Raw genomic sequence first — 55,493 nt, 5'->3', positions numbered from 1 at the left:
CGTCATGCCCCAAGCCTATTCGTCAGTCCCCACCTCTGGGTCTCCGCATAGGCGATTACGACATCGCGCAGCCACCGCGCCAGAACTGGGCTTGACACCTTCGCAGTAGGCCCGGGCTGGACGCCCTCAAGCCCTTTTCCGACACGGCCTGGCCACGCGGATCAGTCCGATTCGACGGAGTCCTCGCGGCGACGCCTCCGCCGCAGTACCAACAGGACGAAAATCGCGAATGCGGCCCCGAGGGCTATCTTGAGGTTCGGCGCTTGCCGGCCTGCTTCAGGTGCGGGGCCGGGAATCGGTGGTGGGGCCGAATCGACGGTCGACTTCGCCTGCGCGGCAGTCTCCCGGGCCGCCGCCGCGAGATCGGGCTGAGCCGGTTCGGGTGCGGGTGCAGGCTTGGGTGCCTCCGGCTTGGGAGCTTCGACGACCGGCTCGGGAGTGGGCTCAGGCTTGAGCTCGGGTTCAGGCGCGGGTGCGGGCTTCGGCGCCGGTGGCGCGGCAGGCTTGGGTGCCTCGGATGCCGGTGCCTCGGCGGGCTTCGCCTGCTTGACGGGCTTCGGCGCGGCCGGCGGCTTCGGGGCCGGGGCAGCACCGGACTCGGGTTCGGCCTTGGGGCCCGACTTCGGCGGCGCCGTCGAGCCGGCGGGTCGTTTGGCAGGTGCGCGTTTGGCCGCCGGTCGCTTCGCGGCCTTCGCGGGGCGGGCCGGGGCCGCGGGCTTAGGTGCCTCGCCGCCAGCGGGCGTCTCCGGTGTCTGGTTGGGCTCGTTAGCCGAATTGTCCTGGTCCGCCATGCGCCTGCTCCTTCGCAAGTTTCGGTCGTCCTGGGTGTTCGTGGCGCGCTCGCGGCCACGATGGGCGGCTCACACCCGAATCTCTGCCGCCCCGCCGTTGTCCATCATGCCGTCACACCGGAAAAAGGCCAGTCGTCCCCCCTGCCGGTCTACGACTGACGACGCTGAGTCCAGATGAGTGCCGCACCCACAGAGACCACCACAGCCACCACAAACGGCCACATAGGAAGGTCGCCGTCGGTCGGATTCGCCGAAGGCACGGGAGCCGAGGAACTTGTGCCCGACGGCTGCTGCGACACCGCCGGCGCGCCAGCGGAGGCCGGTGCACCCGAGCCGGTGACGGTGAACTGCCAGGATCCGTCGACCGGGTGGCCGTCCTCGGAGATCACCCGAAAGTTCACCGCGTACTTTCCGGCAGGCGCGCCTGGCTTCACCCCGACCGAGATCGTCGCACCGGCCACCACCGGGTCGCCTGCCTGCCACTGATCGGTCTTGGCATCCGGCCCGATGATCGTCATCGCGGAGAAGCGCTTCTGCAACGGCTCGTTGAAGGTGGCGCTGACCTGGGCGGGAGGCCCGGATAGCACGGCATTCTCGGCCGGATCGGAAGACACCTTGACGGCGTGCGCCGCAGCCACCCCCGGCAACGCCAGGCCCAGCGCCAACGCGATGAAGGCCGACAAGAACACGGACACGGACTTACGTAGAACAGACATCACTGTTGCCTCCGTCGATTTGTCACCGCAAGCACGAGCGCGACCGCACCAAGGATCAGACCGATCCCGCCGAACCAGCGCGCCGTCTTGTCCGGATGCCCCGCATTCTGCGCGGAATCATGGGTTGCGGACACCTGCGGTGCGTGCGCCGAGTGTCCGTCGTGGTCGGCCTTGCTCTGCGTCAGGTCGAGGGTGGGCGCAGGGTGCTCCGGCTCGGCACCGCCGGGCTGAGCTTGCTGATCCCACCTGACGACCTGACCGTCGGCATAGGTCTGCGTCGCCGGGAAGGCGACCGACTCGGTCTCGGGGAGTTTGACGCGCACCCGGAACAAGGCGAACTGGTCGGGCCCGATCCCGTTGCCCGGGATGGCCTTCCAGGTCACCGCCCTGACCGTGCCCTTGGCGGCGTCCCGATCCACGGAACTGGTCCAACCGGGCAGCAGCTCGGTGCTCGCCGAGCCCACGTCCGGCAGCTGGACGGTCAGTTCGGTGGTCAGCGCCTTGCTCTGGGACTCGTTGGGAACCGAGAACTCCAGCGTTGCGTAGCCACCGCGAGCGGTGTTGTCTGCGGTCACGCGCACATGGGCGGAGGCCGGAATGGCAAGCGCCAATAGCGCGGCGGCTGCCGCGGCTGACGCTGTCGCCAAGCGGGGGAACACGCGCATCGGTTACCTCACCCCGAGTCGGGCAAGTAGGTCGGCGTCGATGCCGTCGAGCTCGCGGGCGATCGCGGCATGGGCTGCGCGGCGGCGGGTCGGCGGCATGTGCTCGGAAGCCCCGACCGCAGTACCGAGCTCCTCCAGCCGGGAACGGACGGCCGAGGTGAACTTCTTGGTCTCCGCGTCCTTGGGCGCCCTGTCGAGCACGGCCTGCAGCGACTGCTCGGCGCCGGCGATGCGAGCTGACAACTCCGCACCGAACCCCGAGTACTGGCCAAGCTCCGCCAGCGGTATCCCGAGGCGGTCGGCGCGGCGTTGATCCAACACGCCACGGACCGCGATCGCGCCCTTGTACAACACCGGTAGCAGCACCGGGGCCAGCAGCCGCACCACCGTGAGCGTGCGCCTGATCCGGGTGGGTGAGAGCAGCTTGCCCTCACGCACCGCCCGGAGCTGATCCTGGGCGATCTGCCGCTGGGCCTTCAACGTCGCCAGCTCTGTCTTGCGTGAGTCACGCCGGGCGGCGGATTCAGAGCGCGCTTGCATGTGCATCCGTCGCCGGTCGTTACGCGCCGCCAAGCGGGCTTCGAGCTTGGCTTTCGCCTTCAGCGCCCGAGCCTCGGCGCGTTTGGTCGAGCGGCTCTTGCGGCTGGTGAGAAAACCCATCCCAGCGGCCTCCGTTCATCGCGTTGCGAGTGTGGCGCTAACCCTAGCGCGCCGACCTGCGCTGGCCCCCTGCGGATAGGGCGGCGTATTTAGGTGGTCGCGCCGCGTGCTGCAAAGGTTCCCCGCGGCCCCCAGCGAATTCCAGGCAGCAATCATTTAGGCCGCTCATGGGCAACATGAGGTGAAAGAGCCCACAATTCGTCACAGATATTTGACCTGCGAGCAAATCACCGGCATGCTGTTCGCCGTGGGGCGACATCGTGCAAAACCGAGCGGGCGGAGCCAGCAGCTGAAGCGTGCCTCGGCGCGTGCTGCTGTGGTGACGGTGCTCAGCTCGGGGACGCTCATGGGGGGCTTCGGAGTATTCGCCATCTCGACGCCGGCCGCGGACGCAAAACCCGGCGGCGGATCAGGTGGCGACAACGACCACGACCACGGCTTGGGTGGTGCGATCCACAAGATCACCGGTGGCCTGCTCGGCGGCGGATCCGGTGGCGGCGGTGGGCCGGGCAGCGGTGGCACGCGCAGCGCGCCCTCGTCTCCGAGCTTCGGCAAGAGCCTGCATGGTGGCTCCGGATCGGAAAGCGCGGCGGGCAGCAGCAGCGGTAGCGGCGATTCATCCAAGGGCGACAAGGACAAGGACAAGGGGCCCGGAGCGAATGTTCCGAAGCCGGGATCTGCGGGCTCGAGCGGTAACTCCTCCGACCATGTCTCCGGTAACTCCGGCTCGAGCACCATCGGCGGCGCCGCTTCCAGCACCAACGGTTCCGGTTCGAGCACCAGCACTTCCGGTAGTACCTCGGGTGTCGGAATCGGTGGGGGCACCGGGATAACGCTGCCGCATTCCGGTGGTGCTGCGGGTGTCCATACCCCGAACGCAGAGGCCCCTTCGGCTGAAAACTCTAGTGGCACAACAACTCACACCGAAGAGTCGCCGACTTTGAGGGGCGCTTTGGGCTCTGTCACGGGTGCGATGGCCCCCAAGACGCAGACCGCCACGACGCCCAAGGCCGACACCGCGACCTCGCCGCACGACGCGACAGCACCAGGCGCGACTGCCGACACACCGGCTCCCGGCGTTACGCACACGGAGCACGAGACATCGGCCGAGGAGCCCAAGGTTCCCGGCGTCACCCTCAATGTGGGTGGGCGCACCATCATCATCTGGAAGAAGAAGCCGAGCACCTCGACGCACACGCCGGGCGCCGGCGGCGGATCAACCCACGAGCACGAAACCGACGACCACGATCACGTGATCACCCTGCCGGGGCTCCCCAATATCGGCGGCGTGCCCAACCCGGCCACCCCACCGTCCGGTGGTGCGGCCGGAACAAGGACACCGGGCGGAAACCCAGGTATCCACACCGGACCCGTCGCTCCGCCGACCGTGCCCACGCCCAAGGCTCCTGCGGTCGCCATCGCTGCGCCGCCCGCGCCGCCGGTTATCGCCCCGCTGGCGCCTGTCGTACCTCCTGCGCCTCCGGTCGTCACCATCAAGCAGGCCGAAGGGGGCCGCGGTGGCGACGCCATCGTGACCGCCGGCGGGACCAAGCAACCCGAGGCGGTCACCAAGCCGATCGAGCAGTTCGTCGCGGCCGAGACCATCGCGCCGCGTACCGGTTACGGCGACTACCTTCGACTGACGAAGACTTCCGAGATCGCCGCGGTGGCCATTCCGGGTGCCGTGGGCATCGCGATGATGACCTTCGTGGGAGGCGCCATCGGATACCGGCAAGCCAAGGCCGGGCATACCGTGCGTGCCTCCGCTGCCGCCCGCTTCCTGGAATAGGGGAGAATCGATACAGCACCCCGTGAGGGGTCTGTCCGGGAAGGCACACGGTGAGGGGAGACACACATGGGCGCAGGCCGTCGTGTGACCGACGCCGTCAGTGCTGTGCTCGATCTCGCCCCGCGTAAGGGTGAGGTGACACTGACGGCCCTCGTCGAGGCCGTTGGTCGCGATCGGGACCGGTCCATCGAGATCATCTCGGCTGATCTGCCGCCCGGGGTATGCGGCCAATGGCGCCAGTACGAGAACGAAGACATCTTCATCATCCAGCGTGGCCTACCCACCTGGGACCGGACCCTGGCCCATGAACTCGGGCATGTGGTGTTGCGGCACGAGGGCATCTCGGTGGTTGAAATGGCCAGGGACGAAGCCGAATTCGCCAGCGATGACCTCATCGCGTACATGCTTTCTCAGCGCACCGGCTGCATGGGGGCGGCCGGGATGGAGGCCGAACAAGAGGCCGAGGACTTCGCGGCGCTGCTGCTGTACCGGCTTGGCCGACTGCCATCTGATCGCGCATCCATTGTTCAGGTGAGGCTCGGGGAGGCCTTTGGGTGATCGCCTGGGTGATCGCCGGGCTGCTGGGGATGGCGACGGGTTTGCGCATCGGGTGGGTGCTCGTCCACAAACAATCCCCGGTGAGCACCGGCATGATTGTTGCGTTGGGGAGCCTGGCACTTGTATCGGCACTGAACTGGGAGCCGCTGACGATTCTTGTGGACAGCTCGGTGGGCTGGCCAAACATTTCGGTGGCTGTGAGCCAAGCCGCGCTGACGGCCTGCGCGGCGGGCAGCTGCGTGATGATCACCAGTATGTCCGCGAACCGTACCGCGGCAGACAACAGGCGATGGGCGCGCTGGCAATACCTGGCCGCAACCGTGATCGCCGGCGCCAGCCTCGCCGTGTTCTTCTCTCGTGGGCCACAGCCCGAGATGACACCGCGCGAGTTTCTGAAGCACGATCTTGGCGGATTCGCCTCTGGCACAGCCTGGCTCATCCCGATGCTGTACATCGCCGTGGCGCTCTCGGTGGTCTTGTGGGCGGGTATGGCCTACTCGAATCGCAGCCGCCGTGGTCGTGCCCTGTTCCTTTTCACCGTCGGGATCAGCCTGCTGGTATTGGCCGTCTTGGTGGTCGCGGGCGTGGCTGTGGCCCAGTCGGAGTACGTGACGATCGGGACTGCGGCCACTTTGATCGGATGTGCGATGGCGATGGTGGCGGTGGGATCGCTGTTGCCGACCTTCGAGACCTGGCTGGTTGCTCGCCGCGAAATGTTCGTACTGGCACCGCTATACAAGGACCTGAAGAAGCGGCAGCCGGATGCGGCGATCGGCGTGCGGCCCCGTGGCCCGCTCGCCTTCCAGGTCGCAGATCGCATGGCGTACATCTCCGACGCACTCTTCCTGGAAGCGATGCACGCCCAGGGGCTTGACCCAGAGGCGGAGAGTGAGGGCGATATCGAGCTCGGTGTGGACCCGGCCAAGCTCGACGTACCGCCCGAAGTGCAGGCACATGCGGTAGTGAAATGGGTTCTTACCGAAGGTGATCCGGAGGAAAACTTCCCGGGCCCGGAATGGCTACACCAGCCTGACGGATACTCCGATCGCGAATGGATTCTCGCGATCGCCACGGAGTACCGCAGACTGGTGCATGCCGAACGTCGTTCTTAAGTTGTACATCGCCGTCCCCCTGTGCGTACTCCGCCGGCTCGAATGAGCGGTGAACGCCAAACTGACCGGTCCTTCCCCGAGTGGACCGGCCAGGCGAGCGGCGGACTAGCTGTCGAGACCCTCTTTGCGACGGTATTCGTCGACGGCCTGCGTGATGCGGTCCTGTGCCTCGACGGACAGACCCACGGTGCGGGCCGCGATCCGGCGGACGCCCTCGTCGCGCATGTTGGCGAGCCAGGTCAGTTCCTGATCCAGCTTCTCGTAGTACTCGTCGTCGGTGAAGTACGCCGGCTTGATCCGGAAGAAGTTCGCGAGTGCCTTCATGGTCGCCGACGAAGGGTTGGTGCGGTTACCCGATCGCAGCTGCGACAGGTACGGCGCGGACATCGTGATGCCCTCGGAACGCAGGGCCGCGATCACCTCGGCAGAGGTGTGGGGGCCGCGTCCGGGCGGATACACGGTGTCGAACAACCGATTCAGACGTGCGGTGAACGTGGTGCTCATCGAGCCTTACCTCCACAAACAGATAAAGTTGCTAATTCGGGGGACGTATTTGCTGCCCATCGTAACCTTAATTTTGCCTGGAGCCAAGCGCAACCATCAAGTTCGCCCACGGTGGACATAGTGTTCGGTTATCCAAACCTGCTAGCTCAAGCACATCTGTGCAGCGTCCAATATTCGGGACGATCTGGGAATCTTCGTTCTCAGGCAAAGGATTGATAAATCCCCAGGGCGACGACTCGGGGACTCCGCCGCGGGCTGTGTGGAGAAGCGGCATTCGTTTCCTAAGTCGGCCGGACACAGGGCCCGGCGGTATAACCTGCTTCGTTGCTACTGACACCGACGCCGCGCTTTCTCGGCGCATGCCTCGCTGACCTGGCCCGATGTCATGCCCGTGACGATAACGGCAGCTTGCGATTATGGTGTGAATCGCCGCGCAGTCGTAACGTTTAAATACTGGAACATCGACCGCAAGTGTGGTCGTCAACAGGGCATCCCCTCTGACCAGCGGTAAATCCGTGACTGCACACTGTGAGCAAGATCACAGCAACCTAGGGCGACGGGGGGCGGTCACTGCCCCGCGATGAAACCCTTCGGTGCCGTCGCGGATCCCTCAGGATCGGACTCTCGGCGGCTGTCGTCACCGTTCGTCGCGAGCAGACCTGGCGGAACAGCTCGGCGTGGCGAAGTGCCCGGCGTAATCAAGACCGCGCTAGCGCACACCCTGCCCCCGAAGACCCGCACCGCGCGCCGGTGGACCGATGGTCGCTGGCGGGGGTGACCGCGGCCCGCGCTGTCGAGGCACCGGGCCTGTCTGTAAGGAACGCGGAAATGGTCGCCAGGAAGAGGAAAGAACTCGCATGGGTGGTCGCTGGTTCGGCATGGTCGTTTGCGCCGTTCTCGCGTACCACGGGCGATTAACGGCGCCGGTAAGCGCCGAACACGTGTGGAAGGCGGGGCGCTCAGAGCTCGTTGCCCCGTGAACGCGGCTGACGGCCACGGAGAGGCCATGAACTCCTGCCGGATATCTCCCCCCTGTCACGACACCGCTGAACACGCGCAGCGGGGCGCACAACTCATGGGCCGGACACCACTTCGGGACTGCCGTGGGCAGGCCGATCAAACGCCGTCAGTTCTTCGGCGATCCGCTGGCGTCTGGCGCAGCCCGATTGGAAAACTCCACCAGGCGCGTGCCTTTCGGTTGCATGAGGCCGCTTCGTGACATCTTGCCAGGAAGCCGAATTTACTCAATTCCCTTATGCCGCAAGGAGCATTGCCAAAACGGCCGTATCCGGGTCACTGATGGGGTCGATGCCCACTCGGCTCACCACCGATGTCACCGTGCCATCCGACTCGGCCTCGACCCAGGCGGCGCGGTGCTCCAGGCCCAGGTGCGGCAATCCTGGGAGGAGAAGGCAACCGGAGGCCGCGCCAAGGCATTCGGGCAGTGTCGGGTTGGTTTCCGACGGTGGGTGGAGCATCAGCAACGCGGGTGGTTGGTGTTCCGCAAAACACCCGGGTGTCACGGCGGACTCTCCGAGAACCGTTCCTTCGGCGATGACCAGTCCGACCATGCCGGGCGTGGGATCGTCGGGTAAGTCCTCGCGAGCGCCAAAAATCGTTGTGGTGGAAAGTAATCCAGGCAGCGTGGCGATGCGCACGGTCACGATCAGCAGCTGCATCCATTCCTTGGTGGAATCGGGCCAGCGGCCGCACACCACAAATCCTCTGAGTGATCCGCCCGCATGGAAGGGCGCGATCTCGATCGGCTGATCGGAACTGGTTGCCATATCTGCCACGCTCGCAATCACTCTGACATCACAATCCACATCGCGCGACGCTGCTCTTTCCAGAGTTACCATGCGCGGAGTCGGCCCGCAATCGCTAGCGGACACGCCGGAAACACACTTGGGCCCCGGATTTGTAACAAACCCGGGGCCCAAGCGAAACAGCAAGATCAGCCGAAGATCAGACCTGATGTCTTCGTGGTTGCCGCGGTGTAGCGGTCCTGCACGTCGGCCCAGTTGACCACGTTCCAGAACGCCTTGACGTAGTCCGCCTTGACGTTCTTGTACTGCAGGTAGAAGGCGTGCTCCCACATGTCGACCTGGAGCAGCGGGATGATGCCCAGCGGGACATTGGCCTGCTGGTCGTACAGCTGGAAGGTCAGCAGCTTCTGCCCCAGGCTGTCGTAACCGAGTACGGCCCAGCCCGAGCCCTGCAGGCCGTTGGCCGCGGCGGTGAACTGTGCCTGGAACTTGTCGAACGAGCCGAACTGGTCGTCGATGGCGGCGGCCAGATCGCCGGTGGGCTTGTCGCCGCCGTTGGGCGACAGGTTCTTCCACCAGATGGAGTGGTTCACGTGGCCACCGAGGTGGAAGGCCAGGTTCTTCTCGTTGAGGAAGATCGCGGCGTGGTCGCCCTTCTCGCGAGCCTCTTCCAACTTGGCGACAGCGGAATTGACACCCGCGACGTAGGCCGCGTGGTGCTTACTGTGGTGCAGCTCGTTGATCTGTCCCGAGATGTGGGGCTCCAGCGCTCCGTAGTCGTAGTCCAAATCGGGCAGTGTGTACTCAGCCACGAGATTCCTTTCGGCTTGCTTCGTATCCGCGTGTGTGCAGATCCATTCAATGAGAAGACACGGCCAAACCGGTTTCACCGGATGCGCCGGCCTACCGATTCAACCCTGCTCTATTGCGCAACGCGTCGCAAGGACGCACGCATCCTCAATTGGTTACCCAATGTTGGCCGGATGAAACCGGGCGTCGAATATCCCGGCTAGATCAGGATGAGAATCGCGAGGCCGGCCGCGAGGATGACGGCGATGACTAGCGCGCGGAATGCCGCGACACGATAGGACGTGTTGTAGCAGCGAGGTGTCAGCTGCCAGCCGGAAGTGGACATCGACTCATGTCCTGCCGACTGTGCCGTCATCGCTGCCCTCCTGCTCACATTGCAACTACCCTCGCGGTGAGATGAGTCACATCACCTCGCGTGTGACGGTCATCATAGCTCCAAATCGCGATGCGCGAAAATTCACCCTGCGTGTACCTGGAAACCCCAGCTAGACCAGCAAATTGGCTGGGTGCCACGGCGTACCATTGAGTCCATGGCTTCTTGGGTAGATAACGTTCGCGATCAGATCCTGGGACGGCTCGAGGAAGGGCTTAAACCGGGGAAGGCGGCAATTGTTGAAGAGGGTGCGGCCCTGCCGGGGCGTGCCACCCCGATTCGGGTGTCCGGTGTCCATTTCGTCAACGGGCACACGATCGTGCCGCCCTTTCCCGAGGGGCTGGAGACCGCTGTGTTCGGGGAGGGCTGCTTCTGGGGTGCCGAGCGTGGGTTCTGGAACCTGCCCGGTGTCTATTCGACGGCCGTCGGCTACGCCGGGGGTTACACGCCCAATCCGACCTACGAAGAGGTGTGCTCGGGACAGACCGGTCACTCCGAGGTCGTGCTGGTGGTGTTCGACCCCCGCCAGGTGACTTACGAACAGCTGTTGGTGCAGTTCTGGGAGAGTCACGACCCGACCCAGGGCATGCGGCAAGGCAATGATCGCGGCACGCAGTACCGCTCGGTCGTCTACACGACCAGCGAGAGCCAGGCGGCACAGGCTGCCGCGAGTGCCGCACGGTACGGCGCTGCCCTTGCCGAGGCCGGGTATGGCGCTGTCACCACGGAGATTGCTCCGTTGGACGGCCCGCTGGGGGATTCGGGGGCCGCTTCCCGGACCTTCTTCTATGCCGAGGAGTACCACCAGCAGTACCTGGCGAAGAACCCGAACGGATACTGCGGCCTGGGTGGGACATCGGTGTCCTGCCCCATCGGACTGGACGTACCGCCCGGCGGTCCCGCGCAGGCGTGAGCTATCCCACGGCAGCGACCATGAATTCGCTAACTATGCACAGGCGGTGCTACGGTTCCCCGTCACCAGCCCCGCTGAGCGCCGCTACGAAGTCCTGGCCAGCGCAAATGCAAATGAGCAGCATGTGGTTTGTGGATCAACCTGTGGATACTGTGGATAAGCCGACATTGCTGTGGCGTGCGTCACACTGCGAAAAGTTGCAGGCGCGGCAGGTGTCATACCGATCGAGCGACAGGAATGGACGATGAGCTTCCCCTCGGGTGACGAGGTTCCACAGGTCGGAATCGACGAGATCTCGGCCGCGCTGGATCTTGGTGTCAAGTTGCTTGACGTTCGTGAGGACGACGAGTGGGCGGCGGGGCATATCGACGGCGCGCAACATATACCGCTCGGCGATGTGCCCTCTCGGATGGACGAGCTGGATCCGGACGCTCCGCTGTGGGTGATCTGCCATGCGGGTGGGCGATCGCAGCGCGCAGCCGCCTATCTGAACCGCAACGGATTCGATGTCAGCAACGTCTCTGGCGGCATGTTGGCGTGGGTACAGGCAGGTAAACCCACAATCAGCTGAGCGCCTGGCGACCAACCTCGTGGGTTGGTGTCTGTGTACTACTCGCTGCCGGTTGCCCCCTCAGGCCGTTACGCTGGACGAATGATCCAGGTGTGCTCCCGCTGCGGTACCCAGTGGAACGTGCGTGAGCAGCGTCGATACTGGTGCCCGCGGTGTCGGGGCACGCTACTTGAGCCGGGCATGACCGCACCGGCGCGCTATGCCGCGCCGGTTTCGCGTCCGCCCGCTGCTGCGCAGCCGTCGGGTGGCAAGTATTGGGTTCCGCCCGCCGCGCAGGGGCCCGTGGCAACACCCGCCGGCCGTCCGCCGGCGCGTCCGACACGGCTGCCCGCGGGATATCGATGGATTGCCGTGCGCCCCGGCTCGCCCCCGACCGCCACCCGTCGCCGCCGTCCGCTCGGGCCGACGCCGCGCTACGCGTACATCCCGCGCTGGGGTCTGGTCGACCACATCGAACCGGCGGGATCCTCACGCCAAGGGATAGCCGGGGGTCGTGTCCCCAGCCGGGTGCTCGAAAGGCTCCTGCTGGCCACAATCATCACCCTGGCAATCGTTTCGTGTGCACATTTTCTTCGATATGCGTTGATGGTTTACAACCGCGGAGCACTGATTCCCAGGTTCGTCGCCAGCACGTCGAACGGGCTAGTGCTCTTCAGCGTGGCGCTCGCCTTCGCGGTGATGGTGGCGACCGCGTGGTTCCTCACCGAGTGGATGATCGCGCGTCGGGCCGAAACCTACCGGGACCTGGGATTTGAGGATCCGCGGGCGCGCTGGGAGATCCGCGTGGGGTGTCTGCTGCCGATCGTGAACATCGTCGGCGTACCGCTGCTGCTGCTGGAGCTCGCCAAGATAGAGAACCGCTGGTACCGGCAATACCGAAACATCGTGTGGTGGTCGGTTCTGTGGGGCGTGACCTGGCTGTTGGTGCTGGTGACCTGGGTGGCCCGTGACTCGGTCACTGTGCAGGGAGTGGCGGACAACGCGCTGTTCACCGCGATCGACTACGCGATCGCAGCGGTAGCGGCCTGGTCCCTTCGGCGTGTGTACGACGGCTTCACCGCGCCAGAAGGACATCACCGGGCGGTGCGCTGGCTGGCGGTGGAGTCTCCGCAAGGGCCAGTGCCGATCGACGCCGATCAACCCGATGTGCCGACGACACGCGAGGACAATTCCGGCGCTGCGGTTGAACGGACGGGGCAGGAACCGGCAGCATTGGAGCGTGACCGAGTCGCCGGAGCCTGGTGATGGGGAGGACCCTCAGCTCGTGCAAGGAGCCGACGAGATAGACGGCAGGGCCGAGCGTCACCCGTTCGTCGTCGCGCACCGGGGTGCGTCGGCGGATCGGCCCGAGCACACTCTTGCCGCATACGAGCTCGCCCTCGAAGAGGGCGCTGACGGTGTGGAATGCGATGTTCGCCTCACTCGCGACGGACAACTGGTCTGCGTCCACGACCGCAGGGTGGATCGCACGTCCAACGGGACCGGATTGGTCAGTGAGATGACACTGAGCCAGCTGCGCGCGTTGGACTTCGGAGGATGGCACCCCGGCGGAGCGGAGGCCGGACCGAGCACCGGGCTGCTGACCCTCGAGGAGCTGGTCTCGCTGGTGCTCGACTGGAACCGCCCGGTGAAACTATTCATCGAAACCAAACATCCGGTCCGCTATGGATCGTTGGTGGAAAACAAGGTGCTGGCGTTGTTGCACCGCTTCGGCATCGCCGCACCGGCGTCAGCGGATATGTCGCGGGCAGTCGTCATGTCGTTCTCTGCCGCGGCGGTATGGCGTATCCGTCGCGCGGCGCCCATGCTGCCGACCGTGCTCCTGGGCGAGACGTCGCGATATCTGGGAGGCAGTGCCGCGACCACCGTGGGAGCCACCGCGGTGGGGCCATCCATCGCCACCTTGCGCGAGCACCCGGAACTGGTCGACCGGGCTGCGGCGCAGGGGCGAGCCACCTACTGCTGGACCGTCGACCATTACGAAGACGTCGAATTCTGCCGGAGCATAGGTGTCGCCTGGATAGCCACCAACCATCCCGGCCGCACCAAAGCATGGTTGCAGCGAGGGCTCACCGGTACCGCGCTGTAGTTGAATTTCTGTCATTAACCCCTATTTGCTGCACGGGTCAGGCCCATAATCACGTTTGTGGCTGGTGACACGTCGCTGACATACGGGGAGGAGTACAGACTCGCCACGCGCGCGTTGCGAGTCAGCCGTAACCTGGTTCCTCTCAAGATCGCCATCGGATTGCTGTGCATGTCGATCGTGGTCTTTGGGGTGCTCATTCAGCTCCATCCGATGGGGCCGCACGGTGTGTTGCCCAGGGTCATTCACGGCGTATTGGTGGCTTCTTCTCTGGTCGTCGGGATGTGCTGGATCGTGCTGCCCTGGCCTAAACGCCGCACGGCGATCGCCTTCGTGTGCTGGGCGGATATTTCATTGGTCATCGGTGCGTGCATGCTCTCGGCGCCCGCTTCCCGCCTGGGCGCGATTTCACATATGGGCCTGGTAGGTGTGTTCGCAGCGTTCTTGCTCGGTTGGCGAGTGCTGGCCGCCCACTGTGTCTTTGCGACCGCGGCGATCTGTGCCATCACGGTGTGGAATGTCCATCTCGGCGAGGCCACACTTTTCGGGCAGTACGTCTACCACGCACCCGTCATCTCCTCCGTGGTGTTGTTGCCCCTCATCATTCAGGCGGTGATCGAGGGCGGAAGGAGATCGCTGACGGCTGTCTCCATTGCGGCACACCAGGATCCGCTTACCGGATTGTTGAACCGCCGCGGTGTGCAACTGGCGTTGAACTCACTGTTGTTCGGGCAGCGCGCCCCGCGAATCGTCGCTGTCGTCTTGGTGGACGTGGATCGTCTCAAGGAAATAAACGACACGCTGGGGCACGAGGCGGGCGATGAAGCCATCAAGGCTGTCGCTCAGGTGCTCACCACTACGGCCCGGGCCAGCGATATCACGGCCCGGGTGGGCGGCGATGAGTTCATGATCGTGGCCTTTCATGATCGGGCCGAGGAAGCGGTCGCTTTTATCGAGCGGGTCAGCACACTGCGAGCCGGTATCGGACCGCGCGGTGCCACCGTCAGCGTTGGATCAGCCTGGCGATCGACGGGCGATGCCGGCTTTGATTTCGAGTCTCTGCGCAGAACCGCAGATGACATGCTTTATCGCGTCAAGCGCGCTCGAGATTCGAATCTCAGTGCAGCGTCTTAGTTCTCGGCGCTAGGAGAGGTATGTCGATGGCAGCGTCGCGGTGAGAAACCGGCGTTCCGCGAATTCCTGGGCGTACGGTGCCGGCTCAGTGCTCAAAGCCTTGGCGTAGCGCTGCGCGAGTTCGTGCCCGGTGGTCGTGCCGGCAAGCCAGCCATGCCCCGACAGCCACTCACCGGAACGGGTCCGTCCGTCGTCCGCCAGCGTGAGTTCCTGTACCTGGAATGTGTCGGGGGTCAACGCATCGCGAACGTCGGCCCACGGCTGGCCGGAGGGTGCTGCGCCGTCGGTGTCGGTGGCGATGGTGCTCCCGAGGGCCGACATCTCGATGACGCGCTCAAAGAGTGCGTCATGGCTGGGGCCTGGCAGATGTGAGACGAGTGCCTCGGCCAGCCACGCGGTGGGCAGATCGGGGTCAAACCCGGCTGCGGTCAGGTCGGGCTGCCACGGTCCGCTGAGGAACGTTCCGACCTGTCGGCGTTCGGCGCGCGGTTGCGCACCAATCTCGGCGAGCACCTCTTGTTTGAAGCCGAGTAGCTCCGGATAGTCGACCTCGAAAACCGTGGTGCCATCAGGCCAGTCCAGCCGATAGGCGCGGGTGTCTAGGCCACCCGCTAGCAGCACCACCTGGCGGGCGCCGGAATGTGTTGCAGCCAGTAGGGAGTCGTCGTAGTGCCGCGTCATCAGTGACCGGCAATGCGCGATGAACGATTTGTGGTCGCTAGTCGGATCGGCAGCAACGGGAGAATCCGCTGGTTGATGGTCGAGGAGTGCTAACGCGTAGGGGTCACCCGATGCCAGTACCAGGTGTTGGGCCAATGTGTCGACAAACAATGGGTTGGCTCGAAGTGACTCTATGGCGCGAGAAGCAGTGAGCGTCAATTGAATCTGTCTGCCGCGGGACATCCGGTACGCCGCCCCCCTTTCCGTAGCGTCGTCCTTTGAGGTGGCAAATCAGGATCTGCCAATCAAGATTAGCCGACGGGGAGTGAGAGAACGGGCGTGATGGGTGCGAAAACAAACTCTCCCCCGTTCTCGACCGTGGTCGAGCGCGAGGGAGAGCAGTCAGCGGCGCGTCAGGTTGGCTACAACGAGCCACCCGCGGCCGGGGGTGCGGTGGGATCGCTTGATTCGACCGAGATCTCGCGTGCGACGAACTCCTCCAGGTCGAAGTAGTTGTCTCCCGCACGCTCGGCCACGGTGAGCAGCGTGTCCATGAGGGCGACCTCTTCGACCTGTTCCTTGAGGAACCACTGCATGAACTGCTCGCCGATGTAGTCGCCTTCGTCCCGGGCGGTGCGGGCCAGCTCGGTGACCTGCTCGGTGACGGTCTGCTCCTGGGCCAACGCCAGCGCCAGCGGTTCACGTGGCGCGGTGAATCCGTTCGTGACCGCGCCCACGGGCGGGATCTCCACGGAAACGCGCCGGTCGATCAGGTACCGCACGATCATCATGGCGTGGTTGCGCTCTTCTACCGCCTGCTTGTAGAAATGTGCGGCGAGCTGCGGAAGATCGGCGTCATCGAAATACGCGGCAATAGCGATGTATTGCTGCGACGCGGTGAACTCGTGGCCAATCTGGTCGTGGAGAAGCGCGTTGAATTTAGTCTTGGGGGTGTCGTTCGCGGACATGAACTCGACAATAGACCAGGTCAGAGGCCTTGTCAGCCAAGGTCAGCCTTAATGAGGTTATCTTCACCTAAGTAATTCTCGAATTTTACACAAGGTAATTGGCGGATTCTTAACTTAGCCAAAGTTAATTTCTGTGCAACAACAATTGGAAATCGTCGTGCACAAAATTGATTTAGAGTGCGCCCCCGGCGGCAGGGGGAGCGGTGGGGTCCTGCCCAATGGGCCGGTTGAGCTCGCGCGCCACGAAATTCTCCAGATCGAACAGGTCGTGGTCGGCACGATCGACAACCGTCAGCAGCGTGTCCATGGCGGCGACCTCTTCGACCTGTTCCTTGAGGAACCACTGCATGAACTGCTCGCCGTAATAGTCGCCTGACGTACGGGCCGCCCGGGCGAGCGCGGTGATTTGGTCGGTGACGCGCTTCTCCTGTTCGAGGGCCAAGGCGATGGGTGCGCGCGCATCGGCGAATTCGTTCACGACGCCATCAACGCCGGGGATCGAGACGTCCACGTTCTTGTCGATCAGATAGCGGATGATCATCATCGCGTGATTGCGCTCTTCGACCGCTTGCGCATAGAAGCGCTTGGCAAGCTGCGGCAGATCGGCATCGTCGTAGTAGACCGCGATCGCGATGTACTGCTGGGAGGCCGTGAACTCGTTGCCGATTTGGTCCCGCAACAGTTCGAGGAACGGTGAAGATGCACGCGCATGGAGGTCGGTGGTAGCCACACCGAAAAGCCTAGTGCGTCAAGGGGTCGGTGTGGCCGGGTCGGGCAAGAGGTCTGCGGGTACCGGCTGACCGGTGCGCAAGGCCTCGAAGAGCCGTGCCGAGGCATCCTCATCCCAGGTGACGACGTCCCCCGCCCAGTTTGAGGAGAACGAGCCAATGGGCATGGTCAGGTTTTGGGTAGAGCCGGTTAGGGCCAGGCCCAGTTGAGCCAGATTCCAGCTGTGATCGCCCTGAGCGACGGTGATGGCATCGGCGGTAGAGGTGGCGAGTGGATACCACCGGAATGGGTTGGCCCACACCGCCGGACTGCTCACGCGGTGAAGAAGCGCCGCCATGAAAATCCGCTGACGCGTCATGCGGTCCAGGTCTGCACGAGGGGTGGCCCTACTGCGCACATATCCAAGTGCATTGGGCCCGTTGAGTATCTGACACTCGGCGGCCAGGTTAACTCCCGCTAGGGGGTCGTCAATTGGCTCGTCGAGACACATCGAGACGCCGCCGACGGCATCGACTACCGAGGCGAATCCACCGAATCCGATTTCGGCGTAGTGGTCCATGCGCAGGCCGGTGGCCTGTTCGACGGTTTGGGTGAGCAGGGCCGCTCCGCCTAGCGTGAAGGCAGCGTTGATCTTGTCGCTTCCGTATCCGGGAATGGGAACGTACGAATCTCGGGGGAGGGAGATCATGGTGGCGGGCCCACCGTCGTAAAAGGCCGGTATGTGCACCACGAGGATGGTGTCGGTGCGGCCATCACCGGTGTCGCCGCCGGTAGAGAGCTCCGCCTCCTGTTCGGGGCTGAGGGCTTGACGGCTGTCGGAGCCGACCAGAAGCCAATTTGTCCCGCTGCCGGGCAACGGGCGTTCCGGATAGTCGGTGAGCGCGTCCACGCGGTGCAACCGTCCGTCGATCCAGAACGCCGTGCCGACGATGGTGCAGAACCCGACGAGAACAAGAGTCACTGCGAGAAGGAGAGTGCGCCGTATCCAGGTGCCCCACCGTCTGGTGCGGCGCGGCCGGGACGGCGGTGGGGGCGGCGGCGATTTGGCAGGCGGTGCCGGCCGCCGGGGTCGCACATCACGTGAGGTCGGACGCGGCGGTGGGGAGTGTTCCCGGCGCGGCAGCGGTGGTCCCTGTCGACGCGGCGGGGTACGGGCCGGTGGAGGCGGCGGCTGTTGCGGATACCGCCGGATGACCTCGCTGTCCTCCCGCCCGTCCCGTCGATGGGGGCGCCGCCCACGGAAGGGGATGGTGGGCTCGGTCATCGTGCGCATCCCATGAGATGAGGCTAATGGAGCCAGCTCAGGTGATCCCGGAGCAACGCGAACCCGACGAAGGCCACGGTGTCGATCACGCCGTGGGCGACAACCAGCGGCCATAGTCGTCCGGTCCGCTGCCAGAGGTATCCGAAGACCAGACCCATCACCAGATTTCCGATACCGGCCGAGACGCCTTGATACAGGTGGTAGCAACCTCGCAGCAGTGCCGAGTACGCGATGGTGGTCGCTGTTCCGTAGCCCAGCTGCCGCAGTCGGGTCTGCAGATAGGCCACGACCACCACTTCCTCGGCCCAGCCGTTTGCGAAGGCGGACAGCACCAGCACCGGTATGCGCCACCAGGTGTCGTCGAGCGAGGCGGGAATGACCTGAACGCTCAAGCCCATCCAGCGCGCGCCGACGTACAACGCCAGGCCCGGAAGTCCGATGAGCGCCGCCAATCCGAGCGCCCCCAGGCCATCGGTACGCGAGCGCCAGCGGGCGAGCCCGATCGATGACGGACCGAATCCGCTGCGCCACAGCAGATACACCGCGAGTGCGCCCCACGCGATCAACCGGGTGATCGATACGAGATTCAATCCGAGGTCGATCAGGCTCAGCTCGGCGCGACGGGGATTCAGGGCGACGGTCTGGCCGGAAAGTCCCGCGATGACGGCAGATGTGAACTGCAGAAGGGCGCTCACCGCGCTCATCCCGAAGCTGATGGCGAGCACAATCCCCATCTCGATGCGGATTGTGCGCGCTGACATGTCCGATTCGGCCACGGCGCTCATTGTGGCTGGTATTGGTAGAAGAGTGTCCGATGTGGTGAGCGCGTTGCGCTATGTGGCATCGCCCGATGGAGTGCGGCTGAGCCTGACAGTGTCCGGCGAGGGGCCACCGCTCGTCATGGTGCACGGAGCCATGGATTCGGGGGCGACGTGGTCTGATGTCGCCACAGAGCTGCAGCGGGACTTCACCTGTTTTCTCATCGACCGGCGTGGGCACGGCGCGAGTACCGACGCGGCAGAGCACAGCCTGGCGCGTGAGGCCGATGACGTCATCGCGGTGGCCGCGGAGGCCGGGCCCGATGCGGTGATACTCGGCCATTCGTTCGGCGCCGTCGTCGTCTTGGAGGCGTTACGTCGCGGACTCGATGTGGCGGCTGTTGTCCTTTACGAGCCGCCGCTTCCGGTGTCGGAGAGCGTGGCGGTGGCGAATCGGGAAGGCAGCGAGGCTGTCCGAGCGCGTTCGGTGACGGTGTCGCGGGAGTTTTACGCGCTCGAAAAGTGCGCGGAGGTGCTCGATGAGTACACCCGGGCGGTGATCCCCATGCTGCTGCTGGAGGGGGCCAACTCGCCGATGCAGTTCCGTGAGCCAGTGGGCTACCTGGCGCGGCGGGTACCCGGCGTGCGAGTCAAAGAGCTTGTCGGACAGGACCATTTCGCGCACCGAACTGCTCCGACAATGTTCGCCGGGGTGTTGCGCGAGCTGTTGCTGGGTTAGATCTTTCGGGCGCGCAGTCCGTTGAGGAAGGGGCAGCCGGCCAAGATGCGCAGCGCTTGGCTCAGTCCGGCGGTGTCGTTGACGGGTTCGTTGAACGGCAGCCTGACGTCGTGGTCACCGGCCTCGCCCTCCACGCGCAGTTGGATGCCGTAGCGGTCGATGCCGAGCAGCCGCACCTCACCGTGCTGCAGGCTCAGTGGAAGCCGCCGCGCCAGCCGCTCGACCAGATCGCGGTGGTCGTTGTCGATATGTGAGAGCCACCCGGCCTCGAGTGCGCAGAAAGGATCGGGGCGCGCGCCGAGCAGCGCGGAGACATCAACCGATTCGGCGCCGGTCGAATCGGCGACAACGACGGACTCCACGGTCAGGCACAGCAGGATCGAGCCGGGTTCCGTGCGTAGCCGCATATCGGTGCGGATGTCCAGGAGTGCCGGATCGGGTGTGCGGCTGGCGATGACGTCGACGATGCCGCGGGCCTCCCGATCGGTGGCGGCCACGACGTTGCCGCGCACCCAGACCAGGGATCTGACCGGCTCGCGCAGCGGTAGCGGGGCCTGGTCTGTCAGTTCCAGGAGTGCCGGCATGCCGTTCGGCCCCGCGGAAACCACGGTCGCAGCGGTCGCGCTGCCGGCGGGGACCGCAACGGCGAAGGTTCCGTCGTCGAACAGGTGGTGCAGCGAGGTTCCGACCACATCGGCTCCGGCAATGGCGAGAGTGGAGCTTGCGGCGCGGGCACATGCCGAGCGCACGCGCTCTGCGGTGGTGGGCGGTGCTGCGGTCATGGCGACCCTTTCCTTGGAACCCTGTCGTGTCAACCAACTGAGGTAAGCCTAAGTTAACAACGGACCGTGGAGAGTGCAAGGGACACCTGTGCTGTCGACTGTGTCGGGGGTTCGCCGGGCGGTGGAACGCCTAAGGTTTGGAGTGTGCAGCGCATCACGTATTTGGGGCCGGAGGGGACGTTTTCCGAGGCCGCACTGATCAAGCTGCGGACGACGGGGCGGATACCGGGTCTACCCGAGGTGGAGCCGGTATCGGTGGCCAGCGCGCGCGACGCGTTGGTGCAGGTCCAGAAGGGTGACGCGACGTACGCGTGCGTTCCGATCGAGAGCTCGCTCGAAGGCCCGGTGGTACCGACGCTGGACACCCTGGCGGTGGGTGCTCCGCTGCAGATCTTCGCCGAGGCGGTGTTGCCGGTGTCCTTCACCATCGCGGTGCGGCCGGGCACTTCCGCGCAGGACGTGAAGACCGTCGCCGGTTTCCCGATCGCCGTCGCTCAGGTACGTGAGTGGCTGGCGGACAACCTGCCGAACGCCGAGCTGGTCGCCGCCAACTCGAACGCTGCGGCTGCCGAGGATGTGAAGGCGCAGCGGGCCGATGCGGGAGTGTGTACAGAATGGGCCGCGCAGCGCCTGGGGCTGAATGCCCTGGCCAGCGGTGTCGTGGACGAAGCGCATGCGCACACCCGTTTCGTGCTGGTGGGTCAACCCGGGCCACCGCCACCGGCCACGGGCTCCGATCGCACTTCCGTGGTGCTCGGGCTGGGGAACGTACCCGGTGCTCTCGCTGCCGCCATGAACGAGTTCGCGATCCGGGACATCGATCTCACCCGTATCGAGTCCCGCCCCACCCGGACCGGGCTGGGCACGTATCGCTTTTTTCTGGACTGCGTGGGGCATATCGACGATGTCGCGGTCGGAGAGGCACTCAAGGGGCTGCATCGTCGTTGTGAGGATGTGCGGTATTTGGGATCGTGGCCACGAGAGACGACGGCACCCGACGGCGCCAACCCACCGGTGTTGGACGAGGCGTCGGGATGGCTGGCCGAAACGCGGGAAGGGAAGCTGCGATGAGTGGGCGCCTTGTCCTGGTCCGGCACGGACAGTCGTATGGAAACGTCGAGCGCCGATTGGACACCAAACCGCCCGGTGCGGCGCTGACCGAACTCGGATTGCAACAGGCGCGCCTTTTCGCCAAGCAGTATGAAGAGCTGGCGCCAGCGGTCCTAGTGCATTCTGTGGCGCTGCGCGCGGTCCAGACCGCCTCCGAGATCGCGGGACATCTTGGTGTGGAAGCTCTTCAGCTCGACGGTTTGCACGAGGTACAGGCCGGGGAGTTGGAGGACCACACCGGCGTGGAATCGTTCGAGGTTTTCGACCGCACTTATGAGCGTTGGCATTTTGGTGACTTCGGGACCCGTTTGCCTGGTGGCGAATCCGCGCAGGACGTGTTCGACAGGTACCTGCCCGTTGTCGCCGAACTCCGGTTGCGGCACTTGGAGAACGACGCATCAACCGGCGATGTGGTGGTGGTGAGCCACGGCGCGGCGATTCGTCTGGTGGCGGCCACACTCGCCGGAGTGGATCCGGGTTTCGCGGTGAACCATCACCTGCGTAATGCGGAAGCGGTTGTGCTGGCGCCGATTACCGATGGGCGATGGAGCTGCGTGCACTGGGGTGATGCAGTGGCGCCATTCCCGCATCAGGAGGCTGCCAGCGCAGAGGAACTGGCGCAGTCGGCCGACCCGATGGGCTAACCGGCTAGTTGTATCTCGCCTTCGCAATCACATTGTGCGGCAATGCAATCGATAACGAGGCTGTGTCGAAGTAGATAGAGTCCGTCGCAATCGCGATCTGTGCACTCGGCGTGGCGAGTGGAATGCACGATGAGAGTGCCGTGACAGTGGTCGATGTCCTGGACGCAGTCACGGCATGCCACACCGCAGCTGATGGCGTGGCGCCACTCCGGTGATTTCTTCATACCGGTGTTGTAGCACCGTATGCCGACAAGTCGTCGTAACCGAGCGGGCGGAGGGGTCCTTTTCCATATTTATATTGCAATGCAATCTGAATACCAGTACTATTTCAACTGGTTGGAACCAAGCACGTCACACTGCGATGCAAGGGAGTTGGACTATGGGCAGCCTGCGAGACGACCCGAGGTACGCGGGAACTGTTGAGGAGCGTCGCAGGCGCGACCGGCGGTACGACTTCCTGTTGAAGCTGCACGGGAAGAACGGCAAGAAGGCATTGCAGATCGCCGAGGCGCCGCGCCAGGACGACGGCTACTTCGGGCTCGACTCGCTCAGCTTCAAGGTCTACGAAAATGTCATGATCGCCGGGATGGGTGCACTCTCAGGCTTGTTCATCTCCACCATCGACCCCGATGGCGCTTACGGCGTCGGCCAGCACACGACGTACTACTACGACACGGTGGGCAGGATTCGCCGGAGTCTGTTGTTCTTCGCCGGTGCGGTCGCGGGAGACACCGACGCGGCCGTCAAGGTAGGGCGAGATCTTTTCCGTAAGCACTCGCACGTCAATGGCGATGTGCCATCGACCGGCGAGTCGTATCGTGCGAATCATGTTGAGACGCTGAAGTTTACGTATGTGGTCGGGTGGCCGCACCTCTGGCGTGCCTACAAGAGGTTTGGCGACCCGAACGCGACGTACGAGGACGAGTGCGTGTTCTACAAGGAGCAGGTGCGCGTGTGCGAGTTGATGGGCATGCCGGCGGGCGAGCTGCCCGATACGCCAGAGGCCGTCGAAGCCTGGGTGAAGGACGCGGAGAAGAACATCATGGCGGTTACCCGGCCGGCCCAAGAACTGTACGACTTCATGCTGCACAATCCGTGGACGCCGTTGTATCCCAACGCGATTATGGGTGCGGGCATCAAACTCGCGATCTGGGCGGCGATCCCACTGCTCACGCCGTACGTCAGGGAGATCTGTGACCTGGAGACCATGCGCATCCGGCCCGCCATTGGCACGTTCGCGATCAAGGGTGCCGTGCGTGCACTGCGTAATCCGATTGTCGAAAAGCTGATTCTTCCCTGGTTCGGATACGAGATGTGGGGATACATGCACAACGCGATCCGGCATGCACCGGATACCGGCCCGGTGCCTTTCGATCATGAGGTGGGCCTGAAACTGCAGCAGGGCAAGGGGGGAACACTCGAGGCCAGTGCATGCCCGATGCATGCCGTCGCGGCGGCGCGGTCGGTAGAGGCACTGGTATGACACGTATCGACATCATGGCCAATGAGCGGCTACTCGATGATCGTCACCACCTGCATGAGTTTCACGAGCTATGGGCCGAGGGCCCGGTGGCGTTCGTCTTCCTGCGCCAGTTCGGCAGTGCCTTCGCACTTCGGCAGGCCCAATCGCTCAACCGCTACCACGATGAGATCGTCGCTGCGGGAGCGAAAGTCGTCTTCATCGGATTGGGCACCTCTATCCAGGGCTTCACCTTTCGTAAGCGCAGCCAGACCCGATTCTTGGTGCTGACGACGCATGACCAGACGCTGTACCGGACGATGGGACTCTGGCGGTACCGAAGAGGAACGATCGGGCTCTCGAACCTCGGACCGTGGCTCGAGCTCATGCGTGAGGGTGTGTATCCGTACCAACGAACGGGCGACCCGTATCAGCTGGGTGGTGTCTTCGTCGCGACCGCGGGAGGTCGTGAAGTCACCTGGGATTTCCGGGCGCACCGCGCCTGTGACGTCGCACCGGCGGGCGCTATAGCCAATGCGCTCGTCGCCGCGGCCGCGCGAAATCCTGTCGCGACCTGACCGCCGCGGAAGCCCATGCCCCGAGCAGCGATCTCCGAGCCGATTGCGGTAGCTGGATATACTGCGAGCCACCCGGTTACGGTCGGGAATCGAAAGGCGCACGATGGGGCGCGCGGACTAGCGAGCGGGGTGTCGATGCCGAGGGCGCTGACACGCGAGGAGCTCCAGGCGCAGACCCGCGAGCTCGTGCTCACCGCCGCCGAGACGGTCTTTCTGCAACGGGGATTTCACGCGACGACGGTTGCGCAGATAGCGGCCGAGGCAGGACGCACCCAGGGGTCGATCTACAGCAACTTCGAGAGCAAAGACGCGTTGTGTCAGCAACTCCTGCGTATTCACTACGAAGGATGGCTGACGCAGGTCGCGCTGGCGGTGATGGCCTCCGAGGGGACATCGGCCAAACTTGAGGTCGTCGAGGCGAAGTGGCGAGTTCTCAGTGGTGAGACCGATTGGATCGGCCTCACCACGGAGTATCTCCTGGCCGCCCGGCACAGTCCCGAACAATCAGAGCTCATCCGTGAGACGGTGTCGGGTCTGCAGGACGGGGTGAAAGCGGTGCTTCTGGGACAGCTTCAGAGCGAAGGCGTCGACGTAGACGAGGGTGCCCTCCTCGACGACGCGGTGGCGGCGATCATCGCGACGGGTATGGGTTTGGTGGTCAACCACACCATGGGCCTGGTCGGTCTCGATCAGTCGACCAGCGTGTTCATGCAGACCCTCGAGACGTGGCGAGATCGACTGAGTTCTTCTCACTAACTCTGGTGAACTCGTAGTCGGTGAATGGGAAATACCGGTTCTGCAGGCGCATCTCGGTATTGGTGGAGGGGCGGTACGCGGCAGCATCACCCTGATAGTTGATGTAGTAGGTGTTCGAGCCGGCACACAGCGGTGTGGGCAGGTGGCTCTTGGCGGCACGCGACAGCATCTGTTGCCAGTACTTGTCGTGGGGCTCCCGGCGAACCTCGCACCGGGTGGCTCCACGCCGCCGGGACTCCTTTATTGCTCGAACAGCATGGGCCACAGTTGATTCCAGTAGCACTAGGTATGATCCGGGTGAGTACGCCCACGGGCCGATCAGCATGTAAGCGTTGGGCCAACCCGGAATGGTCACCCCTTGGTAGGCCTGATAGCGATTCTCATCCCACCAGGTGTTCAGGTCGACGCCCTCGCGTCCCAGGCAGGGGAAGGGCGGGGTTGCGCCCTTTTCCATGACCTTGAATCCGGTGGCACAGACCAGCACGTCGATCTTGTGCTCGACACCGTCAGCGGTGACGACGGAGTCCTCCGTGATCCGTTCGATGGGCTCGGTCACCAGGTCGACATTCGGCTTGGTGAACGTCGAAAACCACTCGTTATGCATCGAGGGCCGTTTGCAACCGAAGGCATAGGTAGGGGTGAGCTTTTTGCGTAGTTCGGGTTCTCCGGGGAGCTGCGTCCACATCCATCCCCGCAGGGCCAGACCAACGCTCTGCAGCACCGCCTTGTACAAGCGTTCCCCCAGCAGCTGTCCGCCTAGCAGCGCGCCGCCGAGCCCCAACTCGACGAGCACCATGCCGGCGCCGCGCAGGGGCGCGCGCAGCAGGCGATTGCCGAAGATTAATCGGGTGAGGGGGCCGGTCTTGAAGTCGAGCTTGGGCGCGACCCAGATCGCGGTGCGCTGGAACACCGTCAGGCGACTGACCTGATCAGCGATCGCTGGTACCAACTGCAGTGCGGTGGCGCCGGTTCCGATCACGGCCACCCGCTTGCCGGTGAGGTCGTAGTCGTGGTCCCACGCCGTGGTGTGCTGGAGCTTGCCGGCGAAGGTGTCGATACCCGGGATGTTCGGCAGGTTCGGCACCTCGAGCCCCCCGATCCCGACGATCACGTGACGTGCCGTGATTTCGCCTCGGTCGGTCTGCACATGCCAGATATCGGTGGCCTCGTCGAACCGGCTGCCGAGCACGGTGGTGCTCAGCCGCAGCTTGTCGCGCAGGCCGTGTTGATCGACTACGTCCTCGGCGTACTGCTGCAGCTCTTCCCCCGGCGCGAACAGCCGGCTCCAGTTCCCGGTTTGGGCAAAGGAGTAGCTGTAGATGAAGGATGGAATGTCCACCGCCACACCGGGGTACTTGTTGATAAACCACGTTCCGCCCACGGACGGATGCTTGTCGACGATGACGAAGTCGTCGATCCCCGCCTTGCGTAGCTTGACGCCCGCGGCGATACCGCCGAATCCGGCGCCTACGACGAGGACCTCGTGTTGGGGGAGGGCGGGTGTGCTCACGATGTGCCTGCCTTGGAGATGGTCGGGTTGGTGATCTGGCCGATGAAGTACGCCATGTCTGCAACGGCTGCCCGAGCATCAGGCAGCAGATCCGCCGCTATCTGAAAATCGTGCACGGCGTGGTCCCAGATCTGAACCGTGCACGGCACGTTGGCCTCGGCGCAGCGGCGGGCCAAGTGCTCGACATCGACCAGCAGCACCTCGAGTGATCCCACTTGAATGAAAACCTTTGGTAGGCCGGTGAAATCGTGGTTCACCGATGACCAGGCGGGGTCCAACACCCCGTCGGGGGCCATGCCCAGTTCGCCCGGAACGGAGAGAATTAGACCGGACAGCATCGCGTCACGGGACTCGTTCGGATGAGCCTTCTTGGCCGAACAATCGAGGTCCGCCCAGGGGGAGATGGCGGCGATGCCGCCGGGTACAGGTAATCCGAGATCTCGCGCGGCGAGCGCCGCGCTGAAGGCCAGTCCACCTCCGGCTGAATCACCCGCGAACACGATCTTGTCGGCGGTGTATCCCTGGTCGAGCAGATACCGGTAAGCGGTCATGGCATCGGCTACAGATTCGGTGATGTGCGCCAACGGGAGCTGGCGATAGTCGACCGCGAGTAGTCGCGTTCCCGCTGCGCGCGCAAGGCGTGCCGTCATGCGCCGGTGACTGTGGAGGCCGCCCAGAATGAAGGCACCGCCGTGGAAATACAGCACCGCGCCCTCCGCCGGATTCTCGGGATCGGAAAGATCCTTATGCCACAGCCACTCCGCACGGAAGCTGGGGAACGTCACAATACGGCGCGCCGTACCCCTACTCGGCCGCAACGGGTATGCGGCCACCTCGACGAAGTTGACAGCCCGGAATCCGCGCGTCCTCAACGCGGGAAATCGTATGGCGAGTTTGGCAAGAAGCTCCAGCGGTGCTCGCAGCAGAACGCGCGCCACCGCGTGGGAAATCCTTTGTAGGGCTGATCCACTCCCCGTCATCTCGACGCTGACGGAGCCCCCGGTGGCGGTAATCGGTACCGAGTTGTTCATGCGAGCACCTCCGCGGGCTGTTTCTCGTAGACGTAGTCGTCGAGCGGGAACTTGCGTGTGCTGCGGCGTGCCTCGAAGAAGCCCGCAGGCCGCAGGTACGTGCTGTCGCCCTGTGAGTTCCGGTAGTAGGTCGGAATATGTCCGTTCAGCTCCGCAAGGTAGTACCGGATGGCCTCGGATCGTTGCCGCACCGTCTGATGGTAGGTGTCGGCGATCTCCTTGCGTACCTCACAGCGAATCGCACCGCGCCGGTTGGTCTCGGTGATCGCACGTACGGCGTGATCCGATGTCATCTCCATGAAGGCATGCCAACCCGAGCCCGTCCACGAGTACGGCCCGCATAACGTCCATCGATTTGGCAGACCGTGCACCGCAACACTTTCGTAGGCCTGCAATCCTTGCTCGGCATAGTATTTCGCCAAGTCGAAGCCGTTGCTGCCCACAATTGCTCCGGGAAGATAGGTCTCCGGATCGGAGAACACTTCGTATCCCGTGGCCAGCACCAGTGCATCGAATGGGTGTTCGGCGCCATCGCGTGTCCGGACGCCGGCCTCGGTAATCCTCTCGATCGGCTCGGTGATCAGCGAGACGTTGTCACGGTTGTACGCCTGCAGATAGCCGTTGGATATGGTCGGGCGCTTGGCAAGCGGGCCGAAGTCGGGAGCCAGTTTTTCGGCCGTAGACGGATCCTTCACCACCCAACGGATGTAACGCCGGTATGCGGCAATGCATGCCGCATCGAACCTGTCCATCGCGGGCCGTGACCATCGGAACGGCGCTCTACTCAGAGTGCGCAGTAGCAGGTCGGCGAGTACCAGGACGGCGCCATTGAGTGCGGGCTGCACGCCGGGCGCCGCGTATAGGGGGCGCAGGATGGGACCGATTTCAAGGTCCGGCTTGGGCAGTGACCACACGGGTGTGCGCTGAAAGACGCTGAGATGCGACACCCGCGGCGCGATCGTCGGAATGATCTGCACCGCACTGGCTCCGGTGCCGATGATGCCGACACGTCTTCCCGCCATATCGTACGAGTGGTCCCAGTCTGTAGGCCGTTGCACCTTGCCGCCGAACGAGTCCGCTCCGGCGATGCCGACATCGGCCTTGGGGCGGACGAAGGCGCCGACGGCGCTGATCACGAAGCGTGCGGTGATGACCGAACCGTCGCTGGTGAGCAGGTTCCAGAATCCGGCGTCGTCCCACTCTTCCCGTTCGACGTTGGTGTTGAAGCGGACACGTTCGTGGACACCGAAGCGTTTGGCCACATCGACGTGATACTGCTTGACCTCGTCGCCCTTGGGAAAAAGCCTGCTCCACTGAGAGTTTCGTGCGAAGGAGTACTGGTAGGCGAAGGACGGAACGTCCACCCCCAGACCCGGATAGTGGTTCTCATGCCAGCTACCGCCCACGTCATCGGCCCGTTCCAGCAGCACGATGTTGCCGATACCGGCCTGCAGTAGTTTGACTCCGGCTGCGATGCCGCCGGGCCCGGCACCGATGATCGCGACATCGAATTCCGGTGCTGGTGCGCTCATTGTCCGACTCGATTCAGGAGGGGCTGTAGCCGAGACATCAGGCCGTCGGCCAGTTCGAACGAGCCGATACCGGTGACGACCCGGCTGAGACTCGGTGACAGGCGGTAGAGGCCGTAGATGAACCACGATTCGGGGTTCACGGGAACGACGGCCCAGTTGTGTCGCACCGATCGCTCGATGACGCGTGCCACCTTGTCCGGGCCTGCGTAACTGATCGACTGGATCTTGCCGGCGCGTGCGTACCACTGCTCTTGATCGATCGCGCTGATGCCTGCGCGATGACCATTGGCGATCAGATTCGTGTTGATGACACCCGGACATATCGCGGTGACGCCGATGCGGTGGCGACGTAGTTCGACGCGTAGCGCCTGTGATGCCATCAGCACGGCTGCCTTGGCGGTTCCGTACGCGGCAATCATCTTGTGCGGCAGGAAGGCCGCACCCGAGGAGATATTGACGATCTGACCGTGTACCCCGGCATCGATCATTTGTTGAGCGAATACGCGTGAGCCGTAGATGACGCTCATCAAGTCGATGTCCATGGTGCGCTGCCATTCCTGTGCGGTCATCTCGACAAAGCCGCCCCAGTCCATGATTCCGGCGTTGTTGACGAGTAGGTGTGGAGCGCCGAATTCGGCATCGACCCACTTGCCGAACGTCTCCCACTGCTCCTCGTCCGCGACATCCAATCGATACGCGATGGCGGTGCCGCCGGCGGTGACGATCTCACCTGCGGCGGACTCGGCGGCATCGATGTCGATGTCAGCCAGGATTACCCGATCTCCCTGGGAAGCGAAGAGGCGGGCGGTTTCTCGCCCAATGCCCGACCCGGCCCCGGTCACGATTGCGGTCTTCACCGATCTGCTCCGATCCCCAAGGTGTTGAGTGTGCGCGCACCCAGGTCCACGACACGTTCGGCCAGCGACATCCGTCCCAGGCTCATGAGCCCGCGGGACAGGCCGGGAGAGAGCCGGTACAAGTACCAGCCGAGCCAGGCTTCCAGACCGACCGGCACGGTGGACAGATTCCACCGCATGCCCCGATCGATCGCAGCAGCGACATGATCGGGGGAGCGTCCGAGAAAGTGCTGACCACGGCTGAGTTTGTTCGTCCACGTTGTGCCCGTTGGATTATCGACACCGCTGCGAGTGCCGTTCGCGGACAGATTGGTGTCGATCAAACCGGGACAGATCGCGCTGACACCGATGCCGTGACGCCCGAACTCGGCGCGTAGTGCCTGTGTGCCGAACCAAGCTCCTTGCTTCGCAACGACATACGACGGCGCCAAGGACGTCGGCAGGAACGCCCCAACCGAGCAGATGTTGGCGATATGACCTCTTGCGCCGGCATCGACCATGCGCTGCACAAACAATCGCGATCCAACCAGCGGGCTCATCATGTTGATCGAGATCATCCGCCGCCAGTCCGCGCCGGTCTGCTCCAGGAAACCGCCGGCAATGAGGATTCCCGCGTTGTTCACGAGCAGGTCCGGCAGGCCGTGGTGCTCGCATACCCAATTGGTGAACAGCTCCCAATCCGCCAGATCGGCGACATCCAGTCGGCGGAAAACGGCGTTACCGCCATCGCCCACGATGCGGTCGACCGTCTCGGCGCCGGTCGTCTCGTTGATATCGGATACCACGACGGTCCAACCTTTACGACCGAAGCGCTCGGCAGTCGCGCGTCCGATGCCGCTGCCCGCGCCGGTCACGACGGCTACGGGCATGGGTGGCATCCCCAGGACTGTGTGAACCAGAACGGCACTTTCATCATGTGTGGACCTCTCCTCGTCGAGCTCTTCATTCAGATAATAGGATTATCTGAATGAAGGCGCAATGCCCTACGACAGGGAGAACGGCAAGGACTCCATGACGTCGGATTGCTCGTGTATCAGTTCGCGAGCTCGCGCGATGAGTTAGCTGGAGGTGTTCGAAGAGAGCCGCAGGTCGGCAATCCACAGCTGCAGCGTGCGGGTCAGCAGCGCGACGTACTGCTGGTTGTCGATGGTGCCCAGCGTGCGGCCCAGTGCCAATCCCGTCGCGGTCGCGAGGATCGCGGTAAGCGCGGCGTCGCGTTCGTCATCGGGCACGGTGTCGGGAAGGGCGTTCGAAAGCACCGCACCCAGCAGACTGCGCCCCATGGCGATATGGCCCTGCGAGACCGCGAGCTGCGTTTGATCCTTGTGAATGGCCAGCGCATACTCGGCGGCCAGCGCTACCAGGCCCTCATCGCCGCTGAGCGCCGCGGACCATTGCGCGACCTGAGCGACCTGATCCTCGACGGACGAGGCGGACTGCAGGAGCTTGCCTGCGACCTCGGAGAAGGTCCTCATGTAGCAGCGCAGCAGTACCTCGGCGCAGAGGTTCTCCTTGCTGGAGAAGTTCGAGTAGATCGCCCCGACGGTCCGGCCGGCGGCATCGGCGATCTTGGTGACGGTAGTGCCGCCCAGTCCGTTGGCGAGGAACAATTCCTCGGCCGCATCAAGGAGATCTTCGCGGGTACGTTGCTGAGATTCGGCGCGGCTGATCCGTTGTCGCTGCCCGGACATCGCCACCTCCTTGAATCCTGCGCGGTATTCGTCTAATCCGTCCAATGCGGGTCGGCCGAGTTCGTATTTTGCCATTATCCCGATTGGGGAGTCCAGTGTGCCGGACGGAGGCTTCTACCGTGCACTGCGCCTGAGGCCGAGCCGGGGTGTGCGCATGGAGCGGACGCTCAACATACAAATCCCGTTCCCGATCCGTTCACTTGCCGTAAATGAGCTCAACTTAAAAATCATCCATACCCAAAAGGGGTATGGGGTACTAGTCCCGGGCTTTCCGGGAATGGATCGTGTTGGACAACTGAGAGGCACCGCCGCCATCATGCTGAAAAGTCTTGTCGTCCTGACCATCGTGGGCGTGCTCGGCGCGACCGCTCCGGTGGCTCTGGCTGATCCGCTGGGCGGTGAACCATTGCCGGATCGGATTGCGGCCGATTCCGCACCTGCCCCGGCCGCAGACAACGGTGCCGTGGCCTCGGCAGAGCCCGGCACCCTGCGCACGCGAGAGGGCTGGGTGCTGGCCATCGCAGCCAAGGACGAGGCCCAATTGCCCGTCGCACCATTGACCACAGCCCTATCTTCACGCGAGTACGTGGTCAGTGGAACGTTCCTTGGTGCCATCCAGGGGTCCGGCACCACGAAACTGACCGATGGGATCCTTGAAGCTGGATACCAAATCGGTTGTGGCATAAGCGCTGCCGAGGTCGACTTGAGGTTCGGTGGCGGTATCACACCGCAGATCAGTCCCGCGGGTGTGCCCAGCATCGGAGGTAACGTCTTTGGGCAGGTCCGCCCCACCCTCAAGCCGGGTACCGCCACCATCATCCCGGTCACCAAGATGGCGTTCGAGGGGGATAGCGCGCGCGTCACCATTACGGCATTCCGCATCAAGATCGACAGCTGTGTGGGCCAGTCCTTCATCCGCTCCTATGCGATCTTGACCAGCTCGACCGAGGACACGCAGGACGTGGTCACCTACATGGGTGTGACCAAGGCCGTCTGACCCTGTTTACCCAGATCTTAACTCGCTCAATCGTATCCAGCTCTGAGAGGCGTCGATGACCATGTTTAAGACTCTTGCCGCTGTGGCAACAGCGTGTGTACTCACGGGAGGGACACCGTTGGCGTCGGCTGAGCCCGGTCCCTCCCCGCTTCCCTTACCCGCCGGGATGGAGAACCCGCCGCGGCCCGCTGAAGGTGATCCTGGCCCGCCGCTGGACAACGGTGTCGTCGCTTCCGAACCACCGGCGACCGTCACAACGCCGGATGGATGGGTGCTGGCACTCGCGGCAGAGGAAGAGACCCAGCTGCCCATTCCGCCGCTCACCACGGCGACCTCCTCGCGTGAATACCTGGCCGGTGGCACGTTCATCGCCACCGTGAAAGGTGGTGGCAGCACCAAACTGAAAGGCGGGACCGTCGAGGCCGGATACCAGATTGGCTGCGGTATCGCCTTGAGTGGAGTTCGCCTGACGGGAAGCATCGGCCTGTCCTCGTCGATCGGGCAGTCCGGGCTTGGCAACATCAGCATGCCCCTCGTGGGAAACATCGAGGTGAGGCCCAAACCCGGCGAGGTCATCAATGTTTCGGTCACCAAGAAGAAGTTCAAGGGCACGCAGTCGCGCATCACACTCAAGGACGTTCACATCAAGATCGACGGATGTATCGGGCAGTCGTTCCTGCGGTCCTATGCGGTGCTCACCAGCACGACCTCGGGAACCGAAGACATCATCGCCTACTACGGCGTCACTAAGACGGTCTGAGCGGTACCGCAGTTTTATTCGAGCCCAAGGCTCTTGAGCGCGTGGGACATCCGCTGCGGGGTGGCGGGCGTAAGAGTTGCCCACAGCGCGCCGTCAGCCGAGGTGCTCGGCGTGGCCATGATCCGGCCAAATGCTGTGTCGTACACGGCAACTCCGCCGGGCGCGCGATCGGTGACACCGTCTACGCGACGAATCGCGGTGATCTCGGTCATCGCGCCGCGACGAGCCATTGCCTTGGCCACGGCTACCGCGTCGGCTTTGGTGGCGCCGAGCGCGATGAGGCGCCGGGCCATTTCGGCGGCTTCGGCGTTAAGGGCCAGCGCCAGCTGCTCGGCGGGCGCGTTGATCGACCCGAACTTCAGTGGTGTGGCGTCACCCAGGTACCGCCACAGTTCGGCGCCGAGTGACCCGGTGACCGAACGCATGGCCACACCCTCGCCATCGTTGACCAGCAGCACGTACGCCTCGCCGTGCTCCACCAGGCACAGGCGCAGCATCTGTGATCCGGCCCAGCGGCGCACCGCTACCTGACCGGTGGCCTTGCTGGCCGAAGTCAGCATGTCCCGCAGAGTCGGGTGAAGGTCCTCGCCCTTGAGCAGGTTGCGTTCCTTCAGCCGGGCGCGCGCGCCCTCCAGAGCGTCTCGATGTTCGGCTTCGTCTTCGTGGCGCGGACCAGCGGCCAGCACGACCGGCAAGAGGTCGTTGCCGGTGATCTCGCGGGTCAGTTCCAGTTCGTCGAAGTCCAGGCGGACGGTCACAGCTCCGCGCTCGCACCGAGGACCGGCGGCGCGACCGCGCCCTTGGAGCCACCGCGCTCGAACAGCGCTGAGGCGTCGACGTTTTCGAAGTCGGCGACCTTGTCGCTGGCCGGCTTGGTGGTCAGGATGTCCGGCAACTCGACCGGCTTGCTCTCGTCGCCCATGAAGACGCCGGTGGCACCGATGGCGGTGAGGTCCTTGTCGTCCTCGTCCTCATCCTTTTTGGTGCCGGCGTTCCCCACCTTGATGCCCTTGCCTGCACTCGCGGCGAGCGCACCGCCGGCCATCATGCCGGCCATCGGCGCACCCATTCCGCCCATACCCATACCGGAGCCGCCTGCGGAGGCCGCATTGGCGGTCATCGAGATGGCGGCCGCGCGGGCGCTCTGCACACCGGGCACCGAGTCGGGGCTCAGCGGGCTCGGGCCCATCTCGGACATACCGAAACCGGCAGCGCTGACGCCGGTGTTGCCGCTGTTTGCTTCCGACTTCTCTTCGGGGTACTTGATGACCTCGGGGGCCGGCGGGAACTCCACGACCTTGGCTGCGGGCTCGCTGGCCGACTCGTAGGTCTCCATCGCTTTGGCCGCCCGCAGATCCAGGCCCTGCTCCATGCCCTCGGTGGTGGCGTGCAGCCCGAAGAGTGCCCCACCCGCGGACAACGCCTCGGCCTTGGCCTTCTCAAGCTGAGCCAGGTCGTTGATGTGCGGCATGTCCAGAACCGCCGTGCTGTACGACTCGGCGTACGTGTTGGCGGTGTCGCTGACCTCCTGGGTCAGTCCGGCCATCTTGTCCAGCCACTCGGTGAACGGGGTGAGCTTGGTCAGCGCCTCCTCGGCGCGGGGGCCGCGGTACCCCTCCATCAGCTTCTCGCCGACACCCAGGCTGTTCTCGTGCACCTCGGCGAACACGGCACTGATCTCCTGCCAGGCCAGGGCACTGTCGACGACATGCGTCGGTCCGGCACCCGTGGCCAGGTCCAGGGCCAGCTTCTTGGCCTTGCGGGCCACCCAGTTGACGCCAGTGAATCCGGTCATGACTTATTCCCCCACGCCATTGATACGGGCGGCGTTGTGTCGTTCGAGATCGACGAACGCCTGCGAGTTGCGCCGGAACGCCTCGGCAATGCGCTTGAGCTGCTCGATGCCGTCCTTGGCGACCTTCTCGAAGTTCTCGTGGGTCTTCGCGGAGGCATTGGCCACCGCGGTGGACACCTCATCGCGACCGGCCGAACCGAACTTCGTGGCCTCGAGTTGTTTGTCGAGAGCTTCCTGTAGTCGCTGCGCCATCGCGTCGTACTCGACAGCGGCATCCTTCATGACATCCGGATCGACCTGCAGAACAGTTCCCGGCTGGTTGGCCAGGTCCCAACGGATCTCCTCACGCTGGGCCGGCGCTGGTACGTCAGCCATCTTCTGTCCCCTTTCCCCCACTCGTCTAACGTGGTCTTAAAGGCAGTTTTGCCCTTCATAAGATGGACGGCGGATCCCTCTGTTCGGTTCCGTCATTCTCCAAGATTTTTAGATTTTTTTCGACAAACCTCAGACGTCTCGTCAGCCCCAGCCCAGCTGGTGTAGCCGCTCATCGTCGATACCGAAATGATGAGCGATCTCGTGGATCACGGTGATTGTCACCTCGTCCACTACCTCATGTTCGCTGGAACACATCTCGAGCAGCGGCTCGCGGTAGATCGTGATGGTGTCCGGCAGCGCGCCGGCGTAGAAGCTGTCGCGCTCGGTCAGTGCGATTCCCTCGTACAGCCCGAGTAGCTCGGGGTCCTCCGGATTGCGGTCCTGGACCAACACCACCACGTTGTCGAGTGCGGCGGCGAGCTTCGGCGGCACAGCGTCCAAGGCGTCGGAAACAAGTTCCTCGAACCGTTGTTCGCTCATCTGGACGGCCATCAGGCGTTGAGGGCTCGCATAGAGCTAGGCCGGTCCGGGTGGGGGAGCGCCCGGAGGCGCCTGGCCCGGTGGCTGCCCCTCCATCGGCGGCCCCTCCATGGGCGGTCCGTCCATCGGCGGGCCCGCGGGCGGCGGAGGCGGACCCGCACCAGGAGGCAGCGTGGTCACGATCGTGTTGCCCGGAGGGTTGCTGGGATTCGGCGCTACCGAAGACGTCGGCGGCGCAGAGGTCCGAGTCGGCTGCTGTGTCGTCTGCTGAGTCGGTTGTTGGGTGCGGGTTGGCTGCTGCGTATACGTCGGCTGCTGCGTGTAGGTGGGTTGCTGAGTCGGCTGCTGGGTAGGCGCAGGAGTGGTGGACAGCGGGATCGGCGGCAAGTTCAGCCGGTCCGCCGGGATGTCCGGCGGCGGCACCGGCGGCTGCCCGTTGATGAGCAGCTGCCCACTCTTGGCGCTGTTGACCAGAGTCGACCAGGCACCGTTACCGAGGGTGGACCCGATGTTGCAGCTGACCTGACGGCTGCCGGCCGTCCAGCTCGGCAGGGTGATGGTGTTGTACGACAGCGTCAGCGTGGTGGCGCGGAATCCGTCGGGATTGCCCATGTACTCATTGGTCAGACGGTTGCAGTTGTCCTTGATGAACGCGTCCTGGTCAGGCTCTGGCGGCACCGCACCCGGGAACTGCTCTGCCAGGCTCACCGTTCCGGTGATCTCCATGGCATGAGCTCTGTCGCAGTCGACCGGCAGCTCGGTGGGCAGGTTCGTCGTGGAGTCGATACCGACGCAGGTCCCTACCGGCCAGACCTTGGACTGGTCCTGCTCGGCCACCTTGCCGCGGAACAGCTGTTGCTGGTTGTCGGAACCGGGGAGCTGCAGACCACAGAGCACGCGCCGTTCACCCGCTTCGGACCAGCCCTTCTTGTCGGGATACAGCATGCCCATGGTGAATCGGCTGTTCGGGTCGTAGCGATCTCCCAGGTAACGGTTGATGGCGACCTGGCACTGTTCCTGACTGATCTCCTGGATGCGCACCATGCTGGGTGGCTGTGAATCCGGCCCGTACTCGGTGCCGGGGAAGGTGCGCAGGTCAATGGACTCAGCGACCTCGAAGCGGTGATCGCTCCCGCAGTCAACGGTGCGGACATCGGCCATCGAGGTGGGCGCCGACCAGCTGAGGCAGTCGCCGGCCTTCGCCGAGTTGAAGGTGCTGTTGCCCGGGGCGCCGGTGCTCGGCACCGGGTTGGAGTCGATCCTGTTGACCAAGCGGTCCGCCGAGGTCCAGCCGTCCGGCAGTGCCTGGGTGAGACCGGCGATGAACAATCCGCCGAAGGTGACGAGCAGCAGGGCACGATGTGTGGACCGTTCCTTGAGTCCCTCTTTCAAGCCCTCCCACCAGTGCGGTTTGTCCGATGGGGAGTCGCCCTCGTCGAGGGCCGCGGGCTCGTCTGCGACGTCGTCGTCCCCAGGCGCGTTCTCGGGGTAGTCCAGGACTTCCGTCTGCGGAGCTTCGTCGGGGGCCACCGATTCGGTGCCGTCGGAGTCCGAGGTGGCCGGGGTCTCTGGGGCCTGCTCGGCCTCCGCCGGTGGCACGGCAGCAGCCGCGGACTCGGCTTCGGAGTCTGCGGATGTCTCGGTGCCCACCTCGTCGTTAGGGGACTCGTCCGGGGCGGACTCGTCCCGCTCGACCTTCGTGGGTTCGGCTTCGTCGCTCATACTGCAGCCATTGTTACAGGTGGCGGTGCGGGTTAGCCCAGCGATGCTGTCCGCATGCGCAGCTAGATTGAACTCTGTGACAACGATGGAACCTGACCGTGATGACGCCGGCGAGGCCGGGGACTCTCCCGCGGAGGAAGCCGAGCATCAGGCCCGCGTTGCCGAGCAGGTCGCCGCGCTGGCCCACGAACTGTTCGATATGGCCCGGGAGGGCAACGCGTCCACCCTGGCCGCCTACCTGGACTCCGGGGCGCCGGTGGACCTGACGAACCAGGCAGGTGACACTCTGGTCATGCTGGCTGCCTATCACGGGAATGCGTCCACGGTTCGGTCGTTGATCGCGCGCGGTGCGGACGTCAATCGTGCCAATGACAAGGGCCAGACGCCGCTGGCCGGCGCAGTCTTCAAGGGCTCCGACGACATCGTCGAGATCCTGGTCAAGGCGGGTGCAGATCCCACCGCCGGGACCCCGTCCGCGCTCGATGCGGCGCGGATGTTCGGCAAGGACGAGTATCTGAGTCTGTTCGGCGTGTAGGCCGTATGTCGATTCACGGTGAATGCAACCCTCGCCGTGGTCGCGGCTGTAGGCGAGCGTTGCTGCGTGGCATCTGCCGAGACCACCCCCCAACTCGCTGCCCTGGCACCGCGGCTCGACGAGATAGCGCGCTTATTAGGTGTTCGATCGGTGCTGGTCATGCGTTCTGAACCCGGTGCGATGGCTGTCGCCGCCACGGCCGGCGAGGCGGCCGAGCATTACACGGTGGGATCAGTTGGCAAGAAAGCGGGCGACGACCAGAGCAGGGTCCCTCTGTACTGCGAGCGGGTAGTGAACTCCGGTGACGAGGTTTTTGTGCGTGACTCGCGTGTCGACGAGCTTTTCGCGGGCAACGAGGACGAAATCGAGTTCGGCCTCACCAACTATTTGGGGCTTCCCGTTCACAACTCGGCCGGTGAGGTCGTCGGAACGGTGTGTGTGCTTGACGAAGTAGCGCGCGAGTACTCGCCCGCGGAGCGCGACGAGCTGGTGGGGTTGCGTGCCCAGGTCGAGACGATTGTCCGAGCCGATGGCTCAGCGCTGGGCTGAAGCGCAGGTGCGGAAACTAGCCCCAGTAGTGTTCAGCGGGTGATCGACCTCAAATTCCTGCGCGAAAACCCCGACGCGGTGCGTGCCTCGCAGCGTCTGCGAGGCGAGGACCCGGCGCTCGTTGACGTGCTGCTCGACGCCGATACGGCACGGCGGGCAGCGGTGTCGACCGGTGACACCCTGCGTGCCGAGCAGAAGACGGCAAGCAAGAAGGTGGGCCAGGCGACGCCCGAGGAGCGCCCCGCGCTGTTGGCAGCGGCGTCTGAACTTGCCACACAAGTCAAGGCCGCCGAGGCCGAGCAGGTAGTCGCCGAGGCCGCGTTCACCGAGGCGCACAAGGCGATCAGCAATGTAGTGATCGACGGCGTACCGGCCGGGGGTGAGCAGGACTTCGTGGTGCGCGAGCTGGTGGGGGAGCCGACTGCCATCGAAAACCCCAGGGACCACGTGGAATTGGGTGAATCGCTGGGCCTGTTCGATATGGAACGCGGCGCAAAGGTCTCCGGTGCCCGGTTCTACTTTCTCACCGGCTACGGAGCGCTGTTGCAACTCGGTCTGCTGCAGCTGGCCGTGCAGACCGCAGTGGCCAACGGCTTTACCCTGCTGATTCCGCCCGTACTGGTGAAGCCCGAAATCATGGGCGGTACAGGCTTTTTAGGCGCCCACGCCGACGAGGTGTATCACCTCGAGGAGGACGACCTGTATCTGGTGGGCACCTCGGAGGTGCCGATCGCCGGGTATCACTCCGGCGAGATACTCGACCTGAACGAGGGGCCGCTGCGGTACGCCGGATGGTCCAGTTGTTTCCGGCGTGAGGCTGGTAGCTATGGCAAGGACACTCGCGGCATCATCCGGGTGCACCAGTTCGACAAGGTGGAGGCCTTCGTCTACTGCAAGCCCGAGGACGCCGAGGCGGAGCATGGCAAGATCCTGGGCTGGGAACGGCAGATGCTGGCCCACATCGACGTGCCGTACCGCGTTATCGATGTTGCCGCAGGTGATTTGGGTTCATCGGCCGCCCGCAAGTTCGACTGCGAGGCGTGGGTGCCGACGCAACAGGCCTACCGAGAGCTGACCTCCACCTCCAACTGCACCACCTTCCAGGCGCGTCGGCTGGCGGTGCGGTACCGCGACGAGAACGGTAAGCCCCAGACCGCCGCGACGCTCAACGGCACATTGGCCACCACCCGGTGGTTGGTGGCAATCCTGGAGAACCACCAGCTACCCGACGGCAGCGTTCGGGTACCGGCGGCCTTGGTGCCCTTCGTCGGAACCGAAGTGCTGGAGCCCAAATGAGCAAGATGTTCGACATCGAGCTGGACGAGCTGCGTAGCTGGTTCGGTTTCGGAGTCGCCGGGAACTTCGCCGGACACCTCGAACAGGCCGGGGAATCAGCTGATTTCGTGAATGTCGCCTCAAACGGTGTGGCACCCAAGGGGATATTTCCGTGGTACGTACCCGGTGACGACGGGTTCCTGGGCCAGTTCCCCCTCTCGCACGACGAGACGGTGCTGCCCGACAGCGACACTCCACTGAACCTGCAGATAGAACCCGAAGTGGGCCTGGCCTGCCGCGTGCATTGGCGCGGCGATGTTGTGGCGTCGTTGGAGCCGTTCGCGCTGGGTGCCTTCAATGACTGCTCGATCCGGCGACCCAACGCTCCCAAAATCAGTTACAAGAAAAACTGGGGTTCAGCGTCCAAAGGCGTTGCGCAACAGTTCTTTGAGGTCAGCGACCTCACTCCCGACGGCCCAACGGCCACCCTGCGACTGAACTGTCACCTGCACACCTCGGACGGGCAGGAGCACGAGTACGGCGTGGACAGCCCGCTGCTTGGGTACTCCTACTACGGCGAGGTGCTGCTGGACTGGATCACCGAGCGCCTGGATAACCAAAAGGGTTCCGCCGATACGCCGTTAGAGGATGTGGGCGCGCTCATGGTGGCCGCCGGGCATCCCACACATGTGCTGATCGGTATCGGGGCGACTAAGTACACGCCGCTGGGTGAATCCACGTATCTACAGGCGGGGGATGAGGCCGTGGTCCGCGTGTATAGCACCGCGTCCGGCGAGGCGTCGGAGCTACGGCAGCGGGTTCGTAGCGTCCACTAGGCGGGACGGACAGGGTGTGCGGCCCCGAGTTCGCGCTAGCGTCGAGACATGACCGAAGGCGTGACCTCGGATACCTACCGGGAGCTTTCAGAGAACGGTGTGCAGAAGCACAATAGCCGGATGATCAGGCTGCTCCGCGAGAACGGCGGCAAGCTGCCCGGCGTGCCCGATGATGAGATGCCGGTTCTCATCCTGACGATCATCGGCGCGAGGACGGGAATCGAACGGTTGACTCCGCTGGGTTACTTCGAGCACGAGGGTCGCAGGTTCATTGTGGGATCCAACGGCGGACAGCAGAAGCCGCCATCGTGGATTTTCAATGTGCGCACTCATCCCACCGTGACCGTCGAGGTGGTTCCGGACAGCTACGACGCCGTTGTGCGCGAGCTGAATTCCGGAGAGCGCGAGGAACTTTTCCCGGTGCTGGTGGCCAGGTACGCATTCTTCGGTGATTACCAGGCGCGCATCGAGCGAGTGATCCCGATGTTCGAGTTGGTACCGGTCTAGCCGAGCTTTCTGGAGCGCAGCTCATGCCCCTTGGAGGTCAGGCAGCGCCCGGTCTCCAGGTTCCAGTCCCAGCCGTGCAGGTTGCAGGTGAGCTTGTTTCCTTCTACCACACCGAATTTCGACAGATCTGCCTTGAGGTGCGGGCAGCGTCGCTGAATCTCCCAGCCATCCAGTGTGATGGATGCGCTGTCGTCGTGGGCCTCGGCAAACCAGCCGTCCGCGTACGCGATGCGCTCATTCGTGAGGCATTTGAAGAACGTGTACAGGTACTCGTTGTAGCCACCCACGCGCCACGCGGTGAAACGGGTCGACAAGAAGATGGTGTTCACCCAGTCCGGCTCGTCGTCGCGCAGCACCGTGCGCACCAGCTCCGGTGCGATCCCGAAGCCGTAGCGGTACTTCTCGTTGGGAATAGGCTCGCGGACAATCCGTTTCGGAAAATCCAGGACGACGGTTTCGCTACCGAGACGCAGCTCCACCGGATAGCCGATGCCATCGCAGATCTGATCGGTCTGCGCCATGATCGGCTCGAATTTGGCACGCAATGGCTCCAACAGTGGCTCGCCGGCGGCGGGTGCCCAGGCGGCCTTCTCGGCGGCAAGCACCGGAGCCATCCGCTGCGCGTAGTCCTCGATGTACGCGGCCTTGCCTGTGCCGAAAATCGCCTCGGCCTCCTCGTCGGGGACGGGGTGCGTCAGCGAATTCAATTCGGAGGCAGTGAAATCAGCGACCGTGCCGGGAATCATCAGCAGGCCCTTGTTGTGGCCGTGCTGGCGCATCTGGTCCAGGAACACCAGCTGGTCAGGGAAGATGTTCGCCGGGTCGCCGTGGTCGTCGTTCAGGTCACGTAGCTCGGCATCCAGGAAACACGGTGGTCCAGCGGACGGGATGACCCAGGTGGCTCCTACCTGCGCGATGTATTGACGGCATCGATCCATTTGGCGCTGCCGCTTCTGGGTGCCAAAGGCTTCCTTGGCGCGGGCAGGCATGTCGTAGACCATTGGGTACCAGATGGCGCCCGAGTACTGCAGCATGTGCACGTCGATGTGCCCGAACTCTTCGGCCAACACATCAAGATCGACGGGGCGGGCGTCGTTCATATTGAAAGCCGTTGTGGTGCCGTCGGATACCACGAGGCCGGAGTCGCCGATGGGTCCGTCGGCCGGAGCGCGCAGCGCGATGATCATGACGTCCAAGTCACCCTTGGGGCCGCTGACCCGATGCTTGACGGAGTCCTCGGTCTCCACGAAGGTGTGGAACCCCAACCCCTCCAGTTCGCGCTTCAGATCCGGCACCGGATAGTCGGGCAGCAGCACCACTGCGTCCTTGTTGACATGATCGGTCAGGTTCTGCGGGTCGTAGTGGTCCTTGTGTAGATGCGAGACGTAGAGGTAGTCGCAGTTCCCCAGCCGGTCCCAGTCCAGGGTGCTGTTGTCGGGGTAGGGAAACCAGGAGGCGAAGTACGCAGGGTTGACCCAGGGGTCGCAGAGGATGCTGCCCGCCGCCGTCTCGATAAAGAACCCGGCGTGGCCGACACTGGTGACTCGCATGACCCCCAGCCTATCGAGCTGCGATTACGGGAGCCAAAGCCGCGGACGGGAGCGTTGGTCCGCTATTTGTCCATCGAAATCCCCTTGCATAGAGATGCTACGTAAAATTGATCTGGTGTCCACCACCGATGGCCTCACCGCCGACGTCCTTACCGTGATCGCGCGGCTGAACCGCTGGGTGTCCAGCCAGGCAGAGTTGCCGGTACCCACCGGCCAGGCACGGCTGCTGGCCCTCGTCGGTGAGATGGAGGACGCGCGGATCTCCGATTTGGCGCAGGCCGACCACTGCAGCCAGCCGACAATGACCGTGCAGTTGAAGCGGTTGCAGGACGTCGGGTACGTCGAGCGGCGCGTCGACCCCACGGACAAGCGGGCTCAGCGGATCAAGCTGACCACGGTCGGACGCGATGCCTTGGTCGCCATGCGCGCCGAGCGGCAGAGTGTGCTGGATCCGTGGTTGAGCACGTTGCCGCCAGATGAGCAGCGCACCCTTGCCGAGGCCGCGGCGATCCTGGAGGGTCTGATCCGCCGGATGGCGGCGCAGGCCGGCCGCTAACCAGGGCCCGACGACGTACTCCAGCAGGGCCAGCGAGAACGCCCCCAGTAGGGCGATGACGAACGAAGCGCTGATTGTGTACGTGATGGCTCGTTCGCGGCACAGTCTTTCTACTGCGATTCCTGCGGCAGCACCCAGACCGCCCATGACAGCGAACCCCCCGAACACCAGGTAGAAGATGGCACTGAACATCGCGGGCCAGACCGCGCTGAGACCGCTGACGTAACCGACCATGAATGCCGGAAACCGATAGACCACGGCGGTCAGCGCAGCGGCGATGGGGCAGAAGCCCATCGCGGCCACCGAGCCGACGACGGCACACCGCATGTCTCGCTCCATCATTCGGCCTGGAACAAGTGTCGTAGATACGCGCGTGGGTCGGTGAGGAAGCGCTGCCAGTGCCCCACCATCTCCAGGTCGTTCCAATCGCTTTGCTGCACACCGTCTTCGCCGAATTCCAGAATGGTGGCGCCCGGGAAGGCCGCGAGTACGGGGGAGTGGGTGGCCATGATGACCTGAGATCCGGTGGCGACCACGGCGTCCAGCATTGCCATCAGTTGCAGGGATGAGGTGAAGGACAGCGCGGCCTCGGGTTCGTCGAGGATGAACAGTCCGCGCTCCATGTCTCGCTCGGCGAGGAACGCCAGAAACGACTCGCCATGTGAGCGTTCGTTGAGTCTGCCTTCGAAGATCTGTTCCGGGGTGCGCTGGTCGACCGTCGTGAATAGCTGGTGCATTGCCTCAGCCCGCAGGAAGCACCCTCCGCCGGGGCGCGGGTGCTCGGCATCGAAGGTGATGGCCCAGTACAGGTCGGTGTCTTCGCTTCCGCCGGGCGCGCCCCAGTGGTTGACGGCATAGGGCAGCCGTGAGCGCCACGAGGAAGCCACCGCCTCGAGGAACGTGGACTTGCCCGAGCCGTTCTCGCCCACGATGACGGTGACGCCGGTGGTCAATCGCAGGGGTTCTCGAGCGATCTGTGCGATCGCGGGGATCTCCAAATACCAAGCGTCGGGCTGCTTTTCACGATCGATCGCGATCTGGCGCAGGATCACGTCTTGATGGTATCGGCACCCGTTATTCTCCTATCGCGGTATGTAATGTGGATTTCGTTCTGAAAAACAGAACGCTCCTATCGTTAGAAACCGCTGGACCTGCGGTTTCTCGCGAACCTACGGTTGAGGCATGACATTGAAGACTCGGCTGACCCGGCATTTCGGCATCGAGCATCCGGTGGTCCTGGCGCCGATGGATGATGTCGCCGACGCACGCCTCGCCGGTGCGGTCAGCGCGGCGGGTGGCCTCGGCCTGCTTGGCGGCGGCTATACGAACGAGGTGTGGGTTCGCCGGCAGTTCGACCAGCCCGGCGCTGCCGTCGGGTGCGGTTTCATCACCTGGACCCTTAACGGTAACGAGCATGTCCTTGATTTCGTGTTGGAACAGAATCCCGCGGCGATCTTTCTGTCGTTCGGAGATCCCGCACCCTATGCGGCGCGTATCCGGGCCGCCGGTGTGCCACTGATCTGCCAGGTCCACAACGTCGAGCAGGCTTCCCGGGCCATCGAGGTGGGCGCCGACGTCATCACCGCGCAGGGCGCAGAAGCGGGTGGCCATGGGGCCGGACAACGATCGACGTTCACCTTGGTTCCAGAGATCGTGGACCTTGTCGCGAAGAACGCGCCTCAGGCCCTCGTGCTGGCCGCGGGCGGAGTGACCGATGGCCGCACCTTGGCGGCAGCGCTGGCGCTGGGCGCGGACGGTGTGGTGGTCGGGACCCGGTTCTGGGCATCACAGGAAGCGGCGATCTCCCGGGTTGCCCAGCAATACGCCCTTCAGGTCGACGGTGACAGCACCATCCGCCAACACGTGTATGACATTGTGCGTGGCAAGGACTGGCCGTCTACCTATAGCGGCAGGGTGCTGCGCAACAGCTTTGTCGACAGATGGCACGGCCATGAGGTGGAGCTCGCTGAACATCTCGAGCAAGCTCGATCCGAATACCAGATCGGTGTGGCCGCCGAGGATTACCGCGTGGCCAATCTGATCGTTGGCGAGGGCATCGGGCAGATACGGCATATCGAGAGTGCCGCAGACATCATCCATTCCATGGTGGCTCAAGCCGCCGCCATCAACCCGGCATATCAAGGAGTCAGCACATGCCACTAGTGCGTATCGACTTAACCTCTAACCGGCCACGCGATCAGCAACGGGCCATCGCCGACGCCGTGCATGACGCTCTGGTCGAAATATTGAAAATCCCTGTACGAGACCGATTTCAGATCATCACGGCGCATGAGGCCGCAGACATCATCGCAGAGGATGCGGGACTGGGCTTCGCGCGATCGTCCCGTGTGGTGATCGTGCACATCTTCACGCAGACCGGCCGTACCGTGGAGACCAAGCAGCGGATCTTCGCCGAGCTGGCCGACAGGCTGGCTGCCGTCGATGTGGCGGGCGCGGACCTTTTCGTGACGATCAGTGAAAATGGGCCGCAGGATTGGTCTTTCGGTTTCGGTAACGCGCAGTACGTTACCGGTGAGCTGGCTGTGCCCGCCGCGGCGAGCGCATGATGGAATCCTGATATGGAGTTCAGTGACATCGCGCACTTCCTGGCGGTCGCCGAGGCCGGGGGCATCTCTCGCGCCTCCAAACAGCTTCATACCGTGCAGTCCAACGTCAGCAGCCACATCAAAGCGCTGGAGGACGAGCTCGGCGTCGAGCTGTTCCGACGACATGCCCGGGGCATGACCCTGACCAACGCAGGGGAAGCCTTTCTGCCCTACGCCGAGCGGATTACGGCGCTGCTGCGTGAGGCGACCCAGGTGGTTGGCGACGAGGCCGAACCCACCGGAACACTGGCCATCGGCTCCATGGAAACCACAGCAGGACTGCGACTTCCTGGCATCCTGGCCACGTATGCCGCCGACTGTCCCCGAGTGGATTTCACACTCACCACAGGCACCACCGCCGAGCTGATCGATATGGTGAACGATCACCGGCTCGATGGCGGCTTCGTCTGTGGACCCGTCGAACACGACGCTCTCTCGGCGAATGTGGCCTTCGTGGAGGAGCTGGTACTGGTCACCGCTCAACACCACGGAGACATCCGTGATGTCTTCGATACCCCGGCACGCATGCTGGTCTTCCGCAACGGGTGCGCCTACCGCGAGAGGTTGCAGGAGATCTTCGCCGATCACGGCAACGTGGATCCGCAGGTTCTTGAATTCGGAAGTCTGGAGGGAATTCTCGGATGTGTCGCGGCCGATATGGGCGTGACGTTGCTTCCGGTCGCGGTGGTCATGGCCTCGCAGCGTGCAGCAGCGCTGCGGGTGCATCAGCTCCCGCCACTGCAGGCGCGAGTCGAGACGCTGTTCATCCGGCGAGCGGACTCGGTTGTCTCACCAGCGATGTCGCAGTTCCTGCGCCATGTGCAGCGCGCTGGTTCACCCGCGGTGCTGCGATCGGTCGGCCGGTGATTACTCGTAGCGTCCGTAGCCGGTGATACCCGAATCGTTGGCGGCCACGTAGGTCGACAAGCCGACTCCGCGGCCCTCGCCACCACCGACGGTTGTCAGGGTGCCGTTGTCATTGATCAGCACGATGTTGACATGCTGGCCCTTCGGACTGGGCTCGTCGTACAACACCATGTCGCCCGGCTTCGGTGAGTAATCGGGGGTCTCGTAACGCCCCTGCTCCTTGAGGTAGGCGGTCAGCGTCAATACCCCCGGGATGCGCCAATGCCCGGAGTTCGGGTTGGCGAACGGCTTGCCTGATGCGCGCATCACCCAGCTGGTGAAGTCGGCGCACCAGGGCTCGTCGTTGCCCTCTGAGTACTTCACCATGCCCGCTTGCTCGGCGTATTCCTGCCCGAGGATCTGTACGACGGCAGCACGCCCCGGGGACAGCGCAGTGGTGTCGACGATGGGAAACGACGGTGTTGCGGTGTGGGAACGGTAGAAACCGAGGGCAGCACCGGCCGCCACGACAAGGCTTGCGGCCAGGGCTACCAGGAGCAGCGCACGGCGGGTCGTCAGACGCATGCGATCCAGATTACGGAAGTTTGTCGCAAGGCCACTTTCGGTCCTCGGAGTTCCATGGGGACCGGTTGGCGGCCGCGAGGAATGTGCGAAAACGTACGCGACGCCCATCACTGCTGGTCGTCACCGCCCTGCGGCGTTGCGGTGCTCGGGGTGATCAGGGACCCCGGGGGTGGGGTGGCTCACCGCACAGCATCGGTTGGATGGCCAGGTTTCGTTCTCTGTGTCAATATGTCTGCGCCCGGGCCACTTTGGATCGTGGATTCGTTACGCGGTACGGGCATACCGGGTGTGAATCCCGGCTAATCGAGGCCCCCGTTTATCCGTGGTGGTTGGCAGCACCCTGCGCGTCAGGATGCTGCAGGGCCTGTGGGCGTAGAGAGGATCGTGATGTCGAAGTCGAATATGGATCTCGGAGTGTTGGGGGTGCTGCCGGTTCGCGCCAGCGCGCTCAATTCCGCGCGTGCGGTGTCGGAATGGCTTCGTTTAGCCGGCACTGCGGAGCGCAGCCGCATGGTTGCCCAGATGTCCAAAGAGCAAATCGTGCATCTGGTTTCACTGCTGGATGAACAGACCGGCCCCGAACTGCTGGGATCCCTTGACGCCCACGCCGCGGCTCAGGTTGTGCGTGCTGCAGGTGTAGAACGGTGCGGCCCGTTCTTTGAAGCCCTTGACTACGACACGGCTGCCGACATCGTGCGGCAGTTGGGGGGTGTCCGCCGAGAGGCCCTCCTGCAGACCCTGAGCCCGGAGTACGTGGAGGCACTCGAAGCGGTGTTGCAGTGGCCGCCGGAATCGGTAGCGGCGCACATGATTCCGGATGTGTTCACCATCGGTCCCGAGTTGAAGGTGCCCGTGGCCCAAGAATCGGTGCGGGCGCAAAGCCGCTGCGGGGGCGGCAAAGTTCATGGTGGTACGGGCCAGATCTATGTCACCGACGCCGATCGGCACCTGCTAGCGGCGGTCGGCTTCGATGATCTCGTGCTGGCCGATCCGAATCAGACTGTCGCACAGTTCATGAGTCAGGACCCGATTCGGGTGGGGCCGCTTACCGACGCGGAGCACGCTGCTCGAATTCTGATCGATTACGACCTGTTGGCGTTGCCGATCGTCGATGATCAGGGTGAGGTGCTCGGGGTGTTGACCGCCGAAGCTGCCGACGACATCCTGATCGAAGAGGCCACCGAAGACGCGGAACGGCAAGGTGGTTCGGAGCCTCTTGACGTGCCCTATGTGCGGGCTTCGCCGGCACATCTATGGCGCAAACGCATTGTGTGGCTTCTGGTGTTGTTCGTCGCCGAGGCATACACCGGCACCGTGCTCAAGGCATTCGAGGACGAGCTCGAGGCGGCGGTGTCGTTGGCCTTCTTTATTCCGCTGCTGATCGGTACCGGCGGAAACACCGGAACTCAGATCACCACCAGTCTGATACGCGCCATGGCCACCGGCCAGTTTCACATCCGCGATCTGCCCCGCGTTTTGTTCAACGAATTGTCGACGGGCGTCCTTGTTGCGTTGACGATGGCTGGCGCAGGCATCATGCGGGCCTGGACCCTAGGTGTCGGCAAGGAGATCGCGATTACCGTCTCTTTGACGCTCTTTGCCATCGTTCTATGGACGGCTCTGGTGGCATCCCTGCTACCGCCCCTGCTCCAAAAGCTGAAGGTCGATCCCGCGGTGGTATCTGCCCCGATGATCACCACCCTCGTTGACGGGACCGGCCTGATCATTTACTTCCTCATCGCCCACGCGACCCTTCCGCAGCTCGCCGGCTTGTAGGGAGGTTTTCAGCCTGCGCGGCATCGGTCGGCGGGTAGCGTGCCGGACGTGAACCTCAATGACTTCCAAGCGCTCTACGACCTGTCGGGACGTACCGCCATCGTCACCGGCGGCACTCGTGGAATCGGGTACGCGATTGCTGAGGCTCTCGGCGCCTGTGGGGCATCGGTCGTGGTGTCGAGCCGGAAGGCCGATGCCTGTACCGCCGCGGCAAAGGAGCTACAGGACAAGGGGTATCGCGCACTTGGCGTGCCCGCCCACATGGGGGACCTGGGCGATATCGACAGGCTGGTCGCGAGCACGGTTGACGAGTATGGCGGTGTCGACATCGTGGTGAACGCCGCCGCGAACCCGGTCGCGCAGCCCATGGGCAGCTACACACCGGAGGCGCTGGGTAAGTCCTTCGACGTCAATGTGCGTGGTCCGGTGTTTCTGGTGCAAGCGGCGCTGCCGCATCTGACCGCCAGTGAGCATGCGTCGGTGCTCAACGTGGTGTCGGTGGCGGCGTTCCAGTACGTGCCGATGCTGTCGATGTACGCGGCGATGAAGGCCACTCTCATGTCCTTCACCCGGTCGATGGCCGTCGAATACACCGGTCGCGGTATCCGGGTGAACGCGCTGGCGCCCGGCACAGTCGACACCTACATGCTGCAGCAGAACCCGCAGGAGGTCATCGATGCCATGGCCGCGCAATCCTTCATGGGACGTGTGGCACACACCGACGAGATGATCGGCCCGGCGCTGTTGCTGCTGTCGGACGCGGGTTCGTTCATCACGGGCCAGGTGATCGTGGCTGACGGCGGTGGCGGGGTTCAGCGTTAGGCGGGTATCCGAGTGCACTGAGCGGGCCGCCAGCGCTAGGCTCGTCACGTGGAGCCTGTCTATGGAACGGTGATCGGGCTTGCCCGCACCGTCTGGGCCGTTCAAGGCCTGAAATTCACCGTCACGGGTGTCGAGAACCTGCCGACCGAAGGCGGGGCGGTGGTGGCGATCAACCACACCGGGTACATGGATTTCACCTTCGCAGGGCTACCGGCGTTCCTTCAGAAAAAGGGACGCAAGGTGCGCTTCATGGCGAAGAAAGAAACCTTCGACAACAAGATCACCGGCCCCATCATGCGAGGGTGCCGGCATATCTCCGTGGACCGCGTAGACGGTGCCGCGTCCTATGCCGAGGCGGTCGGCAAGCTCAAGGCAGGTGAGCTGGTCGGGGTCTACCCGGAAGCCACCATCAGCCGCAGCTTCGAGATCAAGGAATTTAAATCAGGGGCGGCACGCATGGCCATCGAGGCTGGCGTGCCGATCGTGCCGCACGTCATCTGGGGCGCACAGCGCATCTGGACGAAGGGGCATCCGAAGAACCTCGGTCGCACCAATACGCCGATCTCGATTGCGGTGGGCGCACCGATCCCGCCGACATTGCCGGTTGCAGAGCTCACCGCGCTGCTGCACGCACGCATGCAGCACCTGCTGCTGGAAGTGCAGGACGATTACGGTCAGCATCCCGCCGGTGAGTACTGGGTGCCGCATCGGCTGGGCGGATCCGCGCCGACGCTGGCGGAGGCCGCGCAGTGGGACGCCCAGGATGCCGCCGAGCGCAAGGCACAGCGTGCTGCCCGCGAGGCGGAAAAGCAGGCCCAGCAGGATGGGGCACAGAAAGACGGCTAGATGGAACCGGTCTACCGACTCCTCGAAATCACGGCTAGAACGGCGGTCCTCCTCACGGGGACCACGATCAGATATCGAGGTCTGGAGCAGGTCCCCTCTGGCGGAGGTGCGGTGATCGCGATCAACCACACCAGTTACGTCGACTTTCTTCCCGCGGGTTTGGCGACGGTCCGCGCCGGGCGGCGTCTGCGGTTCATGCTCAAGGCGGAGATGCAGGAGGTGCCCATCATGAACTTCCTGATCAAACATGCCAAGGCGATTCCCGTTGACCGCAGCGCGGGCCACGGGGCCTACGAGGCGGCGGTGGACAGCCTGCGCAGTGGCGAGATCGTCGGGGTGTATCCGGAGGCCACCATCAGCCGCAGCTTCGAGCTCAAGGAGTTCAAGAGCGGAGCCGCCCGAATGGCGCATGAGGCCGGTGTGCCGATCGTTCCACTCATCGTCTGGGGAGCTCAACGCATCTGGACGAAGGATCATCCAAAAAACCTGGGCCACAGCAAAATCCCCGTCAACGTGGCGGTTGGCCCGCCGCTGGACGCATCCCCGGATTTCGAGCGCACCACCGTCGAGCTGCACGACGCCATGGAGCAGGTACTGACGCAGGCGCAACGGGATTACCCGGAAGAGCCCGGCGCCTACTGGCTGCCCAGGCGCTTGGGCGGCAGCGCCCCCACACTGGAGGAAGCCGCCGCGCTCGATGCGGCGGAATTGGCAGAACGCGCCCGTAAGCGGGCCCAGAAGAAGACAGGCCCGAACCGCACGTGACTCCTCCCACCCTCATCGCGTCCGACGTGGACGGGACGCTGATCGATTCCGACGAGCTGCTGTCGCCGCGTACCCGGGCGGTCATCACTGCTGCGGTCGAATCGGGCAGCACGTTCGTCCTGGCTACCGGCCGTCCGCCCCGTTGGATCACCCCCATCGTCGACGCCCTCGGCTTTGCGCCGATCTCGGTGTGCGCCAACGGCTCCGTTTTGTACGACGCGGACAGTGACCGGATCCTCTCGGCGGCGACGCTCGCTCCGGCGGAGCTCGCCGTGCTGGCCGAGGTCGCCCAAGCAGCCATTCCCGGAGTGGGACTGGCGGTGGAGCGGGTCGGCCGCAGCGCACACGACGCCGCGACACCGCAATTCGTCAGCTCACCCGGATACGAGCACGCCTGGCTGAATCCCGATAACACCGAGGTGTCGCTGGACGACCTGCTGAGCTTTCCCGCGGTAAAGCTGTTGGTGCGCAAGGCCGGAGCCCGTAGCGCAGACATGGCCGAGGTCCTCGCGCCCCTGGTGACCGAGGCAGGTGCGGCCATCACCTATTCCACAGATAACGGGCTTATCGAGGTGATGCCCACCGGGATCAGCAAGGCCAGCGGAATCGCGGTGGTGGCGGATCAGGTTGGGGTACGGCCCGAATCGGTGATCGCCTTTGGCGATATGCCCAATGACGTAGCCATGTTGCGCTGGGCCGGGCACGGGGTGGCGATGGGTAACGCGCACCCGGATGCACGGGCCGCCGCCGATGAGATCACTGCCACCAACGACGATGACGGGGTGGCCAAGGTTCTCGAACGCTGGTGGGGCTGAGATCTTTTAGGTGCGTCCGGCGCTAGGCGGCGGGCGCGAACTGCTCTACCGGGGGCGGTGGGGGAGGCGGAGCCGGTGCGGGTGGAGGCGGTGCTGCCGGTGCGGCAGGTGCTGAGAACTGTTCGGCCAGGGCACTTTGTGCCACCGGTGCCACGCCGAGGATCTCGCGGGTCTCTCCGTTGATCACGCTTGACACCCGGCCGCTGGCCCGGTCGTAGATCAGAGAGCCGTTCTGGAAGTTCTGCACGATGATGTTCGGTTCGCCCACTTCATCGGTCACCGGGAGCCCCAACGATCCTCGCTCAAAATCTGTTTCGGCCCAGGCGTGGTAGATCGCCCCCACAACGGGATGGGTGCCGGTGCCGGGAGAGAAGTACATCGCGCCATTGCGGAAGGTCGCGAAGCGGGCATCACCGGCAGCCTGCTGCTCAGTGGATGTCGGTGCACCAAGGGAACTGTCGGTGCTGCCCAACCGCATCCAGGTGTCGTAGATGGCGCCGCCACGCATCGCGTCGACCAGATCAGGTGGCTCGCCGTTGGCGGCGCCTGCGGCGATATCGCGCAGGCGGGGGATCAAGCGGTACGCGGCCTCACCCGGGCATTCGGTGTTGCCGACGTCGCGGTGCGTGAAAATCGTTGGCAGCGTGACGACTTTTCCTCCGGGCACGGTGGTGAATGGTCCGCCCTCCGACGCCAGGTCCACCTGGCCGCGGGGATCAACGCCGGCGAGCCGCAGTCGCCAGCCCAGCATGCGGCCGGCGGATTGCAGCATCGCGGGAGAGGGCTCCTCGCGAGTGAAGTCGCCGATCAGCGCCAGCCCCCAGCTGTGCTCGTTGAATCCTCCGGTGTGTGCGCCCTGCACGTTGTTGGTGATGCCGCCGAATCGGCCCTCGAAGATCTGTCCGTACTTGTCCACCAGCACGTTGTAGGCGATGTCGCACCATTTGAGGGTTTTGGTGTGATAGGCGTAGATGGCCCGGATGATGGCAGCGGAGTCGTAGGGCGAGTAGTTGTTGCTTCCGGCGGTGTGGTGGACCACTCCCGCGCGCACGTCCCTGTTGTAAACCGGTGGGCACCGGTCCGACTCATTGGCTCCCCATTGGGCACGGGTGATGATGCGCGGGCCCGCCTGGGGCAGCGCTATCGGCGCCGACCAGCGCTCTTCGAACCGCGCGCCATCGGGTGGTGCCAGCTTGGGGCTGATCAAGATGGCGTCGAGTCCGGTGGTCAGCGGCTGCTCGATGCTCGCCGGCCGGTACCCCAGGCCTGGGTCGCCGCCGCCGGTCTTCGGCGCCTTCACGTTCGCGCCGTAGCGGGGTTGCACGGCGATCTGAGCGGAATGGGTTGAGCCGACGAATACCGGCTCTGTCGCCGCGGGGATTGCCTTGTCCCGGGCCACGGGGTCGCCGGACTCGACGGGGTGGAGCTCGTACCACTGCCCCCAACCGCCATCGGTCTGTTGCGCCCGCACGGAAACGTTGACGGAGGCCAGGTCCTCGCCGCGGATGGCGACCAGGCTGAAGGATTCGGTCTGCTGGATGTCGTGCACGGTGGCCGGTGTGTTCAGACCGGGTAACCCGACCTCCGCGGTCAGGACCTCGTGAGTCGCCGAATTCTGCAGCGACTGAGAGGTGATGGCGGTCTCTTCGGCCTGCTCGGTTTTGAGGTGATCGACCACGCTGACGGTCATTACCGTTGCGGTCGCGGCAAGAGCCAGCGCAAGCTGCCGTCGCATGGGCATCTTGCTGACTCTTACTGGCACGTCGTCTCTCCTGGATCACACCGGACGTGCCGCATGGAGCGACACGACCACCAGGGATGTTACGTATGGGACAAATGTGACTAGTGATTCGACACGCGCCGAATGTCGATCTTGATATTTAGCCAGTTGGCCAGACGCAACGACACCGCAGAGCCTCTGTGCCCTGCGGTGCCGTTTCGCTACCTAGTTTGTGTGTGACCTATCCGGCCGGCGGAGCTGCCGCGGAGGCGGCTGCCGGGATGGCGCCCTTGATGAGGTCAACCGCCTGGGTGATGCCCAGCTGGTTCACGGCGCCCATCGCGTCGCTGATCAGGCTGCTGCCGCCGCCGAGTCCGCTGCCGCCCCCGAGCGCGCTGGGGGTGCCGAGGCCCGCCAGTGAGGGATCGGCGAGCGCCGGGTTGGTCAGGCCGGTGCCCAGTGCCGGGTTCGGCGTGATCGGGACCTCAGCTCCGGGGGAGGTGAGGCCCGCGGTCGATGCGGCCGGATCGGTGAGCGCCGGGTTCACGCCCGTCGGGCCGGTGCCGGTGAGACTCGGGGTGCTGGCCGGAGCTGCCGGGTTGGTCAGTCCGGGGTTGGTCAGTGCCGGGTCGGTGAGACTCGGGGTGGTGGTAGCGCCCGGGCTGGTGAGTCCGGGGTTGGTCAGTGCCGGGTTGGTCAGCGACGACGAGGGGCTGGTGAGCCCGCCCGGAGTGGTGAGCCCACCGGGCGAGGTCAGCGCGGGGTTGGCGCCGCCAAGGCTGCCGAGCCCTCCGCCACCCAGGCCGGGGATGTTGAGACCGGACAGCCCGGGGATCTGCACGCCGAACTGGGACGTCATCTGTTGAACAGCGCCCATGACCTCACCGGGGAGGTCGGACACGATCGCGGCCTGCACGAATTCCTGCTGTGAGGGTGCGGGCGCGGCGGCCTGGGTCATGTTGGTCGCGAGGGCAATGGCAAACGGACTTGCGACGGCCAGCGCGGCGACCGAGCTCAAGGCTGTCGAAAGCCGGCGGCGGCGACGATTAGGCACGGAAGTCTCCTCAATATCGGGTCGATCACTTATGGTGTTCTGCGGTTTTGCGTGTTCTGTCACGGGTTTTCCCGCGGGTGTCGGATCGGTGGATCGGCACCGGAACCGACGCTTTCGATGGTAACCAGAGTTACTGGTGTGACTAATGGGACGAAACCAAATCGTGAGCCAATTGCGACCGGATCCGTACCTGCGAACCCGGGTA

At 64.3% G+C, this 55,493-nt stretch carries 62 protein-coding genes (1 of these 62 only partly in view); 30 read left to right on the top strand and 32 right to left on the bottom strand.

Features of this window, described 5'->3' with window-relative positions; genetic code table 11:
- The 5 genes from rraA to AOT83_RS11515 all read right to left on the bottom strand — a co-directional run.
- Positions 1-6, bottom strand: partial view of a ribonuclease E activity regulator RraA gene (gene rraA, locus AOT83_RS11535; protein ID WP_030096177.1) — the start only. The gene continues 483 nt to the left of window position 1, outside the view; the window shows 6 of its 489 coding nt (coding positions 1-6); it begins with the start codon at positions 4-6; its stop codon lies beyond the left edge, outside the window.
- A 155-nt stretch (positions 7-161) separates the two neighbouring features.
- Positions 162-791: a hypothetical protein gene (locus tag AOT83_RS11530; RefSeq protein ID WP_057965389.1), complete on the bottom strand. Its 630-nt coding sequence runs from the start codon at positions 789-791 to the stop codon at positions 162-164.
- Positions 792-940: 149 nt separating this feature from the next.
- Positions 941-1,507, bottom strand: coding sequence for a copper resistance CopC family protein (locus AOT83_RS11525; protein WP_030096175.1), 567 nt, complete (start codon positions 1,505-1,507; stop codon positions 941-943).
- On the bottom strand, positions 1,507-2,172 hold the full coding sequence (locus AOT83_RS11520; protein ID WP_030096174.1) for a YcnI family protein: 666 nt from the start codon (positions 2,170-2,172) through the stop codon (positions 1,507-1,509). The genes AOT83_RS11525 and AOT83_RS11520 overlap by 1 nt, the downstream gene beginning before the upstream one ends.
- Positions 2,173-2,175: 3 nt before the next feature.
- A complete protein-coding gene (locus tag AOT83_RS11515; RefSeq protein WP_030096173.1) occupies positions 2,176-2,832 on the bottom strand; it encodes a DUF6474 family protein in 657 nt (218 codons plus the stop codon).
- Positions 2,833-3,148: 316 nt separating this feature from the next.
- Between AOT83_RS11515 and AOT83_RS11510 the strand changes: the two genes are divergently transcribed.
- The 3 genes from AOT83_RS11510 (at position 3,149) to AOT83_RS11500 (ending at position 6,291) form a co-directional block, all read left to right on the top strand.
- Complete coding sequence (locus AOT83_RS11510; protein ID WP_057965424.1) at positions 3,149-4,621, top strand: hypothetical protein; 1,473 nt, start codon at positions 3,149-3,151, stop codon at positions 4,619-4,621.
- A gap of 66 nt (positions 4,622-4,687) precedes the next feature.
- On the top strand, positions 4,688-5,179 hold the full coding sequence (locus AOT83_RS11505) for a hypothetical protein (protein ID WP_030096171.1): 492 nt from the start codon (positions 4,688-4,690) through the stop codon (positions 5,177-5,179).
- Positions 5,176-6,291 (top strand): hypothetical protein, encoded by a 1,116-nt coding sequence (locus AOT83_RS11500; protein WP_057965388.1) that lies wholly within the window; start codon positions 5,176-5,178, stop codon positions 6,289-6,291. The genes AOT83_RS11505 and AOT83_RS11500 overlap by 4 nt, the downstream gene beginning before the upstream one ends.
- Before the next feature lie 105 nt (positions 6,292-6,396).
- Here AOT83_RS11500 and AOT83_RS11495 read toward each other — a convergent pair whose 3' ends face one another.
- From AOT83_RS11495 to AOT83_RS27360, 4 genes are all read right to left on the bottom strand, one after another.
- Complete coding sequence (locus tag AOT83_RS11495; RefSeq protein ID WP_030096169.1) at positions 6,397-6,795, bottom strand: secretion protein EspR; 399 nt, start codon at positions 6,793-6,795, stop codon at positions 6,397-6,399.
- A gap of 1,253 nt (positions 6,796-8,048) precedes the next feature.
- Entirely contained in the window at positions 8,049-8,582 is a 534-nt protein-coding gene (locus AOT83_RS11490; protein ID WP_057965387.1) for a hypothetical protein, read from the bottom strand.
- 167 nt (positions 8,583-8,749) lie between these two features.
- The gene (locus tag AOT83_RS11485) at positions 8,750-9,373 is read right to left on the bottom strand and encodes a superoxide dismutase (protein WP_030096167.1); all 624 of its coding nucleotides are present in this window, start codon (positions 9,371-9,373) and stop codon (positions 8,750-8,752) included.
- Positions 9,374-9,570: 197 nt separating this feature from the next.
- Positions 9,571-9,726 (bottom strand): hypothetical protein, encoded by a 156-nt coding sequence (locus AOT83_RS27360; protein ID WP_101312434.1) that lies wholly within the window; start codon positions 9,724-9,726, stop codon positions 9,571-9,573.
- A 175-nt stretch (positions 9,727-9,901) separates the two neighbouring features.
- Between AOT83_RS27360 and msrA the strand changes: the two genes are divergently transcribed.
- From msrA to AOT83_RS11460, 5 genes are all read left to right on the top strand, one after another.
- Complete coding sequence (gene msrA / locus AOT83_RS11480; protein ID WP_030096166.1) at positions 9,902-10,657, top strand: peptide-methionine (S)-S-oxide reductase MsrA; 756 nt, start codon at positions 9,902-9,904, stop codon at positions 10,655-10,657.
- Between the two features lie 244 nt (positions 10,658-10,901).
- Positions 10,902-11,228 (top strand): rhodanese-like domain-containing protein, encoded by a 327-nt coding sequence (locus tag AOT83_RS11475; protein ID WP_030096165.1) that lies wholly within the window; start codon positions 10,902-10,904, stop codon positions 11,226-11,228.
- Between the two features lie 180 nt (positions 11,229-11,408).
- Positions 11,409-12,473 (top strand): DUF4328 domain-containing protein, encoded by a 1,065-nt coding sequence (locus AOT83_RS28035; protein WP_234797728.1) that lies wholly within the window; start codon positions 11,409-11,411, stop codon positions 12,471-12,473.
- Complete coding sequence (locus AOT83_RS11465) at positions 12,448-13,317, top strand: glycerophosphodiester phosphodiesterase (protein WP_096498345.1); 870 nt, start codon at positions 12,448-12,450, stop codon at positions 13,315-13,317. The genes AOT83_RS28035 and AOT83_RS11465 overlap by 26 nt, the downstream gene beginning before the upstream one ends.
- Positions 13,318-13,392: 75 nt before the next feature.
- Positions 13,393-14,448: a GGDEF domain-containing protein gene (locus AOT83_RS11460; RefSeq protein ID WP_057965421.1), complete on the top strand. Its 1,056-nt coding sequence runs from the start codon at positions 13,393-13,395 to the stop codon at positions 14,446-14,448.
- Positions 14,449-14,457: 9 nt separating this feature from the next.
- On the opposite strand, the gene AOT83_RS11455 is transcribed toward AOT83_RS11460, so the two are convergent.
- The 5 genes from AOT83_RS11455 to AOT83_RS11435 all read right to left on the bottom strand — a co-directional run bounded on the left by AOT83_RS11455 (position 14,458) and on the right by AOT83_RS11435 (position 18,854).
- Positions 14,458-15,351: an SAM-dependent methyltransferase gene (locus tag AOT83_RS11455; protein ID WP_057965386.1), complete on the bottom strand. Its 894-nt coding sequence runs from the start codon at positions 15,349-15,351 to the stop codon at positions 14,458-14,460.
- A gap of 179 nt (positions 15,352-15,530) precedes the next feature.
- A complete protein-coding gene (locus tag AOT83_RS11450; protein ID WP_030096160.1) occupies positions 15,531-16,076 on the bottom strand; it encodes a ferritin in 546 nt (181 codons plus the stop codon).
- Between the two features lie 172 nt (positions 16,077-16,248).
- Positions 16,249-16,806, bottom strand: coding sequence for a ferritin (locus AOT83_RS11445; protein ID WP_030096159.1), 558 nt, complete (start codon positions 16,804-16,806; stop codon positions 16,249-16,251).
- An 18-nt stretch (positions 16,807-16,824) separates the two neighbouring features.
- Positions 16,825-17,766: an LCP family protein gene (locus AOT83_RS11440; protein ID WP_057965385.1), complete on the bottom strand. Its 942-nt coding sequence runs from the start codon at positions 17,764-17,766 to the stop codon at positions 16,825-16,827.
- 326 nt (positions 17,767-18,092) lie between these two features.
- Entirely contained in the window at positions 18,093-18,854 is a 762-nt protein-coding gene (locus tag AOT83_RS11435; RefSeq protein WP_057965384.1) for a CPBP family intramembrane glutamic endopeptidase, read from the bottom strand.
- A gap of 22 nt (positions 18,855-18,876) precedes the next feature.
- Between AOT83_RS11435 and AOT83_RS11430 the strand changes: the two genes are divergently transcribed.
- Positions 18,877-19,566 (top strand): alpha/beta hydrolase, encoded by a 690-nt coding sequence (locus tag AOT83_RS11430; protein ID WP_057965383.1) that lies wholly within the window; start codon positions 18,877-18,879, stop codon positions 19,564-19,566.
- On the opposite strand, the gene AOT83_RS11425 is transcribed toward AOT83_RS11430, so the two are convergent.
- Entirely contained in the window at positions 19,563-20,348 is a 786-nt protein-coding gene (locus tag AOT83_RS11425; RefSeq protein ID WP_057965382.1) for a DUF2470 domain-containing protein, read from the bottom strand. The genes AOT83_RS11430 and AOT83_RS11425 overlap by 4 nt on opposite strands.
- Positions 20,349-20,492: 144 nt before the next feature.
- On the opposite strand from AOT83_RS11425, the gene pheA reads away from it, so the two are divergent.
- Together pheA and AOT83_RS11415 are read left to right on the top strand one after the other, a co-directional pair.
- Positions 20,493-21,419, top strand: a complete 927-nt coding sequence (pheA, locus tag AOT83_RS11420; RefSeq protein WP_030096154.1) for a prephenate dehydratase — start codon at positions 20,493-20,495, stop codon at positions 21,417-21,419.
- Complete coding sequence (locus AOT83_RS11415; protein WP_030096153.1) at positions 21,416-22,102, top strand: histidine phosphatase family protein; 687 nt, start codon at positions 21,416-21,418, stop codon at positions 22,100-22,102. The genes pheA and AOT83_RS11415 overlap by 4 nt, the downstream gene beginning before the upstream one ends.
- Here the strand turns inward: AOT83_RS11415 and AOT83_RS26815 are convergent.
- Positions 22,099-22,326: a hypothetical protein gene (locus AOT83_RS26815; RefSeq protein WP_075908321.1), complete on the bottom strand. Its 228-nt coding sequence runs from the start codon at positions 22,324-22,326 to the stop codon at positions 22,099-22,101. The genes AOT83_RS11415 and AOT83_RS26815 overlap by 4 nt on opposite strands.
- A gap of 155 nt (positions 22,327-22,481) precedes the next feature.
- On the opposite strand from AOT83_RS26815, the gene AOT83_RS11410 reads away from it, so the two are divergent.
- The 3 genes from AOT83_RS11410 (at position 22,482) to AOT83_RS11400 (ending at position 24,895) form a co-directional block, all read left to right on the top strand.
- Positions 22,482-23,585 carry an oxygenase MpaB family protein gene (locus AOT83_RS11410; RefSeq protein ID WP_057965381.1) on the top strand — a complete coding sequence of 368 codons (1,104 nt, stop codon included), beginning with the start codon at positions 22,482-22,484 and terminating at the stop codon, positions 23,583-23,585.
- A complete protein-coding gene (locus AOT83_RS11405; protein WP_057965380.1) occupies positions 23,582-24,139 on the top strand; it encodes a peroxiredoxin-like family protein in 558 nt (185 codons plus the stop codon). The genes AOT83_RS11410 and AOT83_RS11405 overlap by 4 nt, the downstream gene beginning before the upstream one ends.
- A 129-nt stretch (positions 24,140-24,268) precedes the next feature.
- The gene (locus AOT83_RS11400) at positions 24,269-24,895 is read left to right on the top strand and encodes a TetR/AcrR family transcriptional regulator (protein ID WP_030096150.1); all 627 of its coding nucleotides are present in this window, start codon (positions 24,269-24,271) and stop codon (positions 24,893-24,895) included.
- Here the strand turns inward: AOT83_RS11400 and AOT83_RS11395 are convergent.
- From AOT83_RS11395 to AOT83_RS11370, 6 genes are all read right to left on the bottom strand, one after another.
- Complete coding sequence (locus AOT83_RS11395; protein WP_057965379.1) at positions 24,846-26,405, bottom strand: NAD(P)/FAD-dependent oxidoreductase; 1,560 nt, start codon at positions 26,403-26,405, stop codon at positions 24,846-24,848. The genes AOT83_RS11400 and AOT83_RS11395 overlap by 50 nt on opposite strands.
- Positions 26,402-27,436 carry an alpha/beta hydrolase gene (locus tag AOT83_RS11390; RefSeq protein ID WP_057965378.1) on the bottom strand — a complete coding sequence of 345 codons (1,035 nt, stop codon included), beginning with the start codon at positions 27,434-27,436 and terminating at the stop codon, positions 26,402-26,404. The genes AOT83_RS11395 and AOT83_RS11390 overlap by 4 nt, the downstream gene beginning before the upstream one ends.
- Positions 27,433-28,968, bottom strand: a complete 1,536-nt coding sequence (locus tag AOT83_RS11385; protein ID WP_057965377.1) for an NAD(P)/FAD-dependent oxidoreductase — start codon at positions 28,966-28,968, stop codon at positions 27,433-27,435. The genes AOT83_RS11390 and AOT83_RS11385 overlap by 4 nt, the downstream gene beginning before the upstream one ends.
- The gene (locus tag AOT83_RS11380) at positions 28,965-29,825 is read right to left on the bottom strand and encodes an SDR family NAD(P)-dependent oxidoreductase (protein ID WP_057965376.1); all 861 of its coding nucleotides are present in this window, start codon (positions 29,823-29,825) and stop codon (positions 28,965-28,967) included. The genes AOT83_RS11385 and AOT83_RS11380 overlap by 4 nt, the downstream gene beginning before the upstream one ends.
- The gene (locus AOT83_RS11375) at positions 29,822-30,694 is read right to left on the bottom strand and encodes an SDR family NAD(P)-dependent oxidoreductase (protein ID WP_057965375.1); all 873 of its coding nucleotides are present in this window, start codon (positions 30,692-30,694) and stop codon (positions 29,822-29,824) included. The genes AOT83_RS11380 and AOT83_RS11375 overlap by 4 nt, the downstream gene beginning before the upstream one ends.
- Before the next feature lie 189 nt (positions 30,695-30,883).
- A complete protein-coding gene (locus tag AOT83_RS11370; protein WP_057965420.1) occupies positions 30,884-31,516 on the bottom strand; it encodes a TetR/AcrR family transcriptional regulator in 633 nt (210 codons plus the stop codon).
- A 316-nt stretch (positions 31,517-31,832) separates the two neighbouring features.
- Here AOT83_RS11370 and AOT83_RS11365 point away from each other — a divergent pair, with 316 nt between their 5' ends.
- Together AOT83_RS11365 and AOT83_RS11360 are read left to right on the top strand one after the other, a co-directional pair.
- A complete protein-coding gene (locus tag AOT83_RS11365; RefSeq protein WP_030096143.1) occupies positions 31,833-32,513 on the top strand; it encodes an MspA family porin in 681 nt (226 codons plus the stop codon).
- Positions 32,514-32,574: 61 nt separating this feature from the next.
- The gene (locus tag AOT83_RS11360) at positions 32,575-33,273 is read left to right on the top strand and encodes an MspA family porin (protein WP_057965419.1); all 699 of its coding nucleotides are present in this window, start codon (positions 32,575-32,577) and stop codon (positions 33,271-33,273) included.
- Positions 33,274-33,287: 14 nt separating this feature from the next.
- Here the strand turns inward: AOT83_RS11360 and AOT83_RS11355 are convergent, their stop codons facing one another.
- From AOT83_RS11355 to AOT83_RS11335, 5 genes are all read right to left on the bottom strand, one after another.
- Positions 33,288-34,031, bottom strand: a complete 744-nt coding sequence (locus AOT83_RS11355; protein WP_057965374.1) for an ESX secretion-associated protein EspG — start codon at positions 34,029-34,031, stop codon at positions 33,288-33,290.
- Positions 34,028-35,068 (bottom strand): PPE domain-containing protein, encoded by a 1,041-nt coding sequence (locus AOT83_RS11350; protein WP_057965373.1) that lies wholly within the window; start codon positions 35,066-35,068, stop codon positions 34,028-34,030. The genes AOT83_RS11355 and AOT83_RS11350 overlap by 4 nt, the downstream gene beginning before the upstream one ends.
- Positions 35,069-35,071: 3 nt before the next feature.
- Positions 35,072-35,443, bottom strand: coding sequence for a PE family protein (locus AOT83_RS11345; protein WP_057965372.1), 372 nt, complete (start codon positions 35,441-35,443; stop codon positions 35,072-35,074).
- Positions 35,444-35,584: 141 nt separating this feature from the next.
- Positions 35,585-35,935: a metallopeptidase family protein gene (locus tag AOT83_RS11340; protein ID WP_057965371.1), complete on the bottom strand. Its 351-nt coding sequence runs from the start codon at positions 35,933-35,935 to the stop codon at positions 35,585-35,587.
- Between the two features lie 24 nt (positions 35,936-35,959).
- On the bottom strand, positions 35,960-37,645 hold the full coding sequence (locus AOT83_RS11335; protein ID WP_057965370.1) for a septum formation family protein: 1,686 nt from the start codon (positions 37,643-37,645) through the stop codon (positions 35,960-35,962).
- Between the two features lie 85 nt (positions 37,646-37,730).
- Here AOT83_RS11335 and AOT83_RS11330 point away from each other — a divergent pair, with 85 nt between their 5' ends.
- The 5 genes from AOT83_RS11330 (at position 37,731) to AOT83_RS11310 (ending at position 41,347) form a co-directional block, all read left to right on the top strand.
- A complete protein-coding gene (locus tag AOT83_RS11330; RefSeq protein WP_078344475.1) occupies positions 37,731-38,180 on the top strand; it encodes an ankyrin repeat domain-containing protein in 450 nt (149 codons plus the stop codon).
- 66 nt (positions 38,181-38,246) lie between these two features.
- Entirely contained in the window at positions 38,247-38,729 is a 483-nt protein-coding gene (locus AOT83_RS11325; RefSeq protein ID WP_057965369.1) for a GAF domain-containing protein, read from the top strand.
- A gap of 39 nt (positions 38,730-38,768) precedes the next feature.
- A complete protein-coding gene (gene serS / locus AOT83_RS11320) occupies positions 38,769-40,025 on the top strand; it encodes a serine--tRNA ligase (protein ID WP_030096134.1) in 1,257 nt (418 codons plus the stop codon).
- Between the two features lie 5 nt (positions 40,026-40,030).
- Positions 40,031-40,840 (top strand): DUF5718 family protein, encoded by an 810-nt coding sequence (locus AOT83_RS11315; RefSeq protein ID WP_057965418.1) that lies wholly within the window; start codon positions 40,031-40,033, stop codon positions 40,838-40,840.
- A gap of 48 nt (positions 40,841-40,888) precedes the next feature.
- Positions 40,889-41,347: a nitroreductase/quinone reductase family protein gene (locus AOT83_RS11310; protein WP_057965368.1), complete on the top strand. Its 459-nt coding sequence runs from the start codon at positions 40,889-40,891 to the stop codon at positions 41,345-41,347.
- Here AOT83_RS11310 and AOT83_RS11305 read toward each other — a convergent pair.
- Positions 41,344-42,897: an MBL fold metallo-hydrolase gene (locus AOT83_RS11305; protein ID WP_057965367.1), complete on the bottom strand. Its 1,554-nt coding sequence runs from the start codon at positions 42,895-42,897 to the stop codon at positions 41,344-41,346. The genes AOT83_RS11310 and AOT83_RS11305 overlap by 4 nt on opposite strands.
- A 115-nt stretch (positions 42,898-43,012) precedes the next feature.
- Here AOT83_RS11305 and AOT83_RS26810 point away from each other — a divergent pair, with 115 nt between their 5' ends.
- On the top strand, positions 43,013-43,453 hold the full coding sequence (locus AOT83_RS26810) for a MarR family winged helix-turn-helix transcriptional regulator (RefSeq protein WP_081343819.1): 441 nt from the start codon (positions 43,013-43,015) through the stop codon (positions 43,451-43,453).
- Between the two features lie 338 nt (positions 43,454-43,791).
- Here AOT83_RS26810 and AOT83_RS11295 read toward each other — a convergent pair whose 3' ends face one another.
- On the bottom strand, positions 43,792-44,505 hold the full coding sequence (locus AOT83_RS11295; protein WP_057965365.1) for an AAA family ATPase: 714 nt from the start codon (positions 44,503-44,505) through the stop codon (positions 43,792-43,794).
- A 130-nt stretch (positions 44,506-44,635) separates the two neighbouring features.
- On the opposite strand from AOT83_RS11295, the gene AOT83_RS11290 reads away from it, so the two are divergent.
- From AOT83_RS11290 to AOT83_RS11280, 3 genes are read left to right on the top strand one after another with little or no spacing between them, the layout of a single operon-like run.
- Positions 44,636-45,616, top strand: coding sequence for a nitronate monooxygenase (locus AOT83_RS11290; protein ID WP_057965364.1), 981 nt, complete (start codon positions 44,636-44,638; stop codon positions 45,614-45,616).
- Positions 45,607-46,020: a tautomerase family protein gene (locus AOT83_RS11285; RefSeq protein WP_057965363.1), complete on the top strand. Its 414-nt coding sequence runs from the start codon at positions 45,607-45,609 to the stop codon at positions 46,018-46,020. The genes AOT83_RS11290 and AOT83_RS11285 overlap by 10 nt, the downstream gene beginning before the upstream one ends.
- Before the next feature lie 12 nt (positions 46,021-46,032).
- The gene (locus tag AOT83_RS11280) at positions 46,033-46,926 is read left to right on the top strand and encodes a LysR family transcriptional regulator (protein ID WP_057965362.1); all 894 of its coding nucleotides are present in this window, start codon (positions 46,033-46,035) and stop codon (positions 46,924-46,926) included.
- Here AOT83_RS11280 and AOT83_RS11275 read toward each other — a convergent pair whose 3' ends face one another.
- Entirely contained in the window at positions 46,927-47,490 is a 564-nt protein-coding gene (locus AOT83_RS11275; RefSeq protein WP_030096124.1) for a CHAP domain-containing protein, read from the bottom strand.
- Positions 47,491-47,877: 387 nt separating this feature from the next.
- Here AOT83_RS11275 and mgtE point away from each other — a divergent pair, with 387 nt between their 5' ends.
- From mgtE to AOT83_RS11250, 5 genes are read left to right on the top strand one after another with little or no spacing between them, the layout of a single operon-like run.
- Entirely contained in the window at positions 47,878-49,266 is a 1,389-nt protein-coding gene (gene mgtE, locus AOT83_RS11270; protein ID WP_234797727.1) for a magnesium transporter, read from the top strand.
- A 48-nt stretch (positions 49,267-49,314) separates the two neighbouring features.
- On the top strand, positions 49,315-50,088 hold the full coding sequence (locus AOT83_RS11265; RefSeq protein ID WP_030096122.1) for an SDR family oxidoreductase: 774 nt from the start codon (positions 49,315-49,317) through the stop codon (positions 50,086-50,088).
- Positions 50,089-50,136: 48 nt separating this feature from the next.
- Entirely contained in the window at positions 50,137-50,934 is a 798-nt protein-coding gene (locus AOT83_RS11260; RefSeq protein ID WP_057965360.1) for a lysophospholipid acyltransferase family protein, read from the top strand.
- Positions 50,935-51,699, top strand: a complete 765-nt coding sequence (locus AOT83_RS11255; RefSeq protein WP_057965359.1) for a lysophospholipid acyltransferase family protein — start codon at positions 50,935-50,937, stop codon at positions 51,697-51,699.
- Positions 51,696-52,514: a Cof-type HAD-IIB family hydrolase gene (locus AOT83_RS11250; RefSeq protein ID WP_057965358.1), complete on the top strand. Its 819-nt coding sequence runs from the start codon at positions 51,696-51,698 to the stop codon at positions 52,512-52,514. Before AOT83_RS11255 ends, AOT83_RS11250 begins: the two co-directional genes overlap by 4 nt.
- A 22-nt stretch (positions 52,515-52,536) precedes the next feature.
- On the opposite strand, the gene AOT83_RS11245 is transcribed toward AOT83_RS11250, so the two are convergent.
- Positions 52,537-54,276 (bottom strand): N-acetylmuramoyl-L-alanine amidase, encoded by a 1,740-nt coding sequence (locus AOT83_RS11245; protein ID WP_057965357.1) that lies wholly within the window; start codon positions 54,274-54,276, stop codon positions 52,537-52,539.
- Positions 54,277-54,475: 199 nt separating this feature from the next.
- Positions 54,476-55,288, bottom strand: coding sequence for a hypothetical protein (locus tag AOT83_RS11240; RefSeq protein WP_046252137.1), 813 nt, complete (start codon positions 55,286-55,288; stop codon positions 54,476-54,478).
- Positions 55,289-55,493: the final 205 nt, after the last annotated feature.

The sequence above is a fragment of the Mycobacteroides sp. H001 genome (assembly GCF_001440005.1).
GTDB lineage: Bacteria > Actinomycetota > Actinomycetes > Mycobacteriales > Mycobacteriaceae > Mycobacterium > Mycobacterium gwanakae.
The sequence above is the reverse complement of the archived record's forward strand: the minus strand, read 5'-3'. Positions and strand labels throughout refer to the sequence as shown.

Excerpts from the sequence above, each read along its gene's own strand:
- AOT83_RS11390 (WP_057965378.1), bottom strand. The coding sequence starts at position 27,436 with ATGAACAACTCGGTACCGATTACCGCCACCGGGGGCTCCGTCAGCGTC.
- AOT83_RS11455 (WP_057965386.1), bottom strand. The coding sequence starts at position 15,351 with ATGTCCCGCGGCAGACAGATTCAATTGACGCTCACTGCTTCTCGCGCC.
- AOT83_RS11490 (WP_057965387.1), bottom strand. The coding sequence starts at position 8,582 with ATGGCAACCAGTTCCGATCAGCCGATCGAGATCGCGCCCTTCCATGCG.
- AOT83_RS11515 (WP_030096173.1), bottom strand. The coding sequence starts at position 2,832 with ATGGGTTTTCTCACCAGCCGCAAGAGCCGCTCGACCAAACGCGCCGAG.
- AOT83_RS11385 (WP_057965377.1), bottom strand. The coding sequence starts at position 28,968 with ATGAGCGCACCAGCACCGGAATTCGATGTCGCGATCATCGGTGCCGGG.
- AOT83_RS11335 (WP_057965370.1), bottom strand. The coding sequence starts at position 37,645 with ATGAGCGACGAAGCCGAACCCACGAAGGTCGAGCGGGACGAGTCCGCC.
- AOT83_RS11525 (WP_030096175.1), bottom strand. The coding sequence starts at position 1,507 with ATGTCTGTTCTACGTAAGTCCGTGTCCGTGTTCTTGTCGGCCTTCATC.
- AOT83_RS11435 (WP_057965384.1), bottom strand. The coding sequence starts at position 18,854 with ATGAGCGCCGTGGCCGAATCGGACATGTCAGCGCGCACAATCCGCATC.
- AOT83_RS28035 (WP_234797728.1), top strand. The coding sequence starts at position 11,409 with ATGACCGCACCGGCGCGCTATGCCGCGCCGGTTTCGCGTCCGCCCGCT.
- AOT83_RS11305 (WP_057965367.1), bottom strand. The coding sequence starts at position 42,897 with ATGCGAGTCACCAGTGTCGGCCACGCCGGGTTCTTTATCGAGACGGCG.
- AOT83_RS11345 (WP_057965372.1), bottom strand. The coding sequence starts at position 35,443 with ATGGCTGACGTACCAGCGCCGGCCCAGCGTGAGGAGATCCGTTGGGAC.
- AOT83_RS11365 (WP_030096143.1), top strand. The coding sequence starts at position 31,833 with ATGCTGAAAAGTCTTGTCGTCCTGACCATCGTGGGCGTGCTCGGCGCG.
- AOT83_RS11375 (WP_057965375.1), bottom strand. The coding sequence starts at position 30,694 with ATGCCCGTAGCCGTCGTGACCGGCGCGGGCAGCGGCATCGGACGCGCG.
- mgtE (WP_234797727.1), top strand. The coding sequence starts at position 47,878 with ATGTCGAAGTCGAATATGGATCTCGGAGTGTTGGGGGTGCTGCCGGTT.
- AOT83_RS11530 (WP_057965389.1), bottom strand. The coding sequence starts at position 791 with ATGGCGGACCAGGACAATTCGGCTAACGAGCCCAACCAGACACCGGAG.
- AOT83_RS11370 (WP_057965420.1), bottom strand. The coding sequence starts at position 31,516 with ATGTCCGGGCAGCGACAACGGATCAGCCGCGCCGAATCTCAGCAACGT.
- AOT83_RS11275 (WP_030096124.1), bottom strand. The coding sequence starts at position 47,490 with ATGCGTCTGACGACCCGCCGTGCGCTGCTCCTGGTAGCCCTGGCCGCA.
- AOT83_RS11255 (WP_057965359.1), top strand. The coding sequence starts at position 50,935 with ATGGAACCGGTCTACCGACTCCTCGAAATCACGGCTAGAACGGCGGTC.
- AOT83_RS11415 (WP_030096153.1), top strand. The coding sequence starts at position 21,416 with ATGAGTGGGCGCCTTGTCCTGGTCCGGCACGGACAGTCGTATGGAAAC.
- AOT83_RS11450 (WP_030096160.1), bottom strand. The coding sequence starts at position 16,076 with ATGTCCGCGAACGACACCCCCAAGACTAAATTCAACGCGCTTCTCCAC.
- AOT83_RS11410 (WP_057965381.1), top strand. The coding sequence starts at position 22,482 with ATGGGCAGCCTGCGAGACGACCCGAGGTACGCGGGAACTGTTGAGGAG.
- AOT83_RS11505 (WP_030096171.1), top strand. The coding sequence starts at position 4,688 with ATGGGCGCAGGCCGTCGTGTGACCGACGCCGTCAGTGCTGTGCTCGAT.
- AOT83_RS11405 (WP_057965380.1), top strand. The coding sequence starts at position 23,582 with ATGACACGTATCGACATCATGGCCAATGAGCGGCTACTCGATGATCGT.
- AOT83_RS11425 (WP_057965382.1), bottom strand. The coding sequence starts at position 20,348 with ATGACCGCAGCACCGCCCACCACCGCAGAGCGCGTGCGCTCGGCATGT.
- AOT83_RS11360 (WP_057965419.1), top strand. The coding sequence starts at position 32,575 with ATGTTTAAGACTCTTGCCGCTGTGGCAACAGCGTGTGTACTCACGGGA.
- msrA (WP_030096166.1), top strand. The coding sequence starts at position 9,902 with ATGGCTTCTTGGGTAGATAACGTTCGCGATCAGATCCTGGGACGGCTC.
- AOT83_RS11310 (WP_057965368.1), top strand. The coding sequence starts at position 40,889 with ATGACCGAAGGCGTGACCTCGGATACCTACCGGGAGCTTTCAGAGAAC.
- AOT83_RS11315 (WP_057965418.1), top strand. The coding sequence starts at position 40,031 with ATGTTCGACATCGAGCTGGACGAGCTGCGTAGCTGGTTCGGTTTCGGA.
- AOT83_RS11290 (WP_057965364.1), top strand. The coding sequence starts at position 44,636 with ATGACATTGAAGACTCGGCTGACCCGGCATTTCGGCATCGAGCATCCG.
- AOT83_RS11285 (WP_057965363.1), top strand. The coding sequence starts at position 45,607 with ATGCCACTAGTGCGTATCGACTTAACCTCTAACCGGCCACGCGATCAG.
- AOT83_RS11520 (WP_030096174.1), bottom strand. The coding sequence starts at position 2,172 with ATGCGCGTGTTCCCCCGCTTGGCGACAGCGTCAGCCGCGGCAGCCGCC.
- AOT83_RS11280 (WP_057965362.1), top strand. The coding sequence starts at position 46,033 with ATGGAGTTCAGTGACATCGCGCACTTCCTGGCGGTCGCCGAGGCCGGG.
- AOT83_RS11495 (WP_030096169.1), bottom strand. The coding sequence starts at position 6,795 with ATGAGCACCACGTTCACCGCACGTCTGAATCGGTTGTTCGACACCGTG.
- AOT83_RS26815 (WP_075908321.1), bottom strand. The coding sequence starts at position 22,326 with ATGAAGAAATCACCGGAGTGGCGCCACGCCATCAGCTGCGGTGTGGCA.
- AOT83_RS11475 (WP_030096165.1), top strand. The coding sequence starts at position 10,902 with ATGAGCTTCCCCTCGGGTGACGAGGTTCCACAGGTCGGAATCGACGAG.
- AOT83_RS11350 (WP_057965373.1), bottom strand. The coding sequence starts at position 35,068 with ATGACCGGATTCACTGGCGTCAACTGGGTGGCCCGCAAGGCCAAGAAG.
- AOT83_RS11330 (WP_078344475.1), top strand. The coding sequence starts at position 37,731 with ATGGAACCTGACCGTGATGACGCCGGCGAGGCCGGGGACTCTCCCGCG.
- AOT83_RS27360 (WP_101312434.1), bottom strand. The coding sequence starts at position 9,726 with ATGACGGCACAGTCGGCAGGACATGAGTCGATGTCCACTTCCGGCTGG.
- AOT83_RS11340 (WP_057965371.1), bottom strand. The coding sequence starts at position 35,935 with ATGGCCGTCCAGATGAGCGAACAACGGTTCGAGGAACTTGTTTCCGAC.